The sequence below is a fragment of the Vogesella oryzae genome, from assembly GCF_902829295.1.
Taxonomy (GTDB): domain Bacteria; phylum Pseudomonadota; class Gammaproteobacteria; order Burkholderiales; family Chromobacteriaceae; genus Vogesella; species Vogesella oryzae.
Map to the genome: position 1 here is coordinate 1 of NZ_CADEPL010000018.1, position 53,532 is coordinate 53,532.

Below are 53,532 nucleotides of genomic sequence, written 5' to 3' on the forward strand. Positions count from 1 at the left end.
CCCCCATGGCCGCCCACGCCTGCACCTCTGGATGCACAGAGCCAGCCACCGCCACCCCCAGCTTGCGCGCCTCGATAACCAGCGCTACTGCCAGCCCGCCTTTCCCGCCAGCATCCCCCTCGCGCGCGGTATCTCTATCAGTAGTTAACTGACTACCCGATATGTCACGTTCAGGATGTTCGCTCATGTCCGCTTCATCGACAGAACCACTACCGGAAAATCCGCGCCCAGCTTGGCTTTCAGGCGGATCACCGCTATCACGTTCCTCTATACGCTTCATGTCACGTTCCTCATTTGGACGTGACAAAGCAGCCGCATCTGCAGCGGGGAAAAACACCACCAACTGCCTGCCCTCTGATGGCATCTGGCAGCGGCGCACCAGGCCAACCCGTATCAGCTCATCAATCAAGACATCCAGCTCGCGCAGAGACGGCTTCCACGCCTTGCGCTGGCTACCTCTCGGCGGTACATACTGGCAATGAATCGCCAACACCGCCCGGCTCATCTTGCCGGCGCCACGGCCGGCAATACGCGACTTCAAGTCCATACAGGCACGCATATGGCGAAAGACACGCTCCGCATAAGGGCTGACCTCATCCAGCAGCGTCTGCTCGCGCTCACTAAGCAAAATGCGCATTGCACACCCCCTGATCAGAAACAACCACGCTTCACCTCCGCAATCGACACCGCACCAGACGGCCAGTAACGCAGCACCAGACAGCCAGCACGCTCAAGCCGCTTGATCTCCTGCCGCATCTCGGCGCGCGTAAACAAGCTGCCATCCTCTTTGCGATGACGCTGCAGCGCCCAGCCCGCCAGATCACTCACACTGTCAAACTTCATGCCGCCTCCCGTAAGGTCGAACCCGCTCTTGCAGCAGGCACAACGGTCGATAACCCATGTCCTTCAAATGCAACTGAATGGCCTGCAAGTGCGCACTACCATGCACTGATAACAACCGCCGCTCCTCCGCCTCCTGCCAGCGAAACCAGCCCCGCTTGGCCAGCAGAATCACGTAAGCCGCATCCTCAGTCGGCCTGCCGCTGACCTGAATCCACTCCATGCTGCGCCGCCTTGCTTTCCAGTTGCCGGATCAACAGCCGCAACAGCTGGCTGCCCTCGCGCCGCTTGTCGTCCGGATGCGCCTTGCGCACCCGAAACGCCTTGCGCTGCAGCACCTGCTGCACCGGATCAGGCGCGGGCAAGGCTCAATCCCCTTTTGTGAGCAGCACGCACCGCATCAAGCACGCCATGCGAGTGCCGAATGCTCTGCAATACCGCCTCTTCAATGTCCGCCAGCTCAGACAGGTCGATACGATCGTCATCCAGCGCCAGGTTGATTGCCTCACCAACATCGCCCTGCGCCGCCATAAAGCCGGACAAGGCCCGCAGCGGGGAGCCTTCGCAATGCTTGCCAAACGTCGCCGGCATGCACACAAAGCCAAGCTGCTCGGCATAGGCGAACAGCACCGCCGGATCGTTGGCGATCACCGACATTTCCAGCGCCTCATCCAGCCGCAGGTGGTGCGTGTCGTTGTGCGGATTCAGCTTATTGGCCAATACCTTGGCAGACATACCCATCGCTGCGGCCAGCCCGGCAATACCGCCGGGGAAACGGCTAGCCACACCCCGCGCAGCGCTCAATACATCCATGTGTCATCCTCCAGAAAAAACACGTAGTTGATGGCGCAATGCGCGACTACGATGCACAGCAGCAAATAAAAAAAGCCCACCAACAGACGGGCAAAAAGCGGTCGAATCAGGGGGATTCCGCCGCCGAGGAAACAGAAGAACCAACCGGCCACACATCAGGCCGGAGAGAAGAACGCGACACATCACCATCCGTCGCCTGCTCGATAGCAATCGCCAGATTGACCGAAGCGCGGCGAAACCCGGTGGCAACGTGGGTGAGATAAGCAGGACTGCGGCCAACCTTCGATGCCAAATTGGATCGGGCGCCGCGCGCAGTCTTGAAGTAATCGGAGAGGTTCATGCACCAACAATATCAAATTGATATTGCTCGCGCAAGCAAACATATCAATCAGAACGTTTATCAAATTGATATTGCAGCGTTAAATGCCCGCATGAAGAGCATTGACGAAATCCGGCGCGAGAACATGCGCACACTGGTATCCAACCACTGCAACGGCACCCTCAAAGAGTTTGCCGCCGCCGTTGGCATCCAGCCGGGGCAGGCATCCCACCTCAACACCGGATTCAGAAATATCGGCGACAACATCGCCCGCCGAATCGAGAACGCCTTTACACTGGAAAAAGGCTGGATGGATCGCGACCACAACGACACCCAGCCAGAGTCAGAAGCCCCAGAACAGCAGCACACAGCCGCCGAAAGCGCAGCGCAATACAACGCTCTACCACCAGAGATCGCACCGCTTGTGCTGGCCGCAAAGGACGCCTACCTGCGCGGCAGCCTGAAAATCAACACCATCGACAACCTGGTGCAAATCATCAACTCACTCGGCATCGAGCCCCCCAGCACCGAGCAGATGAAAACCGGCAGCAAAACCATCAAATCCACTGCCAAATCCCTGCGCGACGCCCATAAACCCCGCTGAATATCCCGCTGGCACACGCCAGATGCATCAAATCGCACGCCGTGACCCGACGATGACCCAATGTGACCTCGCCGGTCATTCCCGCACCCTGCGGGCATGGAGACAATCCGGACATGGACGTGCCAAAGATCAGACGCGACAACCTGCACCAGCTCGTCAGCCAGCATGGCGGCGTGGTGGCGCTCGCCCATCGCATCGACCGCGACGCGTCACAAATCAGCCGCTACCTTGCCACCACCGGCAAGAGCCATCGCCACATCGGCAACAAGATGGCAGCCCACATCGAGCGCAGCCTGAGCCTGCCAGCCGGCTGGCTATCCACCCCGCACCACCTGTCCCTGCCGCAGCACCCACTCGTCAACGCCGCATGCCAGTACCTGAACACCTCGCCAGACCCAAAGGTGGCAGATATAATCGCCGCCCTGTTGCAAGCCCTTACACCCCCCAGATAAACGTGATAAGCCTGCTGGATACCGGACACATCATTGCCCCACTTCCCCAGCAGCACCGCACAGCCAACCACCATCGAGCATGTTTAATGCTTGACGAGTATGGCAACGAGGTAAAAGCGCACATCAAAGCCTTTCCCGCCGACAGCAAAGCCCTCGCCAACGAGCTGGCCGGCTGGATACTGCATCGCGCGGCAGGCATAGAAACCGCAGAACGCATATGGGTCATCATCCTCAGCAATGCCGAACTCCGTGCCCTGTTCCCTGCCGTAGACTGGGGCGACGCAGACGACTGGCCAAGCCTGGCCGTGCAACACATCAGCGGCCAGCCAGTCAGCGCGAAATCGGCGGAGCTATGGGTGGACGAGCTGGCTGCCTGGCACTCCACCGCGCCCTGTATCGCCATGGCCGAATGGCTGTGGGAAATCGACGGCAACGCCGGCAACCTCATCAATACCGGCCGCGGCGAGTTTGCCGCCATCGACTTTGCCGACAGCTTTGGCGGGCCGCACTGGACACCGGCACGGCTGCGTAAAAACACCCACGCGCCGTTTTACAACAAGCGCCTGCATATCGCATGGGGCGGCATCGCCACGCCAGCCCAGCGACAAGCCGCACAGGAAAGCGCCGCCAGGCACGCCAGCATCCTTGCCCGTCACTGGCGAGACATCACCCACTGGTGGGACCATCTGCTAAAACCAAAGCAGATACAGGCCGCCCATGACTTTCTGCTGGCACGGGCGGCCGTAAACTGGATGGATCACAGACTATGAAGCCCAGCAAGATTGCAGACGCTCTGCGCGCGGCCAACCCAGCCAGCAAGCCACGCCAGCCCGCCTACACCGGCACAGGCCACTGGCTGTATTGGCACAGCCCGTCCGGCGAAATGCTGCCCATTGGCGTCGCCATCCACCTGAACGGCGTCACCTACCGCCAGATCGCCGAGCACAACGACATACAGCAAACCGTTGCCGCACTCTGGGGCGAAACCGTTGCATGGCAGCTGGGCAAGCTGCTGGACAACACCACCACCGCGCTATACGACAAAACTGGCAACCTGCCGGAAGGCATCAGCGCTGAAGCCATCGAACTATGCCAGGGCGACAACCCAGCACAGATACTGGACCGGCTATGGCGCCACGGTGTCGCCGACAGCCTGCTGCTTAAAAAAAAACCGCCCAGCCAACTAGCTGAGCGGTCTATCTCCGGGAGCAACCCCGAGGCGGTGCCGGACGAACCGGCCGAGAACACCCGCGACGCGGCGGCGTCTGCGGTGGTGCCGCCAAAGCGCGGCGGACATGGTCAATAACAGGAGTCAACATGCAACCATGTTGCAGAGTTGAGACGCCTGTATCAATTCGTAAAAATACCTAATACAAAAACAAGAAAACCCGCCAAAGCAGGCTACTGCGTGAGGGAAACAACATCAGCCAAGCGCAATGACATTTCCTTCAAGTGCTTCTCTTCAAACTGCAATGTGAGATCGTAGTCAGCATGACACCTGATCTCCTTCATTGATCTCAGCTTCCGAGATAGCAAACTTGCGTTATTGTCCGCCAAACGCTTTATGAGCTTATCATGCGAGCCCTTCGCAACACTTTTCAGCTGGAATTTTTTTGCATCTGCCATCCGCAAAGCACGATGATATGCAGAATAGTAAAGCCGGTTTGCCGCAGATCTAATAACAGCCTCAGCCATTGGCTCTGGCTCAGCGTCAGGCTTCCATAACCAGTTGCCGACATCCGCTATACACTCTGGAGTCATCATCTTACACATCGACTCCAGTTGAACGGAACATCACATGCACGTTGCCATCTTGAAGCTGCTGAGCCGAGTCGGCATTTTCCCAAAATGCATCTTCAAGTGCGATCGCCTCTTCGGGAGTCATTCGCACAAGATAAGAGCAGTAGAGGCAACCTTCCTCTAAGTCGTACCGATAGTTTGGCCGATAATTCAGCAAAACTCCGCGAGCCATCGCGGTCTTAGCCACTAACCCAGAAACAAGATCAACGTACGCAGCGGCGTCCGGCATATTGCCTAGCACATCCATGGCCCCATCCTTAAGTCGTTCCACCAACTCAAGTTCGTCCGCATGGCCAACTCTCTTCATAAAGTCAGAAAGCATCACCAAGCGGCGAGCATCCAGCAAATAGTACAAGTATCCCGCTGTTGCAGAGTAGCTTCTAACCGGAGCTGCAGCTATCCAGTCCCCGACATAGCTCTTGGCCAGCTCTAGCTCCCCAACCGAAATCAACAGCGGAAAAAAATGCAAGCCAACCTCGGGATCATTAGATAGAGTTGCTGCCAACCTAACCGACCTAACGAATTCTTGAACGTCACCCTTAAGCACGCATACCAAACCATTTAGCCGCCAGTAGTCAGCCGGATCAACGGCTTTCAACTTCGCAACCTCACGCTCTAGACGGCGCAGTCCAAAATCGCCAGCCCCAACCACGCGGCAATTTCGCAGCATATCATGCAGCTGCGCCCCCACCTCATGCCCTATCGTTGCCGGCAAAATTGACATATAAAATTCCAATAAAAAACGCGCAATTATGTATTAGCGGCAACCAAAACTCAAGGAAGCACTAGCAGTTACAAGAAAAAATCACCACCACGGCCACGCCATGCCCACCAGCCCCACCGGCAAAAACCACCGCGGCGCAGCCATCACCATCACCAGCCACACGCCATAACTGCAGGCAGCAGTACCGGCAATGCGCCATACCCCAGGCCAACGCCATGCGACACTGGCTCCGGCCAGCACCAACCCCGCCACCAGCACAAGCCAGCCGAAGGAGCCCAACCGCCACGCCAGACCCAGGTGCCAATGCGGCAAATACATTGGGAAATCGCTCATAGTCCCACCACTACACCCGGCATCACCAGGTCTTGCGATATGCATCCCGCAACTTCATCAAGTCGAGGCGCATGCCAGGTGTAACCTCTATCCTGTCATCGCACACTTTGTAAGTGGCATTCTTTGACACCAATAGCTTCTCAACATCGTCAATGGTCGTCGCCAGGAACAACATGGCAATTTTCTGGTTGCCGACAGTGTCCCACGTTGGCGGCCACGCCTCTCTAACGGTAGAAATCTCCCCATCCAGATCCAGCTCTGCAACATTGCAGTCACGCCAAGGCCACTTACTACCATCCTCGTACAGCTCCGCCTTGCTCAGCGACATCATTACCGAATCTGGTTCCTCGCCCTTCTTGGCCACCACCCGATACACAATCGAACCACTGCCGACACCCGAATTCCACCCGGCAGTAGCCCTGTAAACAGTCTCAGCCTTTGTCTTGCTCGCAACAAACTCTGCATGCGCCACGGGCACCAGAAAACAGGCACCGAACAACAGCGACGCCATTACTCCGCATTTATTAGCACGCATCAGAATCGGCTCCAATGCAAACCAGCCGGCTCAAACACAAACTGCTGCCGCCCAGCGTCGTATACCTGCACCTCTACAACCATGCGCTTGGCTTTGCGCAGCCCATTCATTACGCGCTTGCGACCAGCCGGGCCAGACACAAACAGCACATCCTGCGAGCCATTCTCTGCGCCAGCCGCCGAAACAGTCTGCACAGGACCGTCATCAAACTTGACCTTAAAACTGCAGCCGTCATACGCATAGCAAGGCAGCTGTCCCTTATCGATAACCAGCATGACATCTTTGCCATACTCCGGATCATCACGCAGCGTCAGCCGCATGCTAGACCCCCCGTTGTACGGAAACGCCAGCTGGATTTCGTTCTGCGAGTAAAGCGTCGCCAGGTATCGGCTCTTCCCTCGCATCTCATCTTTCTTTTCGTCGTAACTCCATGTGCCAACCGGTGGCAAAGGCTCTCTCTCTGCTACAGGCGCGACAGGCGCAGACGCCACAACAGGAGCAACCACCGGCACAACTGCCGGCAGGGATGCCTCAGCGACAGGCGCAGAAGCGCCAATCTCTACGGGCCCAGCCTTACCCCCGCACCCCGCCAGCACCAAAGTCGTCATGACAACAAAGCGACGCATACCCACTCCACATAGTCCATTTGCATCAATCCTACGTCCCCCGGTTGCACCTCCACAACGGAAAACCAAACATAAGTGCAAATTGATATTGCAATATCAAAAACAACGTGCCAATATCCATCCATCGAATATCAATTTGATATTCATGGCTCCTTAACAACCCACGAAAGCGCCCCTGCCGCACCGGCAGGCAAGCGCACCCACCGCCCCGCCTGGAAACAGGAAACGGTCAACTGTCGGCACGGAAGCACCGGCCGGCTAACGATGGTTCGGGGGAACACGCCACGCTCATGGCGAAAGCAACACGGCCACCCAGCGTAGAAGCTGCCAACCGTGATCGAGCTAAGGGGCAACCGACTGAAGATCGGAAGACACCCTCGTTTTGGGGACATACAGAACGCACCTTCCAGCGCCCTGCCAACAGGACGCTGGCGAGTGACCACAACAAAGAAAGCAGCACCACATGGCAAGCAACTCACACTACGCCGGGCCACTCCGGCACGCTCCTTTCCCAAAGAAAAAGCACCCGATTTACGGACGCCTGAAAACTCGCTGGTTTCGAGCAGCAGCTTGGGCGGATAGGGGCTGGCGCGCGCTCTATTACAAAAGATTAGCTAAGAGCATGATCTTCAATCGCATCCAAGATACGAACAATGTTGCAGGTGAAGTCACTAACAGGCGTCAAGGCTGAAGCCTCAGCCCTTGCTTCTACAAATATCTCCTCGACATTGAATCCAAGCTGTAGGCCAAGCTGCTTTATCAGCAAGCCCACAGCAGCCTCGGTAGCCGTAGCTCGGTCATGTAGCTCACCAATAGAGACATCAAGCTTTTTAACCTCTTCCATGTCGGACCTCTTTGCTAAATAGCATTTTTCTGTGGAAAGAAAATTCTATCAGCATTGAGCGTCCGACACCCAACACAGCCCACGGCCCGCAGCGCCCTGCACCAGGACGCTGCAAGACGTTGGTCACGGCGTCGCGTTTCGAGCCGGGCGAAAGCCCTCAGCAGGCAGCCGGATAGCGTTACCGGCATCCAAGCAGCACGGCAACCCCGTGCTGCTTTTCTTTTTACCGCCTTGCTAATTAGCACTTCATTAGCAGCGCGTTAGCACGCCATTAGCAACACATAACCACGGAGTGAAAGACATGCCTCAAATATCTGTATCGGTATGGGTAGATGAAGAAGATGTCCTCGAAGAAATTGACACCGAGTCCCTACTTAAAGAACTGCAACGCCGGAAGGTTCAGATGGCTGGCTTCGACTCCGAGCAGTCACTCCGTCAAACCGCCGATCAATTCCGCTGGTATTTAGCCGCAGGCAACCATGCCGCAGCCCTTGAGCTAGCCAGAACCACATTAGAAGACGCCACGGGGCGCATCCTCAATTAGGAATCAAACATGACCACCGCCGAGCTGCAGCAGGCACGCACCGCGCTAAAAGCCCTGCAGGCACCAGACAAACCGCTCAGCAAGGCAGAGCGATTCCGCCAGCTGCTGCCGGACATCGAAGAACAGATCGCCAGAAACGTACCGCACGCCGACATCATCGCCGCACTGGCCAAGGTCGGCCTGCCGATGACCGAAAGCGAATTCCGCAACGCCCTCTGCCGCGAGCGCAAGCGGCTACGCAAGAAAGCCACGCCGCATGAAGCAAGCCAAACCCCCGCAACGCCGGCCACCAAGCCCGCAGCACAACCACAACAACCACCGCGCGGCGACCACCGCCAGCAGCGCGACCGACCCATCAACTGGTAAACAGGAGAACCCCATGCAACGCACCGTACACCTCACCCTGCAAGGCAAAGGCGGCTGCTTTAAATCCGGCATCACCGCCCTGGTGGCGCAATACCTTGCGGCCAACGCCGCGCAAGCGCCGCAGTGCATCGACACCGATCCGGTCAACCGCACCTTTTCCCGCCTCACCGCGCTGGGCGTGCAAGGGCTGGAGCTGCTGAACGATCACCAGCAGATCGACAGCCGCCAGTTCGACACCATGGTTGGCCGCATCCTCGACCACCACGGCGACACCGTCATAGACACCGGCGCCGCCGTGTTCGTCCCGCTGAAAGCCTACCTGGTGGAAAGCGCCGTGCTGGAGCTGCTGGCCGACGAAGGCATCCGCACCATCATCCATGTGCCGCTGATCGGCGGGCTGGACTTCACCGAAACCGTACGCGGCCTGCAAGCCATCCTCGATGACCTGCCGGAGGCCGACATCGTCGCCTGGTGCAACCCGTACTTTGGCCCGGTCGAACAAGAGGGGCGCGGCCTGCAAGACAGCACCCTTTACAAACACAACCAGAACCGCTTCGCCGGCATCATCGACATGATGAACACCGACCCCGCCACCTTTGGCGCGGACATCAACGAAGTGCGCCGCGACGGCCTCACCTACCTGCAGGCCATCAACCACCCCGGCTACTCGCCCGTCGCCCGCCACCGCCTCAAACGCGTGTGGGCCTACTACTGCCTGCAGCTGGATGCGCTGAACCTGACGCCGCAGCGCGAGGAGGTGGCGGCGTAATGTCCGACGACAAGACCACCAACAAGATCATCCAGATCAACACGATCAGCAAAAAGTCAGGCGATTACATCGCTGAATGCCCGCACTGCAAGGACATCTACCGGCTAATCGGCAATGACCTGAGCGCAGTGCGCGGCACTCGTTACTTACACAGCGCCTGCGACGGCTGGCTGGTCGTCAGCAAAACCGCCCGTTTTATCCGCAACCTGCCATAACCCGCGGCCAACGTTGGCCACACCCCATCCCCAGGCCACCCACGCGGTGGCCTCGCTATTTCAGGAGCACAACATGCAGACCAACACCGTCAAGCAGCTCATCCGCGCGCGCGCTGAAATGCAGGCCGCCGCCCGTAACGGCAGCCTGGTGATCTTCCCCAGCAACATGGATTCCGTGCGCGACTTCCGCCGCCTCGGCATCCAGCACCTGCACCAACCGCACTTCACCACCGCCGGCCTGCTGGCCGACCGCCCGATCTGCAAAGGGCCGCGGGCATGAGTGGTAAACACTTCCACCCGGACCCGCACTACATCAACCGTCGCGCCGAAGTACGCAGCAACAAACTAGCCGGCAAATCCCTGCCGCGCTACAGCACACAAGACGCCCGCAACGCCAACGCCCGCCGCGAGATCGAGCGCCGCCGGCTGGAACAGGAGGCAAGAGCATGAACAAACCTTTCGCCCAACAAATGCAAGAAGCCCAGCAGCTTCGTCACAAAATATTCGCCGAGGGCTTGCCTGCCCTGCGTCGCGTGCTGCAGGTGGCCATGCGCGACACTGGCCAGGCCGGCACCTGCGCCCGATTCCTGCTCGGCCTCTACAACGACCGGCGATTTCCTTTCGCCCTCACCGACCTGCGCAGCCTGGACGACGATCTGTTTAACGACTGCATGGCAGTGCTGCGCATGGACGCCCACGTCTGCGAACGCGAAGTGCATTGCTACTTTGAGGATGGCGGCGAGATTTGGGAACAACTGGCCGAAGACTGGCGAGTCCGCGACCACACCATAGCCTACCGCCCCTAATCCCCCATGCAGAGCGCAATCACATGAAAACCCTCTTCAACATCCTCAGCGCCATCTGCAAAGGCATGGCACAGGGCGCCAGCGCGGGCCGGCGTATCGCCAAATGAAATCCGATAGCCCGCTGCGGCTGGCCATCACCAGCACCGCACAGTCGGCATGCCGGGTGACGGCTCTCGCCGCTGGCGTCATCATCCTCCTGGGAGTCTCGGAATGGATAAGCACCCGTTAGCCCGCGTGCATCTGGAAACCCTGCTGCGGCTAAGCGAGGAATACACCTCCGCCGTCCGCCGCATAGACCTGCACCGCTGGGACTACATCAACGCCGAAAACCTTGCCGCCGCGCTAGCGTTGACCGGTCACCACATCACAGTGACATCGACACACTCGCCACTGCGCGACATCAGCCCGCAGCTGCTCTGTAGCCAGATCAGCAAAGAGCTGATTGCCGCCATCACGCAGCTCGGCTTCCGCCCCTTTAAAAACGGCGACCACTGGCAAGTCAACCCGCCGGCCTGCGCCGGCGACAATGCCATGTCCTTCACACTACTGGAGCGCCCATGAAACACCAGGACATCACCAACCAGACCTTTGGCAGTATCACCGCCATCCGCCTGGCACACATCGCCACAGACCCCGACGGCGACAAGCGCGAATACTGGATTGCCAAGTGCATCTGCGGCCACGTATTTACCCGCCGCAAAGACGGCATCACCGGCTGCAAATCCACGTCCTGCACCTGCAAGCGCGCCAAAGGGGCAGTCGCCACCAACGCACTGCCCGACAAGGCCACCACCGCACCAGAAGATGCCGCCACCACACGCCAGGCCATCGAGATGAATCGCCGCAGCGTACCCAGCTCCATGCGCACGCTGGTTGGCCGCATCATCCCCGCCCGCCACACCACCGGCTGCAGCTTTTCCGCCGCGCACCTGCCAGGCGGCCACAGCTCCGCCTTCGCCACGATGGAGGCCGCGCCGTGAGTTACCAGGAATACGGCGAAGACTTCCACGTCACGCCCCGCCGCCAGCCGGCGCCAGACAATCAACAGGCCACCCACGCGGTGGCCTGATTCATTCAGGAGCAGGATATGAGCGCAACACAGCTGATTCAGCCGGTCGAACCGGTACGCGACGAGTGTGGCCACTGGTGGCACCCGGGCATCCCTGACTTTGACGAGGACACGGACGCCTACGCGGCGTGGCTGAAAGAGCAGCAGCTGACCACCAACACCGCATGGCTCGAAAGCGAGGACGTAGAGCACCCCGCCTACGTCAACTACTTCGACAACGAGGATGGCGACATCAGCGAGTGGCAGCCGAAACCGCCGGCAGGTGACGGCTGGTTTCTGCTGGCCATCTTCGACACTGAGGACGGCCCGGCGGCCACGTTCGTCAAGCGCGAGGAGATTGCAGCATGAGCAAGCAACAGACACAGCAGCCGGTGGCGTGGGTGCGCTTCTGCAGTGATGGCTGCTACGAAGGGCCGATTATGGACAGCGACCCCCGCATGGATGGCTGCCGCCGTACTTCTGGCGCGTGGACGCCGCTGTTCACCAGCCAGCCCATGCCGCGCGACGTGCTGATGGCTGCGATGCGTGACGTGTTGGCCGCATGCTCGCATGAGATGAAGCGTGCATTCGGACTGATGGAGACTTTCGAGGCGATCAACCTCGCCGACATCGCAGACCGCTACGCCAGCAAGGTGCAGACGGATGGTAATGGCTACGGCGCAGGCGTTGTGGAGGCAAGTTTGCGCGCCAAGGTAAACAGCATGATCCATGATATTGCCGTGGCTAAATGCGAGATTGAGCGCTTGCGCACCCAACAGCCGGAGCCGGTGAACCAGCAGATGCTGGCGGCGCTGAAAGCCGTGCTGCAGTGGATCGACGATTGGTGCGAAACCGGGCCAAACATGGACTTCGAGCGAGTAGAGGCAGAAGCAGATGCCGCCATCGCCGCCGCCGAGGCAGCGCAGCCAGTGGGGCTGCACGCAAGCAAGTTCTTCGCCTATGACGACGAAACCGGATTTGACCTGTTCGACACCGCAGAGGAGGCGAAGAAGGCGGCACAGGACAGCATTGACGAATACCGCCATGAGGCTGGCGAAGGTTGGCCGGAAGAAGTGGAAAACGTCTGCTGGGGCGTTGTGCTTGGCGCTACCAAAGAGGCTCCGCTTGTTGATAGTGAAGGCAACTCAACTGACTGGGCTGGCGACAAATACGTTGACTACGTGCTGGCCGACTGCCAGCAGCCCGCCAGCGCCCAGCCGGTGGCAGTGCCGACCGATGTTGGCAACTGGCGCAAGGTCGTGGAGGACCTGCTGAAAGACTGGCACGACGGCACTGTCGTGCAGGTTTACCACGGGAAGGCTGCCGCTATCGACATTGCAACCAACCGTATCGCAGCAGCCCGCGCCATGCTGTCCGCAGCGCAGCAGCAGGAGGGCGGGAAATGAAACGCAAGGCATGCCCCGCTTGTGGGCACAAAGACTGTGAGGGATGGCAACCAGGACAGCCACAGCATGAATACCGTAAAGGTAACTGGTTTCTTGGCTGTCACTGTCCGAACTGCATGAAATCTCGCGACGAGGCAGGCGGATTCATCGCCCTACTGCAATCTGAGGTGAAAGGCGGAGCCGCATGATCGCCGCCCGCCGCCTGATTGCGCAGCCCGGTAGCTTTGGCCAGTGCCAGGCAACGCGCGCCTACAGCTACTACAACGACACGCCGACCACGGACAAGCGCTGCCAGCTATCGGCACGCTTCGAACTGGCCGGCGCCCACTACTGCAGCAAGCACGCCGGCGTGGTCGCGCTGCGCGTGCTGCTGGGCGAAACAGAAAAGGACTCAAAGCAATGAGCAACGAAATCGACTTGAGCAACACCCTGCGCTACAAAATTCGCGTGACCACCACCAAGGACGTGATCGTCAATGTCCCGAAGGAACTGACAACGCCGGAAAGCATTGCCGATTGGTGTCGCGGCCTGTGGCATATCAATGGCGTAGACGACATTGCAGAGTTCGCGGCCAAAATGGCGGCGAACTATGGCAGCTCGCAACATGACGGCATTGGACGGATCGGCACTGATGTTGATGCCCGCTACGCACCCAATGACCGCAAGGTCGATCTGGTCTACGACATCCTGGATGAAGATGATGAAACCGAAATCATCGAGCGACCCGACTGACCGCAAACACTTTCACTTTTCACTAGGTTCGATAATCGTGCTCATCGTACCTAGCACCCAACAACCATCAGCAAAGAGGAATTGCCATGAACAAATGCGCGTTGTGCGGTGGCGATGACCACACATCAGACGAATGCACGAAGTTCGACGACAAGCGATACCGAGTGCACAAGATCAACCGACGGGCCGCCTACTGGGCGGCCTTTTCAATCCCAGCCGCCAACTAAATACACAGCCGCCAAAAATTCGAGAAAGAGCAGATCATGAAACTGATTGATATTAAAGAATTGCAGAGCAAGCTAGGCGTAAGTCACAACTGGATTTACACGCAGATCAAAAAAGGCGACTTCCCCGCCCCCAGGAAACTCGGTGCCAATATGTCACGCTGGGTGGAATCGGAAATTGATGAATGGATTACAAACCGCCCGGTGGCGAGTCATGCCGCTTAATATCAGCCCTACCCTTGGCAATTTGCGCGGACCACCATTCCAGCATCTCGCTACGCTGTGGCAAATACTCTGCCCGGTTATACGCCGCGCGTGTTTCGTTCTGATCGACGTGCGCCAACGCCATTTCAATCACGCGGGATTCAAATCCCGCTTCATGCAACGCAGTAGACGCCAACGCCCGCAAACCATGCGCTGTCGTCTGCACAGCACCCCGCTTGAGAGCCATATTGGCTGTCGAGGCATTACAGTGAACCTTCGGATTCGTTCGGGAGGGGAATATGTACTCTCGATGGCCGCTGATGTCTCGCATGGCAGCAAGCACTTCCAACGCCCCCGTGGACAGCGGCACAAGGTGATCCCTGCGCCGCTTCATCTTTTCGGCGGGTATCCGCCACACCCCGTCCTCGATCTCATCCCAACGTGCCGCAGCTGCCTCACCAGGTCGCACAAGCGTCAGCAGCTGCCACTTCAATAAATACCGCGTCACGATTGTGATGTCGGCCCCTTCTATCGCAGCAACCAACTCCGGCAATTGCTCCGGCTTCAATGCCCGAAAATTCCGCTTGGGTGCAGAGCGAAACGCCGCAGAAATCCCCACCGCCACATTGTTTTCCACCAAACCTTTAGCCAGCGCGTGCCCGCATACCATCGAAACAGCTGATTTTGCGCGCCGCAGGTAGACCAATGCGCCACGCGCCTCCATCGGCGCCAGTGCGTCAACCAGCATTCTGGAAGTGATGTCTTTCACAGGAAACGCCCCGAGATGGGGAAAGATGTTGGCATCCAGCATCCGCCAGACTTGCTCGGCATAGTCCTCTGTCACGGTATCGCGCCAACGCTCGAACCAGCTTTCTGCTGTTTCTTTAAAGGTAGGGTCGGTCGCATAGACCTGCCGGCGATACTCGGACAACTTGGGATTGTTGCCAGCGGCAAGGTCTGCCCTCACCGCCTCGCGACGCTCGCGGGCTTGCGCCAGAGACATCGTCGGGTAATCACCAATCTTCAAACCATCCGGCTTGCGGTCGCTTGGGCGCAGGTAACTCATGCGCCAAACGCGCGCACCAGTCGGGTAAATCCATAGCGCCAGACCGCCACCATCTGCCAACTTGATGAGCTTTTCACCAGGCTTGGTTTGATTGATCTTGGTGACTGTTAGAGGGGCAACGACACGAGACATAGCCTTACCACATAGACCGTTTTTCTTACCACTAAATTACCACAAAAAACGGATGATGCTAGGTGACAGGCTATTACAGGAAATGAATAACGCCGCCTTATCTGGCATGGGTTTCATGCCCACTTATTACCAGCCAAGACGGCGCATTATGAAGCACTGGCGGAAGCGGTGAGATTCGAACTCACGGAAGGCTCGCACCTTCGGCGGTTTTCAAGACCGCTGCCTTAAACCACTCGGCCACGCTTCCATTAAAACATGCGCAACCGATTAAACAGCACATGTTTATTAAACTGGTGCGAAAGGAGAGACTCGAACTCTCACGCCTTGCGGCGCTGGAACCTAAATCCAGTGCGTCTACCAATTCCGCCACTCTCGCAAACCAAGCATTGCTTGGCAGGGGTCGAATATTAGCCTGCAGTTTATAGATTGGCAAGCACTTGCAACAATCGGCAGCAGCATGGAAACTTGTGTAACCGTATGTAGTCATAACACGGCAAAATCATATTTTTACAGAGCGAGGGCCACGTCGCCATGCAACCGCAATTCCAGTCCGCATTCCAGACAACCACTTATTCGAGCAGCCGCCACAAGGTGTTGCGCAACACCTATGGCCTGCTTGGCCTTTCCATGGTCCCTACCGTTATTGGCGCCGCAGTTGGTACCAATATGAGCTTCGCCTTCCTGGCAGCCAGCCCGCTGATGGGCTCGCTGGCAATCATGGCGGTATTTTACGGCCTGGTATTTGCCATTCAGGCCAACCGCAACAGCGCGCTTGGCGTGCCACTGATGCTGGGCTTCACCTTCATGATGGGTTTGCTGCTTGGCCCCTTGCTGCAGTTTGCCCTGAAGTTCACCAATGGTGCCCAGCTGATCATGGTAGCCGGCGGTGCAACCGCAGCGGTTTTTGCCGTCATGGCCGGCATTGCCACCACCACCAAGCGCGACCTGTCCGGCATGGGCAAATTCCTGAGCGTGGGCGCCATCGTGCTGATGGTAGCGGTAGTGGCCAACCTGTTCCTGCAACTGCCAGCCATGCACCTGGCGATTGCGGCAGCATTTGCCTTGTTCAGCTCGCTGATGATCCTGTGGGAAGTAAAGAATGTCGTAGACGGCGGTGAAACTAGCTACATCTCGGCATCACTGGGTATCTACATCAGTATCTACAACCTGTTCACCAGCCTGCTGCAGTTGCTGCTGGCCTTTGCAGGCGATCGCGACTAAGCACCACCCGCAAATAAACCGGCCCGCCCGGCGCTGCACCAGGCAGCACCGGGCGGGCCGGTTCTTTTCAAGTCCACCATCGAGCGACAGTTAAGCTTTCTTGGCAGCCGCCAGCAGTTGATGATGCGCGGCCAATACCTTGTAGCACTCCTGTGCAACCGACTGCAGCGCCTCCGCCTGCGCGTGACCGGCAAACTGCAAATCCGCATCCAGCGCCCGTAATGCACGCCGCACACTGGTACATACCTCTACTGCAGCATTGAAATCCGCCGCACACAGCACCTTGCCATTCCGGATCCGGCGCGCATAAACCGCAGCCATTTGCGCATATTTATTCGCCAACTCGCAGCGCTGCCACGCCTCATCTTCCGCCAGAGCCGCAAACAGCTCCATTGCCTGTCGACAGGCCAGCTCTGCCTGAGCGAAGCGCAGTTGTTCCGTCTGCCTGTTACCGGCCGGCTTGCGAATCTTGTCATTCATCGGGGTTCTCCGGAATAAAAACACTGCGCACACACCGCGTGGTAGCGGCTTTCATCGCCTATTTCCACTTGCGGCCCGTGATGCAGGCGCTGGCCAGCGGCATCGGTACGGATATGCATGGTCGCCTTGCGGCCACAAGCGCAGATGGTCTTGATCTCTTCGATATCTTCCGCCAGCGCCAGCAGCCAGGCGGCGCCCGGAAAAGGCTCGCCGCGAAAGTCGCTACGCAGGCCAAAACAGATAACGGGGAGATTACGGGTGTGCGCCAGCCGGTGCAGCTGCCGCACTTGTTCAGGAGTAAGAAATTGCGCCTCATCCAGCAAGACGCAAGCCAGGTCCGGGTAATCCTGCGCCAGGAAATCGAATCCGGCATCGTATGTGAGCGCATCACGCTGGATACTCAAGCGCGAGGTAATTTTGCCGCTGCCGTAACGATCATCGATGGCAGCGGTATACAGACGCACCTGCTTGCCCATCGATTCATAGTTATGGGCGATCTGCAGCAGCATCGTGCTCTTGCCGCTGTTCATCGCGGCATAGCGGTAAAAAAGTTTGGCCATGGCGATAGTGCAACGAGTGGCGAAAAGCGCGCCATTGTACCCGCACGCGACTACCGGGTGAACCGTGGATGACTTACGTTTACGTCACTGCGCGAGTATGCTTGCTGCACCGCACACAACACGCCATCAAGAGCCGACATGGAAAAGAAACTACCGCTACTGGATATCATCACCATCAGCATGCGCTGGGGCGACATGGATGCCGTCGGACACCTGAACAATACCTATTACTTCCGCTACATGGAGCAAATCCGGGTGGAATGGCTGGACGCCGCCGGCTTCCCCATCGATCCCAGCGGCATTGGCCCGGTCCTCGGCGCCACCAGCTGCACCTACAAGCGCGAACTGACCTACCCCGCTACCGTGGCAATCACCATCGAAGTGGAAAAGGTTGGCCGCAGCAGCCTGAAGCTGCGCCACCACTTCTACAAACAGGGCGATCCGGACACCATCTACGCAGTTGGCGAGGCCACCCTGGTGTGGGTCGATTACCAGGCCGGAAAATCAGTTTCCATCCCGGAACCGCTGCGCGAGCGACTGCGCGCGGCCGGTGCCGAGGCCTGAGACACCAGCATGCAAAAAGCCGCTCACCCTCAGGGGAACGGCTTTTTGTCACTTCCATCGACGACAGGGAATTCGGGCACACCTCAGCCGGCATGCTGCCGGCGGCGTGATTTGCGCGGTTTTTCTGCCGGCAGGGCATCGCCCTCAAACTCGAACAACGAGGCGGTACGGCCGGTCTGCGATTGACAGGCAATCAGCATGGCGCGGTTGATCGCCTCTTTCTTGCTGACCCCCCACCACTCGATCATCTTGTCCAGTGCCTTTTGCGCATCGCGTGACAACTCTACCGTCACCGACAACTCCTGCAGCCGGTTGCGACGCAGCTCGCGGCTGCGACGCTTGCGCTCTGCCGGCGTCATGGCGCGCTCCCCCAGCGGCTTGCGACCCGGCTTGGCGCGAATGCCGCCAATCAGATCGATAGTAAAGTGGTCGCAAGGGTCTCGCATGGGTTGGGTGACGCGTCACACAGAAAAAAGGGGCGCAAGGATAGCACGAAGCCGCCGGATAACCCAGCACGCGCATGCCGGTTGCCGGCAAAAACCCGCCGGACATACCAGACCCGGCATCCGGCCAGCGCAATCAGCACCGGCAAGCAGCAGCAACCAGCAGACAAGTCAGCCAAGAGCGCCGCCACGCTCACCGGCGCCGCGCCCCGAATACCGCAGCAATTCTGCCGCCAGTTTGCCTACCGCAAGCAACAAGGTTGGCCGCAACTACCAGCGCTCGACCGGCACTGGTGGCAGACCATGACGACTGCGCGCCCGATTGCAGGCTTCCTCATAGATACCCACCGACGCCAGCTGGCCGAACTCGCGACACGGCGATGGCCGCACCGCATAGATGCTGCACGACACCTGCTTGCCCACCTCGCCTACCAGCGCCACACAGCGCGACACGCCGTCGTCGGTACCGCACATGCGCATGGTGTTCGCCACCTCATGCACCGCCATTGCCGGCGGCACGCCGGCAACCTCGCCGTGCGCCAGCTCGGACTTATGGAACGACACGCGAAACGCGGCACAGCAAGCGCCGCACTCGGTACAACTGACTCGTAGTGCTTGCATGGTGGGATTGGGCAGCAACCGGCCCGGCATGGTAAAACCGTGACTATACCCGTCACTTGCCGCCGTCACCATGCACACCCCCGACCAGCTTCCCGCCGCACTGACACCGCCCGATTACCAGCACAGCCTCGCCAACCTGGCGGCGCGACTACACGGCACGACGGGCAGCCCGGCGCTGCAGCACCCGCTGCTGGATGGACTGGAGCAGGCAGAGACCATAGTCTTGCTGCTGATCGACGGCATGGGCGAGGCACAGTTGGCCGCACTGGCACCGGATGGCTGGCTGGCGCGCCAGCCACGCGACACATTGCGCTCGGTATTCCCCAGCACCACCACCGCCGCCATTACCACTTTGCTGACCGGTGCCGCACCATCACAACACGGTTTGCTGTCGTGGCACATCTGGGCACCGGAGGCCGGCTGCATCGCCACCCCGCTGCCGCTGCGCGAGCACTGGCGGGGCAACGGCGAGGCACTGGCAGACGAGGCGCTGGCCGCGGCGCTGTATCGCCAGCCATCGGCGCTGATCGCCGGCGCGCGCAAGCCTTACGTGCTGCAACCTGCCTATATCGCCGACTCGCACTACAGCCGGCATCATGGCGGGGCGGCAGAAGCCCTGCCGTGGCATGGTTACGATGCGCTGTTCAGCCAGTTGGCCGCACTGGCGCAGCGTCCGGGCCGCAAATTTGTCTACGCCTACATCCCCGACCTCGACTCGCTGATGCATCACAAGGGCACCCGCCACGCCCGCGCCCAGCAGCTGCTGCAACGACTGGACAAGCACTGCGCGGCGCTGGCCGGCCAGCTACCCGCCAGCGCCCGCCTGCTGATTACCGCCGATCACGGCCAGCTGGACATTCCGCCGGAAAAGCTGCTGTTCATCAACGACTACCCGGAACTGGCCGCCATGCTGGCACGGCCACTCTCCGGCGAGCCGCGCGTGGCTTTCTGCCAGGTTCGCCCGGAATGCCATACGGCGTTTCCGGCCGCCGTTGCCGCGACGCTGGGGCATGCCCTGTGGATCTTGAAAGCGGAGGACGTTCTTGCTGCCGACTGGTTCGGCCCTGGCCCGTACCACCCGCAACTGGCGGCGCGGCTCGGTGATTTCGTGTTGCTGATGAAGGATGACTGGGGACTGCTGCAGATGGTGGACGACAAGGAACGGCCAAAGCTGATCGGCAACCATGGCGGCATGAGCGCCGCCGAGATGCTGGTGCCGCTGATCGTGTACACCGGCATGGCACCGGCGCCGTGACCGGCTACAGCACCGCGGGCGCTTCCTGTTGCGGCCAGCGTTGTTGCCACTCGCGCCAGGCCTCGCGACTGAGCGTCGCCGGAAACACCACCCGCTTGCGCTGCTGCAGGTAACCAAGCAGCACCTCGGCGTAATCCAGCTGCTGCCCGCCCTGATCGGGCGGCGTCAGCACCCCCATCCGGTTCACCCACACCGTATCCTGTTTGGCCTGGATATACTCCTCCGGCGTTTCCACGATCTGTTGCAGCAATTGCAGCTTGCCGGTCAGTGAGCCGAGCTTGCTGCCATCGACCAGTTCGCGCTGCACCTGCTCCAGCCGCTGCTCCGCCTGCTCGCGCGTCAGCACCCCGCTAAGGTTGAGCGCCTCGGCATTCAATACGCCGGAACCGGTTTTCAGCTGCAGCTGCAGCGCCTGCCGTTCGATTTCCAGCAATCGGCGGCGCGCTTCCAGCTGCTGCAAGCCCTGCCCCAGACTGGTACACCACACCGCATAGGCGTGCTCGCGCCCCTTGCGTATTGCCTCGTCTCGCGTGCTGCCGGCAGCCACAAAGCGGTGGCGGTCAAAGCTCAGCACGGTCTGCGGCACATCCTTGCGTACCGAGCCATCCGGCATCAGCACGCTGCCGAGACGGTGGGTTTCACTCGGCTCCATCGCCAGCATCAGCTGCACGGTATCGGCCGATGACGGGCGGGCAAAATAGTCGTGCAACGATTCGCTGCCGGCCAGGATGTCACTCAGCGACTGCGGCGAGGAAAACAGCAGGCCAACGCGCCGGTCCAGGCTGTAACCGGGCAGGCTCAGGTCCAGCGACTCCGGCAGCGTATCGCACAGCTCGTGCATATACTGCAGTGTGCGCCTCACCCCGCGTCGCAACTTGCGGCGACCGTCCGGCAGCAGTTGCAGGCGTGGCTCAACCTGTTCCACCAGCAACTGCACCGCAGCCTCGACATCCTGTCTGGATACCGGATGTCCGCTGCCCAACAGCCATTCCCACATGATTTACGCCTTTTGTCCGACCGAGAGGTATTCCAATATATTAAACTACGCCGGCTTTTAGCCGCACGCCCCGCCGCAAACACCTACAAAACAAAACCACGGCACTGCCGTTACAAGAAAGATTGTCATGAGCCCCGTTTTGTTCCGCTTCCTTGCCCCCGCCCTGCCCGTGCTATGCCTACCGCTTGCCGGCAGCCTGTTGCTGGACAGCCAGGGAGCGCAACTCACGCTGGACCTGTGCAGCATCGCGGTGATCTTGCTGATCGTTGCCTGGCGTGCGCACAGCCTCTTCATCCGCCCCCTGCAGCATATCGATAGCCACCTGGAAAAGCTGGCGACAGAACCGCTAAACCTGGCCCAGCCGCTGCCGGAACAGAATTACGGCCACTGGGACGGCAGTACCAACCATATCAACAGTGTCTTCCAGCGCATCGACAACAGTTTCGGCGTCGTACTGGCATCGGCAGCTCGCCTGATGCCCATGGCGCAGGAGCTGACTGACACCTACAGTGCCATCCTGCAGAAAAACATGCTGCAGGCATCCCATGGCGAAGTGCTGGTACAGGGCATTGCCAGCATGATTGTCCAGACCGAGCAACTGCGCGGCCAGCTGCAGGCCATTACCGCGGCAGCCGCCAATGCCGGGCAGGATATGGCTACCAGCAGGGAGGCAACGCTGATCGTTATCGATGGCGTAACCGAAGTTGCGCACCTGCTGGAACAGTCCGGGCATGATGTACGGACGCTGTCGGAAGCCTCCGCGCGAATCGGCAGCATTCTGGATGTCATCCGTGACATTGCCGACCAGACCAATCTGCTGGCCCTTAACGCCGCTATCGAGGCGGCGCGTGCCGGCGAAATGGGCCGCGGCTTTGCGGTGGTGGCGGATGAGGTGCGCAAACTGGCACACCGCACTCAGGAAGCCACCACCCAGGTGCGGGAGATCATGGGAGAAGTGCAGCTCGGCACCAATAATGTGGTCAAAGTCATGGCGTCTTCCCAGCAACGCGCAACCGATACCGCCGCACATGCCGACAGCTCGCGAGCAAAGCTGGACCGGATTACCGCCTCCATCTCCGACATCAGCACCGCGGCGGCCGGCATCGGCGAAGCCGTCGCCATCCAGAACGAGGCCATGAACACCTCGAAAAGCTCGTGCGATATCCTGGTACAACTGAACCAGGATGCCCTGAGCACCAGCCGCATCCATTCGGTGTCGCCAGAAGACCTGCGCAAACTCGGCGACCGCCTGAAGAGCGCCCTCACCCACTTTGAATTGAGCCACTTCCAGTGGAATGACCAGCGCCGCAATCTTGCCCGCACCAGCGAACTGGCTCTGTCCGGCGCAGACGCCGCGACAAGCGGCGACATCGAGCTGTTCTGAGTTAGCAATAAACATGCGGCCAACCTTTGCAAGGTTGGCCGCATTGTTTTTGGCAGCAACAGGCTCAGGCCATACGCTGGCGAAGCGCCTCCGCCTGCCGCAACGCAAAGCCATACACCGACAGCTGCGGATTGGCGCCGATACTGGTCGGGAACAGCGAACCATCGATCACGGTGAGATTGCGCAGCTGCCAGTGCCGGCCATCACCATCCACCACACCGCGGCGTTCGTCCGCCGCCATCGCCGCCCCGCCCATCACATGCGCGCTCACCACCCGGGTACGCATGATCTGCATCGGCAGCGCGGCAATCATCTGCCGCGCCTCGCGCCAGCTGCGAGCCAGGCCGGCGTCCTCGTGCACCGGCAGCACCGCCCGCGCACCGGCAGCAAACTGCAGCTCGGCCATGCTTAACAACGCCCGCCGCGCGGCCTCCCACTCCACCGCGCCCAGCGGGTAATCCAGCAGCGGCGAACCATCGTCGCGCAACCGCACCTGCCCGCCGACACTCTCCGGATGAAAACCATCGCGCAGCAGCGCCAGAGTGACATTCAGATGCGGCATCTGCCGCATCAGCCGCTGGTGCACCGCGCCGTTGCCGGGCAAGGTGGCGGCCATGATCAGCGGATGGATGGGTGGCACTTCCAGCTTGTAGCCCAGCGGACCATCGATGGCGCCGACGTGCATGAAATGGTCGCTATACACCGACTGCGGCGCACCGTAATAGCCTTCGATCCGCTGCGGGAACAGCGCCCCCGACAGCACCACCGGATGCAGGAAGGTGCGTTTGCCCAGCTGGCGATACGGGTCGGGCGCGCGGCTGCGCAGCAGGATCGCCGGCGTACCGATGGCACCGGCAGACAGCACCACTTGCCGCGCCTTCACCGTGACCCGCCTGCCGCTGGCACGCACACCATCGGCCTGCAACGCTTCCGCCAGCACCCCCTTGACACGATCACCGGCGAGCAGCAGCCGCTGCACCCGCACCCGCGTCAGCAACCGTGCGCCGGCCTGCAGCGCCGCCGGAATAGTCGTCACCAGCATCGACTGTTTGGCATTGGTGGCACAGCCGGTGCCGCAATAACCCAGATTCCAGCAGCCGCGCACATTGCGCCGCATGCGGCCATGGCTCAGCCCCAGCGCCTCGCAACCACGGGCCAGCACCGCGTTATTGGCATTCGGATCGGTTTCCCACGGCGCGATGCCCAGCCGCGCCTCGGCGCGCTCGAACCACGGCTGCATCGACTCCTCGCTCATGTTCTGCAAGCCATGCGCCCGCCGCCACCACCCCAGCGTCCCCGCCGGGGTGCGGAAGCTGCTGGTCCAGTTCACCGTGGTGCTGCCACCGACCGTGCGCCCCTGCAGGATGGTGATGCCCTTGTCGGCGGTTTGCCGGTTGGCCGACTCCTGATACAGCTGCGGATAGGCCTCGGCCTCGTTGAGCCGGAAGCTGCCGGAGCTATGCAGCGCGCCCTCTTCCAGCATCACCACCCGCAAGCCGGCCTGCGCCAGCAACTCGGCCGCCATGCCGCCGCCGGCGCCGGTGCCGACAATCGCCACATCACACTCCAGCTGTAAATCCTGCGCCAGCCGGCTGGCGTCGGTTACTTGCCAGCCGGCGGCCAACCCTGCTTGCCAGGGGTCAGGCAACTTGCTCATAGCAAACCTTTCATCATCGCGGGCAAGCGGTAATCGATGGCCGGCCAGCTGGCGGCAGCGCCATACCAGCCGGCACCCAGCAGGCAATGCAGCGCCTGGTAAGCACTGCGCAACAGACTGAAGCGGCTGTAGCGCCAGCGCTGCAGGAAGGCGTTGATTGCTTGCTCGCCGGCTTCCGGCCACGGCGCGGCCACGCCGGCCAGCAGACGGCGCGCCAGCGGGTTATGCAGCAGGTCGAACAACTGGCGCAGCTCGGCCTGTACCGCCAGCGGCAGGCCATCGATCGCCTTGAGCACATTGCCGGCCACCTGCGCGGCGCCACCTGCCGGCAGCGGCCCCAGCATGCCGGGCGCCAGTGCCATGATCAGTTGCCGGTCGGCCACGTTGGCCGCAAAGCCTGGCGCAGCCGGCACTTCGGCCAGACGGCCGGCCAACGCCAAGGTCAGCCCGCCCAGCAAGCCGGTTTGCAATAGTTGTCGTCGCGATAGCGTCATTTCACTTTCCCCAGCATCAGCCGCAACAGGGTTTGCATTACCTTGCCGTAGGGCGGGCGGATCAACGCGGTACCCGCCAGCCGCGACTGGGTGAACACCGGCAGCATCTTGCTGAACGTTACAAAGCCTTCGTAACCGTGGTAGTGCCCCATGCCGGAGCTGCCGACACCACCAAACGGCAACTGATCCTGCGCCACATGCAGCAGGGTTTCGTTGAGGCAGACCCCGCCCGCCAGCACGCTGTCCAGCACCCGGGTGGCACGGGCACGGTTATCGTCAAACAGGTACAGTGCCAGCGGCTTGGGGTGCAGCCGGATCTGCGCCAGGGCCTCGCCCAGCTGGCGATAGGTAATGATCGGCAGCAAGGGGCCGAAGATTTCCTCGCGCATCACCGCGCACTCGGCCGGCGCCTGCTCGATCAGGGTCAGCGGGAATTTGCGCTCGGCGGCCAACAAGTCGGCATCCTCTTCGCCCAGCGCTTCCACGCGCGCGCCATGTCCGGCCGCCTCGTCGCGCCAGGCCAGCAGCCGCTGGTAGTGCGCCTGATTGATGATGGCGGTGTAGTCCGGATTGCCGGCCAGCCGCGGATAGGCGCGGCGTGCGGCAGCCCGCAGCGCCGCGACAAAGGCATCACGATCATCGGCATGCACCAGCACGTAATCCGGCGCCACGCAGGTTTGGCCGGCATTAAGCAGCTTGCCGGCTACCACGCTGGCCGCGGCCCGCGCCATGTCAAAACCCGGCGTCACCAGCAACGGCGACTTGCCGCCCAGCTCCAGCGTTACCGGTGTCAGGTTGGCCGCAGCGGCCTGCATCACCATGCGGCCAACCCGGGTGGAGCCGGTAAACAGCAGGTGGTCGAACGGCAGATTGCCAAATGCGGCAGCCACATCCAACCCGCCATTGATCACCCGCACCACATCACGCCCGAGGTAGCGCTCACACAGCCGCGCCATCAGTTCGCCACTATGCGGCGATAGTTCGGACATTTTCACCATGGCGCGATTGCCGGCCGCCAGCGCGCTGGTCAGCGGGCCGATCGCCAGAAACAGCGGGTAATTCCACGGCACGATGATGCCGGCCACGCCCAGCGGCTGCGGCCGTACCGCGGCACGCGCCGGCCAGAACCACAGCGACACACCACGGCGTTGCGGCCGCATCCAGCGCCCGAGCCGGCGACGCGCCAACCGGATACCTTCCAGCGCCGGAAACAGCTCGGCCAGCCGTGTCTCCACCGCGCTACGGCAGCCGAAATCGGCATTCAGTGCCGCAATCCACTCTGCCTGATGATCGGTAACCATGCGCTGCAGCCCCTCCAGCCAGCGCTGACGGGTGGCATAATCCGCCCTCCCGCTGGCAGCGTGCTGTTGCAGCTCGGCAAGGCTTGCGTGCAGACTGTCGGCAATGGGGCTGCCTGCTTTCATGTGCTATGCTCCGAAGCTATCAAACACTTGTTTAGAGCCATGACTCTAGACTGCTTTTCCGCATTTGTCACCGGTTTTCATCATGCTGCTCGACTTCTTTCTCGCCTTGCGCCAGGCCGGCCTGCCGGTATCGCTCAAGGAACACCTCACCCTGCTGCAGGCACTGCAACAGCAACTGGCTTTTGGCAGCGTCGAACAGTTCTACCAGCTGTCCCGCTGCGTGCTGATCAAGGACGAGAAATACTTCGACCGCTTCGACCGTGTATTCGCTCACTACGCCCATGGCATTGAAAGCGCACTCGACGAGCTGCAGACCGCGCTACCGGAAGAATGGCTGCGCAAGCAGGTAGAGAAACTCCTGAGCGAGGAAGAAAAGCAGCAGATCGCTGCGCTGGGCTGGGACAAGCTGATGGAAACCCTGCGCCAGCGACTGGAAGAACAGAAGGAACGCCACCAGGGCGGCAACAAGTGGATAGGCACCGGCGGCACCAGTCCGTTTGGCGCCTATGGCTATAACCCGGAGGGCGTGCGTATCGGACAACAGGAATCACGCCACCGCCGCGCGGTAAAGGTATGGGATCAGCGCGAATTCCGTAATTTTGACGACTCGGTAGAACTGGGCACCCGCAACATCAAGGTGGCGTTACGCCGCCTGCGCGAATTTGCCCGCGCCGGTGCCACAGAAACGCTGGACCTGCCGGCAACCATTGCCGCCACGGCAAAGAATGGCGGCCTGCTGGACGTACAGGTGGCGCCGGAGCTGCACAACACGGTGAAAGTGCTGGTACTGTTCGATGTCGGCGGCTCGATGGACGACCATATCCGCGTGTGCGAGGAGCTGTTCTCGGCCGCAAAAACCGAGTTCAAGCATCTGGAGTATTACTACTTTCACAACTGCGTGTACGAGGCGCTGTGGCAGGACAATGCGCGGCGCTTCAGCCAGAAAACCGCCACCCTGGACGTGATCCATACTTTCGGCCAGGACTACAAGCTAATCTTTGTCGGCGACGCCAGCATGGGTCCGTACGAAATCGTGCTCAGGGGCGGCAGCGTGGAACACATGAACGACGAAGCGGGCGAAGTCTGGCTGCGCCGCCTGCTGGCGCAATTCCGCCATGCGGTGTGGCTCAACCCGCTGCCGGAACAGTCCTGGCAGTACACGCAATCGGTACAGATGGTGCGTGAGCTGATGGACGGGCGCATGTTCCCGCTGACAGTAGAGGGACTGAGCGCGGCAATGAAGGCACTGAAACGCGGCAGTGCCTGAGCACTACACCGCCGGCCCAGCCTTCTCGATGCGCCGCGCAAACACTTTCATCTCCTTGGCGGCCTGGATATCCCCCTTGCTCTCGGCAATGGCAATGCCCTCACGATAGGCCGCCAAGGCGGCGTCCGCCTCACCGGCATTCAGCAATGACTTGCCCAGCAGCTTCCACGCTGCGGAAAAATCATGCTGCCGCTCCACCGCCTGACGCGCAAAGCGGGCGGCCTGTGGCCAGTCCTGCTGATGCGCATATTCATTGGCAATACCGAACCGCAACATGGCCCCGTCGCGCGGACCATCCAGCAACTTCAACAGACTGTCCAGCATGCTCATTTTGCTTCTCCGCATATCATCGAGCAGGCAGCTTGCACCCCTCGGCACAAGGCTGGCAACCCTGCAGCCAACATGGTGGTTGGCCGCAGACAATAAAAAACCCCGCCGTGGCGGGGTTCTTCTGCTGAGTAGCGCTTACTCGGCGCGCGGTGCGCGACGCTCGCCACCGTGACCACCCTGACGCGGGCCGCTGCTGCCACGGCGATCGCCGTAGCCGCCGCTCTTGCCGGCGTAACCACCGCCCGGCTTGCGATCACCGTAGCCACCGCGACGCTGGCCATCACGGGCGCCAGCACCTTGCGGGCGACGACCTTTCGGCGGACGACGGGTCGGCTCCATGCCCTGGATCACAGCTTCGGCCAGTTGGCGCTTCAGGTATTGCTCAATACGACGCACGCGGTGGAATTCGCGCGATTCGGCGATGGTGATTGCCACGCCGCTACGACCGGCACGACCGGTACGGCCGATACGGTGCACGTAGTCTTCCGCCTGCTTCGGCAGGTCGTAATTCACCACCAGACCGATAGCCGGTACGTCGATACCGCGGGCAGCCACGTCGGTTGCCACCAGAATCTTGATACGGCCGCGACGCAGGTCGTTCAGCGTACGGTTACGCCAGCTTTGCGGCATGTCGCCATGCAGGCAGGCAGCGGAGTAACCCATGTCCGACAGCTTGTCGGCGATTTCTTCGGAACCCAGCTTGGTGGCGGTAAACACCACAGCCTGTTCGAAATCGGACTCTTTCAGGATCGCGTCCAGCAGACGGTTCTTGTGATTGTTGTCATCGGCGTACAGCAGATGCTCTTCGATGTTGCCGCTTTCTTCCTTGCGCTCGATTTCGATACGCTGCGGATTGCGGGTCATGCGCTCGGCCATCTTGCCGACGATGCCGTCCAGCGTCGCGGAGAACAGCAGGGTCTGACGCTCGGCCGGAGTAGCCGCAACGATGGTCTCGATGTCTTCAATGAAGCCCATGTCCAGCATGCGGTCGGCTTCGTCAAGAATCAGCATTTCCAGACGGGAGAAATCGATGCGACCGGAGCGCATGTGGTCCATCAGACGGCCCGGGGTAGCCACAATGATGTCTACCGGACGCGACAGGGCGCGGGTCTGGAAGCCGAAGGAAGCGCCACCCACCAGGGTAACGGTGCGCAGGAAGCGCATGCCTTCGCCGTAAACCAGCGCGTTCTTTTCAACCTGCTGCGCCAGTTCGCGGGTCGGGGTCAGCACCAGTACGCGCGGGCCGTTGCCCGAGCCTTTGGAGCGCTCGCTGACGCGGGTCAGTGCCGGCAGCAGGAATGCAGCGGTCTTGCCGCTACCGGTTTGCGCGGAAACCAGCAGGTCGTGACCGGCGATGGCAGCCGGCACAGCTTCGGCTTGTACCGGAGTCGGGGTATCGTAACCGGCTTGTTCCAGGGCTTTGGCAACAACAACAGGGAGTCCGAGATCGGAGAAATGCATGTGAATCCTTTCAGTCCGGCTGGATAAGCCGGGTGTAAGCCCGCTTGAAGGGGTAACAGGTCATCGAACCAACCTGACAAGCGGCAAACAGCGGTCCTGAAAAGAGGACATGGCGGCAACGGGCCAAAAGGCGTCAGAGGCGATGAAATATCAGAGGCCGGCGGCGCGGGTTAAATCCGCCGGCTAAATTCGAGATAAATTCGAAGAGCGCGCAATATACTGAAAATATTTTTTTATTGCAAGATATTTCAACGCAAAGCGGCCACAAGCTACTGATTTTTCAATGACAGATACAATCTGTATGCAAAAAATCGTCAAGCAAGACTATCCAGCCAGTGCAAGGTGTCCCGTGTCAGTGCTGTGGGCCGGTACTCGGCGGCGCACCAGCCGGCATAGCCCAGCTCTTCCAGCAAGTTAAAGTATTGCGCCAACGGCAAGTCGCCACTGCCCGGCTCCCCTCTGCCCGGCGCATCGGCAAACTGGATATGGGTAATCCGCGATGCATGCCGGCGCAGCAGGGCCGGAATATCCTGCCCCATGCGCGCCATGTGATACAGATCGATTTGCATGCCAACGTCACGACAATTGCTTGCTACCAGCAACTCCGCCAACTCATCGGCAGTCCGCAACAGAAAACCCGGCATATCCAGATCGTTGATCGGTTCGCACAGCACCCGGATACCGGCCGGGCGAAAGAAGTCCGCCGCCCGCGCCAGGTTGGCCGCCAGCACTACCAGCGCCCGCTCCCGTGTCACCCCGTCCGCCAGCCGCCCCGGCAGCACATTGACCATCCGCACCCCTAGCGCCTGCGCATAAGCCAGCGCCTGCGGCAAGGCGGCGGCAAATTCGGTCACTCGTGCCGGATGACCGGCCAACCCCGCCCCGCCCTGCATCAAGTCGCCGGCCGGCACATTGATCAGGATGACCGGCACACCCGCAGCGCTTGCCGAAACAGCCAGTTCGTCCGCCGGGTGGCCGTAGGGAAACTGGATCTCCACCGCCCGGAAACCGGCCTGCGCCGCTGCAGCAAAACGCTGCGGCAACGGCAGCTCGGTAAACAGCATGCTAAGGTTGGCCGCATACTTCAGCATGACCCGTCTCCGTCATACAGCTCGATAATGCTGGCAAGGTCGCGCTGCCCATTGCCATCCAGCGCCGCATGTTGCTGCATCAACTGCTGCGCCAGCGTTGCCAGCGGCAAGTCACTACCACTTTCCTGCCCCAGCGCCAGCGCGTTACCTAGGTCTTTCAGCAAGGTCGCCACTCGCCACTGCACTAGCGCGAAATCGTGCGCTGCCATACGCGGCGCAAGAATCTGGAACGGCAGGGAATCGGCAAAGCCGCCAGCCAGCGCCGGTGCCAGCTTGCCGGCATCGACACCGGCTGCAGCAGCCAGATGCACCGTCTCGGCAATCAGCATGGCATTGCTGGCCACGATCAGCTGGTTACAGACCTTGGTCACCTGCCCCGCCCCCACCGGCCCCATGCGGGTAACGCGCTGCCCCAGGTGGGCAAGCAACGGACGCATGACATCAATATCCGCCTCCTCGCCACCGGCCATGATCACCAGCTGCCCGCTCTCCGCGCCGCGCACGCCACCGGATACCGGCGCATCGACCCAGCGCATGCCGGTTTGCGCCAGCAGCCGTGCCGCCATGTCGCGGGTTGCCGCCGGCGCAATGCTGGAGAAGTCCAGCAGCAACTGGCCGGCCCGGGCATTGGCGGCAATCCCGTCGTCTGCAAACAGCAGCTGCCGCACCGCCTCGGTATCCGACACGCACAGCATCACCACATCGCAGTTCGCCACCAGCTCGGCAACACTATGCGCCAGCACCGCCCCCTGCAGGCACAGCGTCTCGGCCTTGCCCGGGGTTCGGTTCCACACCATCAGCGCAGCACCAGCTTGCAGCAGCCGCTGACACATGGGCACTCCCATCAGGCCCAGCCCTATGAATCCGATACGCACGCTTCCTCCACTGCGGCATGCAACCGCGCTGTAAACGAATGGCGATGATGCCAGCGCCGGATGATGCAACGCAAAAAAAGCGGGCCGGCCACATGGCCAGCCCGTTAAGGTATTGCAACAAGGGAAGGACTGATAACGGTACGGTGGCACCGCAGATCACTCCACGCAGAGATAGCAGAATCTCGACGTGCAGGCAGATTACCCTCAATGCAATGACATTTCAATTACACATCAACCCGGGCATGCAGCGCTTTGCGCTACAATCGCGCCCTTTTGATTGTTCCGGACAGCCATCGCATGGATTTTCACAGCCACCGCTACCAGACCAGCCGCCCGTGGGCAAAACGCATTGCCCAGACCTTTCAGCAAACCAGCAGCCTGCCACAAGCCTGCAGCGAGGCTGCCGCTATCGTTCAACGCGAACTGGAACAAGCGGCAACACTGCATCGACTGAATGACACCCAGCGGGAAACGGAATTCGTGCTGGCCGAGGCTTATGGTCAATTTGTCCGCGACGGCCGCCGTCTTTACGCACTGGCACCTACACTGCAGACGGCACTGGCGCACACCCGCGCCCCCGTCGCCCTGCCGTCACACCCGAGCCTGCCAACCGGCACTTTCATGTTGCAACTGCAACATGACGAGCAGCATTCGGCAGCATTTGTCACCCACGACCCTGCCGCCAGAAAAGTGGACATGCTATTGCTGCAACCGGACTTCGCGCCTGCCGACAGCCCCTGGTTCAGCCGCATGGAAGCCGCACTGACGCTGGGCGTCAGCTATCCGGACTCGGTACAGGTACCGGACACCCCGGCACTGGCCGGCTGGCGCCCATGGCTGCAAGCCGCATTTGGCACACTGGCGCTCCTTACCCAGCCACGACTGCAACTTGAAAGCAGCTGGCTGCAGGCATTGACCGACACCGACAGCCAACTGCTGCGCAACGGCAGCCAGAAAGAACGGCAGAAATTGCGAACGGAACAACTGAAGCGCGGCAACCAGGAAGTGTTACTGGCCAGCATAGCCGGCCTGCCGACAAGTTGGCCGCAAACGGTGCGTGCCGGCTACTGGCGCAGCCAGGCCGGCAAGAGGTCGCCGGCGGAAAAGCTGGTGTGGGTGCCGCCGCGCGCGGATACCGTTACAGAAACTGTGTAACCAGCTGGCGCAGGGTGTCGATCTCGAACGGTTTGTCGCAAATGGCCGACACCCCCGCCTCTTCTACCGCAGCCAGACGGGCAAAATCCTGCTCGCCGGAGATCATCAACACCGGGCTGGCCATGTTTACCGGATGGCTGCGGATGTATTCGATCAGCGCCTTGCCGTCCATCTCCGGCATGTTGTAGTCGGTAAGAATCAGATCAAAGCGCTGTGCGTCCAGCAACGGCACGGCCTCGGCGCCATTACCAGCCTCGCTGATGTGCTCGAAACCCATACGTTCCAGCACCGAACGCAGGTAGTGACGCGAGGTAACGCTATCGTCCACCAGCAGCACCTGACGGGCATCGAGATCCAGGCCTTCCAGACTGGAACGCAGCTCTTCCGCATTCAGGTAGTCCAATGCAGAGCACAAGCCGCGATCCAGCTGCGCCAGCGTAAACGGCTTGGGCAGGATCGCCATGGCGCCAGCCTGACGGATGGTGTCCAGCTGCTGCGGGCGTGTCTCGCTGGAAATCAGCACAAACGGCATTTCCCGCAAATCATCGTCGCCACGCATGGCCACCACCAGGTCAGCCCCGGTCATGTCCGGCAGGTACATCGCGCTCACCACAATATCCGGGCGCGGAAACGCCCGCATGCTCGCCAGCGCCGATGCACCATCGGTACAGACAATCACCTTGTCGATACCCAGCTGCTGCAGCGAGCCCTGGATGATGGTGCCTTGCGGCCGGGATGGCTCGACCAGGCAAACGGTCAGATGGTGCAGATCAAACATTGTGTCGATTCCCGAATCTATGCTGCCCGCCAGCATAACCACAAAGCCGAAGGCAGCTAAGCCAATACCCGCCAAACACGCATTTATTAATAAGCTGCTACTTAACAGTGCAGCATTTACACCACCGCTGCCTGTTGCTCCAGCCACTGGCAGAAAGCGTGAATAGCACCATCGTCCAGCGCCGCACGCGGCGCGATCCAGCAATAATCCCGCACCGGCACCACCGGCGCCGCCAGCGGCGCCAGCAGCTTGCCGCTATCGATTGCCTGCCGCGCCATTGGCAATGGCCCCAGCACCACGCCCACCCCGTCAATTGCCGCCTGCAGCGCCAGCGAGAAGCGATCGAAATGCAGGCTGCTGGCCGGCTTCAGGTCCGGCACGCCAGCCAGGGTAAACCAGCGCTGCCAGGCGGTCGGGCGGGTATCGGCATACAGCAGGGTATGCCGGGCCAGATCGGCGGCACTATGTATCGGGTTGGCCGCAAGCAACGCCGGACTGCACAGCGGCAGCTCCCACTCCTTCATGAACGGCTTGGCAATATGGCCGGGCCAGTCACCCGGACCACGGCGGATGGCGATGTCGAACGGCGCCTCCAACCGGCTGATGTCGCGATCGGACGTCACCAGATGCAAATCGATATCCGGGTATTGCTCGCGGAACCCAGCCAACCGCGGCAGTAACCAGAACATCGCCAGCGTCGGCGTAGAGTTGATCGACAAGCGGCGCTGGCGATCCGGCTGCAGCAGTTGCGAAGTGGCGTTAGCGATCAGATCCAGGCCATCCTGAATCTGCACCAGATAGCGCCAACCGGTCTCGGTCAGCTTGACGCGGCCGCTGGCGCGCTCGAACAAGGGCACATCCAGCCATTCTTCCAGCTGCTTGATCTGCTTGCTCACAGCACCATGGGTTACGTGCAGCTCGTTGGCCGCAGCAGAAAAGCTTTCCAGCCTTGCTGCCGCCTCGAAAATACGCAATGCGTTGAGTGGAGGATATGTGCTCATATTGTGATTTTAACTCACAGCCCGTGTTTCGATTACTCGTTTGTGCTCGGCAATGCTTGCGCGTAATCTTCTTGTAGTCACCACCGGGTAGAACCATAGCGTCCCCGGGTGGCTGTCGCAGACACCCCGCTGCCGACAGACTTGTTGCAAACAACCCAAGCACAAAGGTCCCGAGCCATGCTACAAGCTTACCGCCAACACGTTGCAGAGCGCGCCGCACTGGGCATTCCGCCGCTGCCGCTGAACGCCAAACAGGTTGAAGAACTGGTTGAACTCCTGAAGTCCCCGCCGGCTGGCGAAGAGGAGACCCTGGTTGAGCTGATTACCCACCGTGTTCCGCCGGGCGTGGACGATGCCGCCAAGGTGAAGGCTTCCTTCCTGGCCGCCGTGGCCGAAGGCAGCGTGAAGTCGCCGCTGATCTCCCGCGCCAAGGCTACCGAACTGCTGGGCACCATGCTGGGCGGTTACAACGTCAAGCCGCTGATCGACCTGCTGGCCGACGCCGAAGTGGGCACCGTGGCAGCCGAAGGCCTGAAAAAGACCCTGCTGGTATTCGATTTCTTCCACGACGTGCAAGTGCTGGCCGAAGGCGGCAACGCTAATGCCAAGGCCGTACTACAGAGCTGGGCCAATGCCGAATGGTTCACCAGCCGTCCCGAAGTGGCCCAGAAAATCACCGTGACCGTCTTCAAGGTACCGGGCGAAACCAATACCGATGACCTGTCGCCGGCCCCGGATGCCTGGTCGCGCCCGGACATCCCGCTGCACTACCTGGCCATGCTGAAGAACACCCGCCCCGACGCGGCCTTCAAGCCGGAAGAAGACGGCAAGCGCGGTCCGATGCAGTTCATCGAAGACCTGAAGAAAAAAGGCAACCTGGTAGCCTACGTTGGCGACGTGGTCGGCACCGGCTCTTCCCGCAAGTCTGCCACCAACTCGGTAGTATGGGCCACCGGCCAGGACATCCCGTTCGTGCCGAACAAGCGCTTCGGCGGCGTGACCCTGGGCGGCAAGATCGCGCCGATTTTCTTCAACACCCAGGAAGACTCCGGCTCGCTGCCGATCGAGGTTGACGTTTCCAAGCTGGAAATGGGCGACGTGATCGACATCTACCCGTACGAAGGCAAGATCGAGAAAGACGGCCAACTGGTTGAAAAATTCAGCCTGAAGTCCGACGTACTGCTGGATGAAGTCCGCGCCGGCGGCCGTATCAACCTGATCATCGGCCGTGGCCTGACCGCCAAGGCACGCGAAGCACTGGGCCTGCCCGCCTCCACCGAATTCCGCCTGCCGAAAGACCCGGCCGACAGCGGCAAGGGCTTCTCGCTGGCACAGAAGATGGTTGGCCGCGCCTGTGGCCTGCCGGAAGGCAAAGGCGTCCGTCCGGGCACCTACTGTGAACCGCGCATGACCACCGTTGGCTCGCAGGACACCACCGGCCCGATGACCCGCGACGAGCTGAAAGACCTGGCTTGCCTCGGCTTCTCCGCCGACCTGGTAATGCAGTCCTTCTGCCATACCGCCGCCTACCCGAAACCGGTAGACGTAAAAACCCACAAAGAGCTGCCGGCTTTCATCAGCAACCGTGGCGGCGTAGCCCTGCGTCCGGGCGATGGCGTGATCCACAGCTGGCTGAACCGCCTGCTGCTGCCGGATACCGTCGGCACCGGCGGTGACTCCCACACCCGTTTCCCGATCGGCATTTCCTTCCCGGCCGGCTCCGGTCTGGTGGCTTTTGCTGCCGCCACGGGTGTAATGCCGCTGGACATGCCGGAATCGGTACTGGTGCGCTTCAAAGGCCAACTGCAGCCGGGCATCACCCTGCGCGATCTGGTTAACGCCATTCCGCTGTACGCCATCAAGCAGGGTCTGTTGACCGTAGCCAAAGCCGGCAAGAAGAACATCTTCTCCGGCAAGGTTCTGGAAATCGAAGGTCTGCCAGACCTGAAAGTCGAACAGGCTTTCGAACTGTCCGACGCCTCCGCCGAACGTTCCGCTGCCGGCTGCACCGTGCACCTGAACAAGGCACCGATCGTCGAATACATGCGCTCCAACATCACCCTGATGAAGACCATGATCGCCGACGGCTATGCCGATGCCCGCACCCTGGAGCGCCGCATCAAGAAGATGGAAGAGTGGATCGCCAATGGCGAACTGCTCAAGGCCGATGCCGACGCCGAATACGCCGCCGTGATCGAAATCGATCTGGCCGACGTGAAAGAGCCGATCGTGGCCTGCCCGAACGACCCGGATGACGTGAAGTTCATGTCCGAAGTGGCCGGCACCCCGATCGACGAAGTGTTCATCGGCTCCTGCATGACCAACATCGGCCACTTCCGCGCCGCATCCAAGCTGCTGGAAGGCAAGCGCGACCTGCCGGTAAAACTGTGGCTGGCACCGCCGACCAAGATGGATGCCCAGCAACTGACCGACGAAGGCCACTACGGCGTGTTCGGCATGGCCGGCGCCCGCACTGAAATGCCGGGCTGCTCGCTGTGCATGGGCAACCAGGCGCAGGTACGCGAAGGCGCGACCGTCATGTCCACCTCCACCCGTAACTTCCCGAACCGTCTGGGCAAGAACACCAACGTGTTCCTGGGCTCGGCCGAACTGGCCGCCATCTGCTCCAAGCTGGGCAAGATTCCGACCGTGGAAGAGTACAAGGCCAACATCGGCATCATTAACGAGAAAGGCGCCGAAGTTTACAAGTACCTGAACTTTGACCAGATCAAGGACTACCAGGACATCGCCGACACCGTAAAGGTGTAAGCGAGTAACGCCAACACAAACGCCGCAGAATTCTGCGGCGTTTTTTTATGCGGCCAACCCCGGTGGCAACTACCCGCGCCGCCCCGACGGCCTTTTCTGCTGGTACATGCAGCCATCGGCAAACCGCAGCAAGGCACCGGCATCGCCGCCATCCTGCGGATAGCTTGCCACACCGATACTGGCCGACACCCGGTAATGCTGTCGCCCGTCACGCACCGGCCGCTCGATTTGCGCCAGCACCTCCTGCTGCAACATATTCAAGCTGCGCCCGGGCGCCATGCCCGGCAACAGTAGTACAAACTCGTTGCCCCCCACCCGCGCCACGGTATCGGCACTGCGCAGCAGGCGCTGCAGGCGATCGGCAATCGCCATCAGCACCTTGTCGCCGGCATCATGACCGTAGTGATCGTTGACCTGCTTGAAGTGATCCAGGTCGACAAACAGCAGACTGAACGACTGCTGCAGTCGCTCGCAGCGGCGGATTTCCTGCTCCAGCCGGTCGAACAGCAGCGCCCGGTTGACGCAGCCGGTCAAGCCATCATGCGATGCCTGATACAGGATCAGCTGTTGCGCCTCCTTGGCTTCGGTGACATCCATCAGCACCCCGAACAACAACGGGCCACTATCGCGTTCCACCAGCTGTGCGCGCAGCGATAGCCAGCGGATGCTGCCATCGCGCTGCCGCTGGCGGATTTCCTGCTGCAGTTCACCACTCTCGTACAGACAGCCCGCAAACGCCTTGCGCCAACGCTGGCGATCTTCCACCGCCATCCGCCGCTCCACCTCGCTCAACGGCAGGTGCTGTCGCCCCAGATCCAGCAGCGCACATGCCTCGGCCGACAAAGTTACCCAGCCACTGTGCGGCGAGTAGCTCCAGTGCCCCAGGCGGGCCACCTGCCCCGCCAGCCGCAGCCAGTCCAGTTGTTCTTCCAGGATGCGGTAAGACAGCGATAGTTCGTCTGCGGCCAACTTGCGTTCCAGCACTGCCCCGACCCAACGGGCCAGATGGCGCACAAACTGGGCATCCGCTTCGGTAAACAGGGCATGCGCCGACAAACTGCAGAACGCCAGCGTCCCGTAACACTGCCCGTCGACCTCCAGCGGCACGCCGATATAGCTGCGGATACCGGTTTGCCGGTAACACGCACCTGTGGCCAAGGTACTTTCCTGCACATCGTGCAGCGCCAGCAAAGCGCTGCCCTGCAACGTCTGCTGGCAATAAGTCAATTCCAGCGGCAGCAACATGCCGTGATCGAACGATGGCGACGGGCTATGTGCGATCACTTCCAGCTGGTCACCATTGCGGCGCAATACCAGCCCGGCCTGCATACCCAGCGTTGCCGCTGCCTGCGCCAGCGCAAGGTCCAGCCGCCGCACATAGTCCTTTTCCGCGAGACTGGACAGTGCCGACAACACCGACAGGTTCCGCTCCCGCTGCTGGCGTTCGCGCTCCTGTTGCAGTAGCGGCGTCATGTCCAGCAAGCGGCAAAGCCGCACTCCATGCAGCAGCGGCTGCAACTGCACGCCCAGCGTCAATTCGTCCAGCTGCAACTGCGCCAGATCGAGCAAGTCGCACCAGTCGCGCAGCACTGGCGCATGCGTTAGGGGTGGCAATAGCTGCCCCGGCGCCAGCGCGTCGCCCAAAAGCAAACTGGCCGGTGGGTTGCGATGGCGAATCACACCATGCGCATCCAGCACCAGCCAGCATTGTTCCGTCTGATCCAGGCCTGCCAGCAAGCCGTCATCTACATGAAACCGCATAGCCATTGCCGCTCGAAATTTTGCCCCATGCTACGCAGACAAAAGCGGCAAAACAATGCTTATTTCATAGAAATGGCAGCAACTTCAACAGCAGTGTGGCAAAGATGCCAGCCACCACATCGTCCAGCATCACGCCGAAACCGCCGTGCACATGAGCATCCAGCCAGCGGATCGGCCACGGCTTGATGATGTCGAAAAAGCGGAACGCCACAAATGCGGCCAACCATGCCAGCGGCGTAGCCGGCACAAAAGCCAGCACCAGCAGCATGGCGACGATTTCGTCCCACACGATATGGCCACTATCCGCCACCCCCAGGTTGCGCCCGGTTATATCGCAGACCTGCACGCCAAGCAGAAACAACGGCAATGCCAGCGCCGCGAACCACAAGCCACCCAGCCCGAGAAGCTGCAGCCCCCAGGCCAGCGGTAATGCGGCCAACGTCCCCCAGGTACCGGGAGCCGGCGTAATCAGGCCGCTGCCGAAACCCAGCGCCAGAAAATGCGCCGGCCTGGCCAGCAGGAAACGACAGTCCGGTCTAGTTGAAGTGGTCATAGCCCAGCCTTTCAAGTTGCACCTGACCGCCATCGGCAGCCAACAAGCTCAAGCCGGGTGCGGTAGTGATGCGGCCAACCTTGTGGACGCCGACACCGGCCACCACCGCTGCGGCCTCGACCTCGGCAGCCCGTTCCGGCGCCGCCGTGAAGCACAGCTCGTAGTCGTCGCCGCCGGCCGCAATGCAGGACAATAGCGACGCACGGTGCGGCTGCAGTGCCGGGTGCGTAGGCAGCGCATCCAGCCACACCTCGGCACCGCAATGCGAACGCGCCAGGATATGACTCAGGTCGGCGGCAAAGCCATCGGATACATCCAGCGCCGCATGGGCAATGCCCAGCAACTGCTGCCCCAGCGCCACGCGCGGCTGCGGCCGCTCCAGCTGGCACAAGCAATCTGCCGGCAAGGCGATATCCGGCAGCTTGCCCAGCCGCTGCTGCAACGCGGCGGCGGCCAACCCCAGCTGGCCCGATACCCAGATATCGTCACCGGCGCGCGCGCCATCACGCCGCAACCCCTGCCCTTGCGGCGTCTCGCCCATGATGGTGACCGACAAGGTCAGCGGCCCACGGGTGGTATCCCCGCCAACCACGCTGACGCCATGCTCGGCTGCCAGCGCAAAAAAGCCGCGCGCAAACGCCGCCACCCAGTCCTCGTCCAGCTGCGGCAGCGCCAGCGTCAACAACGCCCAGCGCGGTGTAGCCCCCATCGCCGCCATGTCCGACAAATTGACCGCCAGCGTCTTGTGTCCCAGCGCTTCCGGATCGACATCGGCAAAAAAGTGACGGCCGGACACCAGCATATCGGCAGAAACATGCAGATCGTGGCCCGCAGTTGGCCGCAGAATCGCCGCATCGTCACCCACTCCCAGCACGGCCGCCGGGGCACTATGGGTGAAATAGCGGCGGATCAGATCGAATTCGTTCATCACTACCTCGGACTATCAGACTACCGGTACCAGCCCCGGCAGACATGACAAAGCCCGGCATTGCCGGGCCCTGTTTAGCCGCGCGATTGTGGCGCGGATTGCGTCGCTTGCGCGGGCTTATGCACCCTGGCGACGGTTACGGATCGCCAGCACTTCGTCGGCGCGCACTTCTGCGGCCAACTTGTCCAGCACACCGTTGACGAACTTGTGACCGTCGGTACCGCCAAAAGTCTTGGCGATCTCGATCGCCTCGTTGATGATCACCGGGCACGGCGTCTGCGGGTGGGCCGTCAGTTCGAATGCGGCCATCAGCATGATGGCACGTTCCACCGGGCTGACCTCGGCGGCGTCGCGCTCGTAGAACGGCACCAGCAGCTTGGACAGATGGGCGGAATCGTTCAGCACGCCGAACAGGATTTCGCGGAACAGGGCTTCATCCGCTTTCGGGAAGTAGTCGTTCTCGCGCAGATGCTTCTCGATCAGCGAGGCCGGACGGTCGGCATTGAGCTGCCATTCGTAAATGCCCTGTACGGCATATTCACGGGCACGGCGACGGGCTGTTTTCATTACGGCAATTCCTCGGTAAAGAGCAGGCGCACCCTGTCAGGCGCGCAGGGCTTTGTGCAGATTCACCATCTCGATCGCCACCTGCGCTGCCTCGCGCCCTTTTACCGACATGCGCACTTCGGCTTGCTCGTCGTTTTCGGTGGTGAGGATGGCGTTGGCGATCGGGATGTTGCAATCCAGGCCGACACGGGTAATGCCGGCGCCGGATTCATTGGACACCAGTTCAAAGTGATAGGTCTCGCCGCGGATAACCGCACCCAGCGCGATCAGTGCATCGAAGGCACCGGACTTGGCCATGGTCTGCAATACCAGCGGTACTTCCAGCGCGCCCGGCACGGTAGCCAGGGTGATATCGCCAGCATCCACGCCCAGCTTCACCAGCTCGGCCAGACAGGCATCACGCAGACCGTGGCAGACGTTCTCGTTGAAGCGGCCCATGACCACGCCGATTTTCAGACCCTGACCGGAAAAATCGGGGGCGACAGTATTGACCTGATGCAGCATGCGACAACTCCTCGCGGCAAAAACCAATCACAAAAGGGGCGTATTCTAATCCAAATCGATGTGGACGTGTTCCGGCTGTACAAAGCCGGTCACTTCCAGTCCGAAGCCGGTCATCGACGGCAGGTTTACCGGCGAGGCCATCAGCTTCATCTTGCCCACCCCCAGCGCACGCAGCATCTGCGCACCGATACCGAAGGTCTTGCTGTCCCAGCGCTGACGCACCGTCGCGTCGACCTTTTCCGGCAACACGCGCGCCAAGAGGTCGGTGCCGGACTCCGGGCGGTGCAGCAGAATCACCACGCCGCAGCCCTGCTCGGCGATTTCTTCCAGCGCATTGGGCACCGTCCAGCTGTGCTTGCCGCCCAGCGGGTCCAGCAGATCCATCACCGATAGCGGCTCGTGCACGCGCACCAGCGTGTCGCGCTCGGCATCAGGTTGGCCGCTTACCAGCGCCAGGTGGGTAGCCTTGGTCAGCACATCCTGGAACACATGCAGCTGGAAAGCACCGAACGGAGTGTCTACCTGGCGCTGACCGACTTCCTCGACAAAGCACTCGGTACGGCTGCGGTGGTGGATCAGGTCGGCAATGGTGCCAACCTTCAGGCCATGCTGCTGCGCGAACTCCAGCAATTCCGGCAGGCGCGCCATGGTGCCGTCATCGTTCATGATCTCGCAGATCACCGACGCCGGCTCCAGCCCGGCCAGGCGGGACAGGTCGCAACCGGCTTCGGTATGGCCGGCGCGTACCAGCACGCCGCCCTTCTGCGCTTTCAGCGGGAACACATGACCCGGCTGCACGATGTCGGTCGGCCGGGCATCGCGCGCCACCGCCACCAGCGTGGTATGGGCACGGTCGGCGGCCGAGATGCCGGTGGTTACGCCCTCGGCGGCTTCGATCGACACCGTGAAATTGGTGCCGAAGCTGGTGCCGTTATTGGTGGCCATCATCGGCAGATTGAGTTGCTTGCAACGCTCTTCGGTCAGCGTGAGACAGATCAGGCCGCGGCCGTACTTGGCCATGAAGTTGATGGCTTCCGGAGTCACATGCTCGGCCGCCATCACCAGATCGCCTTCGTTCTCGCGGTCTTCGGCGTCCATCAGCACCACCATCTTGCCGGCCTTGATGTCGGCGATGATGTCCTGGATCGGGGAGATAGTCATTGTGTTGCCCTCATTGTCCGTTTGTTGGTTCGCGGCCCGGCATACCAGATGATAGAGGTCGGTTGCAGCCAGCCGCGCCCGGTTCAACTCCAGCCGGGTAAATATCACCATGCCTTCTTCGATGAAGCAGCCGGAGCGGCTGCTGGCGTGGCGCCGAAAGATAGCTTCCACCGCCTGCCGGTTCAGCGCGAACAGCGCCTGATCCAGCAGCGGGTTGTAAGTAATGTGATCCCAGCACACATCGGCATGCCCCATGCCGGTGATGCGTACCGCGATAAACGGCTGCTGCAGTTCGCGGCAACGTTGTTGCCAGGCATTTTCCTGCACCAGCCCGCGTGCCGAGTCCGGAATCTCGACAAACAGCATCGCGACGTTACTGCCCGGACCGGGCAGCCAGCACCCGTTCGACGGTATCGACAATCGCCTGCGTCTGCGGGTCGATCTCGATATTGACCCGGTCCCCGACCTGGCGCACGCCCAGCAGCGTGCGCTGCAGCGTTTCCGGAATCAGGTGTACGCAGAAGGTGTCGCCCTGCACATCGCCGATGGTCAGGCTGCAGCCATCAATGCCGATATAGCCTTTTTTCAGCACATACTTGGCCAGTTCGGCCGGCAGCCGGAACCACAAGGTGCGATTGTCCGGGGTGATGTTCCCCTCGGTCACTTCGGCAACACACATGATGTGGCCAGACATGGCATGCCCGCCGATGTCGTCACCAAAGCGCGCGGCGCGCTCCACGTTGACGGCATCCCCCACCTGCAGCGCGCCAAGATTGGTCAGCCGCAGAGTTTCCGCCATCAGGTCGAACGCCACGACATTGCCATCGATGCGCGTTACCGTCAGGCAGCAGCCGTTATGCGCCACCGAGGCGCCAATCTGCAAACCGGGCAGCAGCTCGGCGGGCAAGGCTACCTGATGGGTGCGAAACCCCGGTCTTTCCTCGATGGCCACCACCTGCGCCATTCCCTGCACGATACCGGTAAACATCGGCTGATCTCCGTTGCGGCAAAGCAGCAATTGTAGCGCGGCGCACGACAAATGCCGACCCTGACAACAGCAAGGTTGGCCGCGGCAAAACCCGAACAGTGGCTGCGGCCAACTTGCCGAAGCTTGTTCCCCTCTACGCCGCCGGCAAACTCAAGTACAATCCGCTGTTTTTCCCGCATTTTTCACCCGACCCGAGCCATGTCCGCCGAACTGACCCGCATTGCCGCCGAAGTTGCGCAACGTCGCACCTTCGCCATCATCTCCCACCCTGACGCCGGCAAGACCACGCTGACCGAAAAACTGCTGCTGTTCTCCGGTGCCATCCAGATGGCCGGTACGGTAAAAGGCAAGAAAGGCGGCAAGTTCGCCACCTCCGACTGGATGGAGATCGAAAAGCAGCGCGGTATCTCGGTGGCGTCGTCGGTGATGCAGTTCGACTACCGCGGCCATACCGTCAACCTGCTGGACACCCCGGGTCACCAGGACTTCTCCGAAGACACCTACCGCGTACTGACCGCGGTAGACAGCGCATTGATGGTGATCGACGCCGCCAAGGGCGTGGAAGAGCAGACCATCAAGCTGCTCAACGTCTGCCGCCTGCGCAACACCCCGATCGTGACCTTCATGAACAAGTACGACCGTGAAGTGCGCGACTCGCTGGAACTGCTGGACGAAGTCGAAAGCATCCTGAAAATCCGCTGCGCGCCGATCACCTGGCCGATCGGCATGGGCAAGTCGTTCCGCGGCGTGTACAGCCTGCTGTCGGACGAAGTGATCCTGTTCGAAGCCGGCAGCGAGAAGCTGATCACCGACATCGAGATCATCAAGGGCATCGACAACCCGCGCCTGGACGAACTGTTCCCGCTGGAGATGGAACAGCTGCGCATGGAAATCGAGCTGGTGAAAGGCGCCTCCAACGAGTGGAACCTGGAAGAGTTCCTGGCCGGCGAGCTGACGCCGGTGTTCTTCGGCTCGGCGATCAACAACTTCGGCGTGCGCGAGATTCTGGATGCACTGATCAACTGGGCACCGGCGCCGCAGGTTCGCGACGCCACCGTGCGCAACGTTGACCCGGCCGAAGGCAAGTTCTCCGGCTTCGTGTTCAAGATCCAGGCCAACATGGACCCGAAACACCGCGACCGCATCGCCTTCCTGCGCGTGTGCTCCGGCCAGTTCGAGCGCGGCATGAAGATGAAGCACCTGCGCCTGAATCGTGACATCGCCGCCAGCTCGGTAGTGACCTTCATGTCGCACGACCGCGAAATCGTGGAAGAAGCGTTTGCCGGCGACATCATCGGCATCCCCAACCACGGCAATATCCAGATCGGCGACAGCTTCTCCGAGGGGGAAGAGCTGGCGTTTACCGGCATTCCGTTCTTCGCACCGGAACTGTTCCGCAGCGTGCGCATCAAGAACCCGCTGAAACTGAAACAGCTGCAGAAAGGCCTGCAACAGCTGGGCGAAGAAGGCGCGGTGCAGGTATTCAAGCCGCATAGCGGCGGCGATCTGATCCTGGGTGCGGTGGGCGTACTGCAGTTCGAAGTGGTGGCCTCGCGGTTGGCCGCAGAATACGGCGTGGATGCAGTGTTCGAATCCTGCAACATCTGGTCGGCGCGCTGGTTCAGCTGCGACGACCGCAAGAAGCTGGACGAATTTACCGACGCGCTGGTGATGAACATTGCCACCGACGCCGGCGGCAACCTCGCCTATCTGGCCCCCAACCGCGTCAATCTGGCCCTGACCCAGGAACGCTGGCCGGATATCGTGTTCCACGAAACCCGTGAACACGCGGTGAAACTCAACGACTGAGCGCAGGAGCCGCCATGCCCGCCTGGTTCCCCCAATTGCTGCACGAGTACGGCACCGACATCGCCCGCAGCGGCGTACTGGTTATCGTATTGCTGCTGGTTCACAGCAGCATTGTGCGCACCATTGCGGCCAACCCGCGGGTACCGCTGGAGACGCGTCGCCGCTGGGCGGTGAATCTGCGCAACGCCATGATCATCACCGGCCTCGCCGGCATGGTGGTGATCTGGGCGCGCGAACTGCAGACCATCGCGCTGTCGATGGTGGCATTTGCCGCCGCGCTGGTGGTAGCCACCAAGGAGCTGCTGATGTGCCTGGGCGGCGGCCTGGTGCGCTCGCTGGGCAACACCTACCAGCTGGGCGACATCATCGAGATCGGCCCGCTGCGCGGACGGGTGATGGACATCACCATGCTGTCCACCAGCGTGCTGGAAATCGGCCCGCGCCACGATGCGCACCAGATCACCGGCCGCATGCTGAGCTTTCCCAACAGCATGTTGCTGACCCAGCCGGTCGCGCGCGAGAACTTTACCGGCGATTACGTGATGCACATCCTCACCATTCCGCTGCCCTACAGCCTGAAGCCGGGCAAAGCGGAGCGCGTGCTGCAGGAAATCGCCGATGAAATCTGCGCCCCGTACATCGAAGAAGCCCGCGCCCATATGGCGATGCTGGAAAGCAAGTTGCTGCTGGACACGCCGTCGGTAGCGCCACGCATCTCGCTGCAACCGGCCAGCGAGAAGGAATACCGCGCCATCCTGCGCTACGCGGTACCGCCGCGCGAGCGCCAGCGCGTGGAGCAGGCCATCCTGCACCGCTTCCTGTTTGTCTGCTTTCCGGAATCCGATACACCTCTTGCCGCCCCCCGAGCCGATACGCCCTGACCATGTCCAAGCCCCGGATCAAGACTTACGACCGCATCGTTGAGGAAAGCCTGGTGCTGTTCAACGAGCACGGCGAACGCAACATCACCACCAACCACATCGCCGCCCATCTGGGCATCAGCCCGGGCAACCTGTACTACCACTTCCGCAACAAGGAAGAGATCGTCCACCAGATTTTCCAGCTCTACCGCCGTTTCATCACCGAACGCCTGGCGGTGCCGCTGAACCGCAGCATGGAGGTGGCCGACCTGGTGAACTACCTGGAAACCGCGTTCGAGGCGATGTGGCGCTTCCGTTTCATGTTCTACGACCTGCCGGGGCTGATGGCGCGCAACCCGCAGATGCAGGCCGACTACCAGCAGTTCGTGCATAGCGAACTGCAGGTAATCCTGGAAGGTCACTTCCGCGAATTCATCCGCCTCGGCCTGCTGAAAATGTCGCTGGATGACATCGCGCCGGTGTCGATCAACATCTGGCTGATCGTGAAATTCTGGTTCGCCTTCGAGCAGACCGCGCGTCCCAAGGCGCCGATTACCGAGGCCTCCGGCCATCGCGGTGTTCGCCAGGTGCTGGCACTGCTCAAGCCCTACGTCACCCCGGAATTCCTGCCGGCCTTCCACGCCCTGCTGGAACGCCATCCGGCCAGCTGAGCCTGCGGCCAACGTTGGCCGCAACCCGCTGCAAACAAAAAGCCCCGCAACGCGGGGCTTTGTCACAACCGGCAAGCCGGTGCTGTGCTTACATGGTTTCCAGCACCGCGATGCCCAACAGGCCCAGGCCGGTTTTCAGCGTCTTGGCCGTCGCTGCGGCCAACTGCAGACGGCTCTGGCGCACCTCGCCCTCGCTCTTCAGGATCGGGCAGGCTTCATAGAAGCGCGAGAACAGCGTCGCCACGTTGTACAGATAGCTGCACAAGTGGTGCGGCTGGCTGCTGTCGGCCACGGCAAACACCACGTCCTCGAACTGTGCCAGCGCCACCGCCAGCTGCTTCTCGGCCGGCTCGCTGATCAGCACCCGCGCCGCCGGATCGAAGTCGTCGGCCTTGCGGAACACGCTCTGCACGCGGGTGTAGGCGTACTGCAGGTACGGTGCGGTGTTGCCCTCGAAGCTGAGCATGGAGTCCCAGTCGAAGATGTAGTCGGTATTGCGGCTCTTGCTGAGGTCGGCATACTTCAGCGCGCCGATACCTACCGCCTCGGCGATCTGGCGGCGCTCGGCCTCGGCCAGATCCGGGTTCTTGCTGCTGACAAGCTGGTAGGCACGGGAAATCGCCTCGTCCAGCAGCTCCACCAGCTTGATATTCTCTCCGGAGCGGGTTTTCAGCGGCTTGCCGTCCGGCCCCATGATGGTGCCGTGGCCGATGTGCTCGAAATCGGCACTTTCCGGCAGCCAGCCGGCCTTGCGCGCGGTGGTGAACAGCTGCTGGAAGTGCAGGCTCTGGCGCGAATCCACCACGTACAACGCACGGTCCAGCTGCAACTGGTTCACACGGAAGCGGATGGCGCCCAGATCGGTGGTGGCGTACAGATAACCGCCACCCTGCTTCTGCACGATGAACGCGGCCGGCTCGCCTTCCTTGTTCTTGAACTCCTCAAGGAACACCACTTGCGCGCCCTGGTCCTCGGTGAGCAGGCCTTTTTCGCGCAGCTCGTTCACCAGTACCGGCAGGTCGTCGTTGTAGAAGCTCTCGCCGCGCACATCGCCGTCATCCAGCAACAGGCCCAGCTTCCGGTAGATGGCATTACAGTGCGCCAGCGACAGCGCCACGAACTGGTGCCACAGCTCCAGCACTTCGGCATCGCCCGACTGCAGTTTCACCACGTAGTCGCGCGCCAGGTCGGCAAACGCCGGATCTTCGTCGAAGCGCTTCTTGGAGTGCTTGTAGAACACATCCAGGTCTTTCAGCTCGAAATCGGCTTCGCCCGCGGCCCGCGATTCCACCATGTGCGCCACCAGCATGCCGAACTGGGTACCCCAGTCGCCGACGTGGTTCTGGCGCACCACGTCGTGGCCGATGAAGCTGTTCACCCGCACCAGCGCATCGCCGATGATGCCGCCGCGCAAGTGGCCGATGTGCATTTCCTTGGCCAGGTTCACCGAGGAATACTCCACCATCACCTTCTTGCGGTCGGCCTTGGCAATACCCAGCGCCTCGTCGGCCAGCGCCTTCTCGACACGGCCGGCGAGAAAAGCCGGATCCAGGTGAATATTGATGAAACCCGGACCGGCGATTTCCACCTTGTCGGCGATACCGGCCAGATCCAGCTTGGCGATCACCTGCTCGGCCAGCGCACGCGGATTGGTTTTCAGCGCCTTGGCCGCGCCCATTACCCCGTTGGCCTGATAGTCGCCGAATTCCGGCTTGGATGCGGGTTGTACCACCGCCGGAGCGTCCGGCGCACCGGCAGCTGCCAGCGCGGCAGCGACACGGTCGTTGATCAGTTGCTGAATGGTCATGGGGCCTCTGGAAAATCAAAGCCGGACGCTACAGGCGTCCGGCGTGAATGCAATGCAACAATTTTACGGCCAAAGCGGGCTGCGGCCAACCTTGAATGTGCCGTGAGCGCCATTGGCAGCCAGCAAAAAGCCGCGTCATCCGCGGCTTTTTGTCCCGGCCGGTGCCTGCCCGCTTACAGCAGACGCGCCAGCAGCGCCTTTTCCATGCCGGCCATGCCCGGAATCTTCACCTTCACGCCGTTGCCCGGTGCCACGCTGGTGGCCTCGCCATTGCGCGTCATTGCGGTGAGCTCCACGGTGCGATTGCCGCTCGGGTGGATGATTTCCACGCGGTCGCCAACGGCGAAGCGGTTTTTCACATCAATCAGCGCCCAGCCGTCGGCATCCACTTCCATCACATCGCCGACATACTGGCTCTGCTTGGCCACGGAATGGCCGGACAGATAGTTCTGGTGCTCCTGGGTCTGGTGACGCTCGAGGAAGCCCGGGGTGTAACCGCGGTTGGCCAGGCCTTCCAGCTCGGCCAGCAGGCTGTAATCGAACGGACGGCCAGCTACCGCGTCATCGATGGCGCGACGATAGGTCTGCGCGGTACGGGCCACGTAGTACAGGCTCTTGGTACGGCCTTCGATTTTCAGCGAGTCGACACCGATCTTCACCAGCTTCTCCACCTGCTCCACCGCACGCAGGTCCTTGGAGTTCATGATGTAGGTGCCATGCTCGTCCTCGATGATCGGCATCAGCTCGCCCGGACGGTTGGCCTCTTCGATCAGATAGGTCTTGTCGGCCAGCGGATGGCGCTGCTGGCTGCCGCAGGAAGAAAAGCTCTGGTTGGCTTCTTCCAGCGCCTTGCCGAAGTCGAAGTCGATCTTTTGCGGCTTCACATCGCCGGCGTCATCGCCTTGGGTGTCATGCACCTTGTAGTCCCAGCGGCAGGCGTTGGTACAGGTGCCCTGGTTCGGGTCGCGATGATTGAAGTAGCCGGACAGCAGGCAGCGGCCGGAGTAGGCAATACACAGCGCGCCGTGCACGAACACTTCCAGCTCCATGTCCGGGCATTCCTGGCGGATCTCGGCGATCTCGTCGAGGGACAGCTCGCGCGACAGGATGATGCGCTCCACCCCCATCTTCTGCCAGAACTTCACCCCCATGTAGTTGGTGGTATTGGCCTGCACCGACAGATGGATAGGCACATGCGGCCAACGTTCGCGCACCATCATGATCAACCCCGGATCGGCCATGATCAGCGCGTCCGGATTCATCTCGATCACCGGTTCCATGTCGGCCATGTAAGTCTTGATCTTGCTGTTGTGCGGCAGGATGTTGCTGGCCACGAACAGCTTCTTGCCACGGGCATGGGCTTCTTCGATGCCGATGCGCAGTTCTTCCAGCTTGAAATCGTTATTACGCGCACGCAGCGAGTAACGCGGCTGGCCGGCGTACACGGCATCGGCGCCAAAATCGTAGGCGGCACGCATCTTGTCCAGCGTACCGGCGGGCAACAGCAGTTCGGGGGCTTTCATCGGTGGGTGGTCTTTCGCGTATTCAGTGGGTAAGACAGGACACCGGCAGCGGTGCCAGGTCCGGCGCGACAAAGCGGCGGCGCGCATTGTCGTCCTGCAGTTTCTGTTGCGAGTAATGCTGGCCGATCAGGCTGCGCGCGTCGTCCAGCAAATCGGCATTGCCCGCCACAAAGGCATTCCAGTCCATGACCTGCGCCGGCGCCTGCTCCAGCCGGCTGTAAATGATGGTGAGGAACGCCAGGGTAACGGTGTGGTGGTATTTCTCCGGCGCGCCCTTGGCCATGGCGTAGCGCGACAGTGTCCGCGCGCAGCGTGCCGCCGCCTCGCGGGCGGCATAGCTGCGACGATAGGCCCAGGCCGCCTGCAAGTGGGCCTGGTGATTGAACTGCTCTGCAGGCAGCGCGTGCGTTTCCAGCTCGCGCAAGAATGCCTGGTAATCCATTCGTGACTCCGGGGACAAGACAAAGCATAAAAGGCCCCGAAGCGGAGCCTTTTACAGGTGTTTTGTTGCCGCGCGATTATGCGCGCCACCCCGCAGTGCGTCAAGGACGCCGCCGGTCAGCAATGCGACATTAAGCTACTGTTTTTAATGCCATTTCAACGACGCGGGTTTTTTAGCAATGCGGCGAGGCCGAGAAACTGCGCCGCCACGCCGAGCAACATGCACAGCGAGGACAGCAATTCGACCACCCACACGCCGCCCGCCCCCTGCCGGCTGGCCGATGCCAGCATAAACAGCAACGTACCGGCCACAATTACCGCGATCGCCAGCCGGCGGTTGGTTTTCATTTTTTCAAACAGCACTTGTATCACTCAGGTCTCCTGACGGTCACGCGTCACGGTAAAGTCTTGCAACATCGCCAATTCCAGCTCGCTGAAACCGGCATCACGACGCGCCTCAAGGTTGTAAACGCCGCGCAGCTCGCTGACACGATAATCGCGCAGCAACGCACGGAAAGTCTCCACCGGTGCCAGCCCGCGCTCATCGCACAGCGTGGTAAACCAGTAATTGCCGACACGGACATGGCCGATTTCGTCGCGCAGCACAATGTCCAGCACCGCGGCCGTTTCCAGGTCGCCAATATGGCGCAACTTGTCCTGCACGATGGGCACCGCATCCAGCCCGCGCGCCTCCATCACCCGCGGCACCAGCGCCATGCGCACCAGCACATCATGATCGGTCTTGACCGCCATTTCCCACAGCGTGTTGTGGGCAGGAAAGTCGCCGTAATCGAAACCCAGCGCCTGCAGGCGAGTGCGCAACAGCTTGAAATGCGCGGCTTCTTCCGCCGCGATACGCAGCCAGTCATCCACGTAACTGTCAGGCATGGCGCGAAAGCGCCAGGCGGCATCCAGCGCCAGATTGATGGCATTGAATTCGATGTGGGCAATGGCATGCACCATGGCCGCATGCCCTTCCCGGCTACCCACCCGACGCCGCGGCACATCCCGCGGGTTGATCAGGGTTGGCCGCAGCGGCCGGCCCGGCTGCGGCACCGGATACAACGCCGCGGTCGCATCGCGCAAAAGTCCGCCCTGCTGCCAGCGCCAGTACATGTGCTGCACTGCCTGCGGCTTGTCATCGATATCCGCCGCCAGCAACAGGCGCTCGATGGCCGGATAGAGGGAAACATCGGTATTCATCGGGCGGCATTGTACTGTGCAGGCTGCCGGCGGCACAGCCGGTAATCGGGCTTGCGATTTGTCATTGCCAGCGCACTGCCATGATGCATAATTCAGCCACCAAAGACCTGAGGAGAGCACCATGCTGTTCAATACCAGCCTGCTGGGCGAAGTGGATGTCGACGAGCAAAGCATCATCACCTTTGCCGGCGGCCTGCCGGCATTCGAACACTGCACCCGCTTCAAGTTGTTCCACGATGCCAACTGCGAAAGCCCGCGCGTGCACTGGCTGCAATCACTGGATGAGCCGGATGTCCTGTTCAGCGTGACCGAGCCGGGTAACCTGGGCATCCGTTACGAAGTACAGCTGGATGATGCCGAAGTCGCCGCCCTGCAACTGTCCCGCCCGGAAGATGTCGGCGTGCTGCTGATCATTTACCGCGATGGCGAGGAAGACCCGCAGCAACCGCTGCTGTCGCATCTGCGCGCCAATGTACGCAACCCGCTGATCATCAACTTTGCCAAACAGCTGGGCATGCAAAAGACCAATCTGGATTGCGACATCGTGTTCCACAACCGCTGATTGCCGCCCTGATTCCCCGCAGCGCACCGCCGCAAGGCCGTGCGCTGTTTTCATTTCCGCACGCACCCGACTTGGGCATCAGGCACCTCGGGATGCACCAGAAAAAGCAACATCGCCCCAAAGTGGCGCGTCACGCACTGGCAGCCTTGCCACATCCTGCCAAAAACTATCGAAATCTGGCCTGTTTTTTGCTGAATTGCGACATCGTCATCCATCAACCCTACGGACCACCATGTCAGCAAAAAGTCTCTCGATGCCCCTGAGCGCTGCAGAACAGCACTGGCTTCCCTGGTTTGGCAAGACCGGCAAACTGGCCATGCGCTGGAGCTGCATGCTCAACCGCCATCGCTACGCCGCACTGGAACAAGTCTTCAGTAGCATCGCCGCTACGCGGGTGGAGATACTGCAACGCTGGACCAGCGAGCAATGGCAGCAACTGGAGAGTCTGGCCGCACAATACCCGGCCGGCATCACGCCGGACAGCGCCCTGTTGCTGCGCCGCCACCAGCTGGCACCGGACTTCTCCGAGCTGTTTCTGCTAGATGCCGACGGGGTGGTGAGCCAGTCCACGGCCAGCGGACGCTGCGGCCAACGTCACAGCCAGCCGGCGGCACTGCAACGCGGCCGCAAAAGCCGCTTTCTGCACGGCCCGTACCGCGATGTCGACACCGAGCGCATCGGGCCGTCCACCTCGCGTTTTCACGACGCCGTCACCCTGATGTTCTACCTGCCGCTGGCCGATGGCCGCTGCCTGTGCGGCCGCGTGCCCAACGATGTGCTGGGCGACCTGATCCAGCGCGAAGCCGGGCATATTTTCAGCGATTCCGGCGACAACTACCTGTTCATGGCGCGTGCCGGCTTCGACCACAGCATCGCACCGGGCACCGCGCTGTCGCGTTCGCGCTTCGAGGACAAGACCTTCTCGCTGGGCGACAACCTGAAAGATGGCATCCGCACCGGATACG

68 protein-coding genes and 2 tRNA genes (1 of these 70 only partly in view) are annotated in these 53,532 nt (G+C 61.2%); 30 read left to right on the top strand and 40 right to left on the bottom strand.

Features of this window, described 5'->3' with window-relative positions; genetic code table 11:
* From HU218_RS06785 to HU218_RS06805, 5 genes are all read right to left on the bottom strand, one after another.
* The coding region (locus HU218_RS06785) for a hypothetical protein (protein ID WP_174874186.1) at positions 1-637 on the bottom strand (637 nt) is incomplete at its 3' end.
* A gap of 14 nt (positions 638-651) precedes the next feature.
* On the bottom strand, positions 652-843 hold the full coding sequence (locus HU218_RS06790; protein ID WP_174874187.1) for a hypothetical protein: 192 nt from the start codon (positions 841-843) through the stop codon (positions 652-654).
* Positions 844-1,028: 185 nt separating this feature from the next.
* Positions 1,029-1,205, bottom strand: coding sequence for a hypothetical protein (locus HU218_RS06795; RefSeq protein ID WP_174874188.1), 177 nt, complete (start codon positions 1,203-1,205; stop codon positions 1,029-1,031).
* Positions 1,192-1,653, bottom strand: a complete 462-nt coding sequence (locus HU218_RS06800; protein WP_174874189.1) for a phage regulatory CII family protein — start codon at positions 1,651-1,653, stop codon at positions 1,192-1,194. The genes HU218_RS06795 and HU218_RS06800 overlap by 14 nt, the downstream gene beginning before the upstream one ends.
* Before the next feature lie 106 nt (positions 1,654-1,759).
* A complete protein-coding gene (locus tag HU218_RS06805) occupies positions 1,760-1,993 on the bottom strand; it encodes a transcriptional regulator (RefSeq protein WP_174874190.1) in 234 nt (77 codons plus the stop codon).
* On the opposite strand from HU218_RS06805, the gene HU218_RS06810 reads away from it, so the two are divergent.
* The 4 genes from HU218_RS06810 to HU218_RS06825 all read left to right on the top strand — a co-directional run bounded on the left by HU218_RS06810 (position 1,992) and on the right by HU218_RS06825 (position 4,334).
* Positions 1,992-2,576 (top strand): hypothetical protein, encoded by a 585-nt coding sequence (locus tag HU218_RS06810; protein ID WP_174874191.1) that lies wholly within the window; start codon positions 1,992-1,994, stop codon positions 2,574-2,576. The genes HU218_RS06805 and HU218_RS06810 overlap by 2 nt on opposite strands.
* A gap of 119 nt (positions 2,577-2,695) precedes the next feature.
* Positions 2,696-3,028 carry a hypothetical protein gene (locus tag HU218_RS06815; RefSeq protein WP_174874192.1) on the top strand — a complete coding sequence of 111 codons (333 nt, stop codon included), beginning with the start codon at positions 2,696-2,698 and terminating at the stop codon, positions 3,026-3,028.
* 86 nt (positions 3,029-3,114) lie between these two features.
* On the top strand, positions 3,115-3,798 hold the full coding sequence (locus HU218_RS06820) for a hypothetical protein (RefSeq protein ID WP_174874193.1): 684 nt from the start codon (positions 3,115-3,117) through the stop codon (positions 3,796-3,798).
* The gene (locus HU218_RS06825; RefSeq protein ID WP_174874194.1) at positions 3,795-4,334 is read left to right on the top strand and encodes a hypothetical protein; all 540 of its coding nucleotides are present in this window, start codon (positions 3,795-3,797) and stop codon (positions 4,332-4,334) included. Before HU218_RS06820 ends, HU218_RS06825 begins: the two co-directional genes overlap by 4 nt.
* Before the next feature lie 95 nt (positions 4,335-4,429).
* On the opposite strand, the gene HU218_RS06830 is transcribed toward HU218_RS06825, so the two are convergent.
* From HU218_RS06830 to HU218_RS06855, 6 genes are all read right to left on the bottom strand, one after another.
* Positions 4,430-4,792: a hypothetical protein gene (locus HU218_RS06830; protein WP_174874195.1), complete on the bottom strand. Its 363-nt coding sequence runs from the start codon at positions 4,790-4,792 to the stop codon at positions 4,430-4,432.
* Between the two features lies 1 nt (position 4,793).
* Positions 4,794-5,552 (bottom strand): hypothetical protein, encoded by a 759-nt coding sequence (locus tag HU218_RS06835; RefSeq protein ID WP_174874196.1) that lies wholly within the window; start codon positions 5,550-5,552, stop codon positions 4,794-4,796.
* A gap of 81 nt (positions 5,553-5,633) precedes the next feature.
* Positions 5,634-5,885, bottom strand: coding sequence for a hypothetical protein (locus HU218_RS06840; RefSeq protein WP_174874197.1), 252 nt, complete (start codon positions 5,883-5,885; stop codon positions 5,634-5,636).
* Positions 5,886-5,907: 22 nt separating this feature from the next.
* Positions 5,908-6,420 carry a hypothetical protein gene (locus HU218_RS06845; protein ID WP_174874198.1) on the bottom strand — a complete coding sequence of 171 codons (513 nt, stop codon included), beginning with the start codon at positions 6,418-6,420 and terminating at the stop codon, positions 5,908-5,910.
* Positions 6,420-7,046 (bottom strand): hypothetical protein, encoded by a 627-nt coding sequence (locus HU218_RS06850; protein WP_174874199.1) that lies wholly within the window; start codon positions 7,044-7,046, stop codon positions 6,420-6,422. Before HU218_RS06850 ends, HU218_RS06845 begins: the two co-directional genes overlap by 1 nt.
* Positions 7,047-7,656: 610 nt before the next feature.
* Positions 7,657-7,890: a hypothetical protein gene (locus HU218_RS06855; RefSeq protein WP_174874200.1), complete on the bottom strand. Its 234-nt coding sequence runs from the start codon at positions 7,888-7,890 to the stop codon at positions 7,657-7,659.
* 301 nt (positions 7,891-8,191) lie between these two features.
* Between HU218_RS06855 and HU218_RS06860 the strand changes: the two genes are divergently transcribed.
* From HU218_RS06860 to HU218_RS06925, 14 genes are all read left to right on the top strand, one after another.
* Complete coding sequence (locus HU218_RS06860) at positions 8,192-8,434, top strand: hypothetical protein (protein ID WP_174874201.1); 243 nt, start codon at positions 8,192-8,194, stop codon at positions 8,432-8,434.
* Positions 8,435-8,443: 9 nt separating this feature from the next.
* Positions 8,444-8,800 carry a hypothetical protein gene (locus HU218_RS06865; protein ID WP_174874202.1) on the top strand — a complete coding sequence of 119 codons (357 nt, stop codon included), beginning with the start codon at positions 8,444-8,446 and terminating at the stop codon, positions 8,798-8,800.
* 13 nt (positions 8,801-8,813) lie between these two features.
* Entirely contained in the window at positions 8,814-9,569 is a 756-nt protein-coding gene (locus tag HU218_RS06870; RefSeq protein ID WP_174874203.1) for a P-loop NTPase family protein, read from the top strand.
* Positions 9,569-9,784 carry a hypothetical protein gene (locus tag HU218_RS06875; protein ID WP_174874204.1) on the top strand — a complete coding sequence of 72 codons (216 nt, stop codon included), beginning with the start codon at positions 9,569-9,571 and terminating at the stop codon, positions 9,782-9,784. Before HU218_RS06870 ends, HU218_RS06875 begins: the two co-directional genes overlap by 1 nt.
* Before the next feature lie 73 nt (positions 9,785-9,857).
* Positions 9,858-10,064: a hypothetical protein gene (locus tag HU218_RS06880; RefSeq protein ID WP_174874205.1), complete on the top strand. Its 207-nt coding sequence runs from the start codon at positions 9,858-9,860 to the stop codon at positions 10,062-10,064.
* Positions 10,061-10,234: a hypothetical protein gene (locus tag HU218_RS06885; RefSeq protein ID WP_174874206.1), complete on the top strand. Its 174-nt coding sequence runs from the start codon at positions 10,061-10,063 to the stop codon at positions 10,232-10,234. Before HU218_RS06880 ends, HU218_RS06885 begins: the two co-directional genes overlap by 4 nt.
* Positions 10,231-10,590 (top strand): DUF7673 family protein, encoded by a 360-nt coding sequence (locus HU218_RS06890; RefSeq protein WP_217450744.1) that lies wholly within the window; start codon positions 10,231-10,233, stop codon positions 10,588-10,590. Before HU218_RS06885 ends, HU218_RS06890 begins: the two co-directional genes overlap by 4 nt.
* 210 nt (positions 10,591-10,800) lie before the next feature.
* A complete protein-coding gene (locus tag HU218_RS06895; protein WP_174874207.1) occupies positions 10,801-11,151 on the top strand; it encodes a hypothetical protein in 351 nt (116 codons plus the stop codon).
* Positions 11,148-11,570 (top strand): hypothetical protein, encoded by a 423-nt coding sequence (locus HU218_RS06900; protein ID WP_174874208.1) that lies wholly within the window; start codon positions 11,148-11,150, stop codon positions 11,568-11,570. Before HU218_RS06895 ends, HU218_RS06900 begins: the two co-directional genes overlap by 4 nt.
* 107 nt (positions 11,571-11,677) lie before the next feature.
* Positions 11,678-12,007, top strand: coding sequence for a hypothetical protein (locus HU218_RS06905; protein ID WP_174874209.1), 330 nt, complete (start codon positions 11,678-11,680; stop codon positions 12,005-12,007).
* Positions 12,004-13,044, top strand: coding sequence for a hypothetical protein (locus HU218_RS06910; protein WP_174874210.1), 1,041 nt, complete (start codon positions 12,004-12,006; stop codon positions 13,042-13,044). The genes HU218_RS06905 and HU218_RS06910 overlap by 4 nt, the downstream gene beginning before the upstream one ends.
* A gap of 184 nt (positions 13,045-13,228) precedes the next feature.
* Positions 13,229-13,447 (top strand): hypothetical protein, encoded by a 219-nt coding sequence (locus HU218_RS06915; protein ID WP_174874211.1) that lies wholly within the window; start codon positions 13,229-13,231, stop codon positions 13,445-13,447.
* A complete protein-coding gene (locus tag HU218_RS06920; protein WP_174874212.1) occupies positions 13,444-13,776 on the top strand; it encodes a hypothetical protein in 333 nt (110 codons plus the stop codon). Before HU218_RS06915 ends, HU218_RS06920 begins: the two co-directional genes overlap by 4 nt.
* 263 nt (positions 13,777-14,039) lie before the next feature.
* Positions 14,040-14,225, top strand: coding sequence for a helix-turn-helix transcriptional regulator (locus tag HU218_RS06925; RefSeq protein WP_174874213.1), 186 nt, complete (start codon positions 14,040-14,042; stop codon positions 14,223-14,225).
* Here the strand turns inward: HU218_RS06925 and HU218_RS06930 are convergent.
* The 3 genes from HU218_RS06930 to HU218_RS06940 form a co-directional block, all read right to left on the bottom strand.
* Positions 14,191-15,402 carry a tyrosine-type recombinase/integrase gene (locus HU218_RS06930; RefSeq protein WP_174874214.1) on the bottom strand — a complete coding sequence of 404 codons (1,212 nt, stop codon included), beginning with the start codon at positions 15,400-15,402 and terminating at the stop codon, positions 14,191-14,193. The genes HU218_RS06925 and HU218_RS06930 overlap by 35 nt on opposite strands.
* Positions 15,403-15,559: 157 nt before the next feature.
* A tRNA-Ser gene (locus HU218_RS06935) sits at positions 15,560-15,649 on the bottom strand.
* Positions 15,650-15,693: 44 nt separating this feature from the next.
* A tRNA-Leu gene (locus HU218_RS06940) sits at positions 15,694-15,778 on the bottom strand.
* Between the two features lie 155 nt (positions 15,779-15,933).
* Between HU218_RS06940 and HU218_RS06945 the strand changes: the two genes are divergently transcribed.
* Positions 15,934-16,623, top strand: a complete 690-nt coding sequence (locus HU218_RS06945) for a Bax inhibitor-1 family protein (protein WP_174874215.1) — start codon at positions 15,934-15,936, stop codon at positions 16,621-16,623.
* A 90-nt stretch (positions 16,624-16,713) separates the two neighbouring features.
* On the opposite strand, the gene HU218_RS06950 is transcribed toward HU218_RS06945, so the two are convergent.
* Both HU218_RS06950 and HU218_RS06955 read right to left on the bottom strand, forming a co-directional pair.
* Positions 16,714-17,016: a hypothetical protein gene (locus HU218_RS06950; RefSeq protein ID WP_217450745.1), complete on the bottom strand. Its 303-nt coding sequence runs from the start codon at positions 17,014-17,016 to the stop codon at positions 16,714-16,716.
* 83 nt (positions 17,017-17,099) lie between these two features.
* Positions 17,100-17,663, bottom strand: coding sequence for a thymidine kinase (locus HU218_RS06955; protein WP_174874216.1), 564 nt, complete (start codon positions 17,661-17,663; stop codon positions 17,100-17,102).
* A 138-nt stretch (positions 17,664-17,801) separates the two neighbouring features.
* Between HU218_RS06955 and HU218_RS06960 the strand changes: the two genes are divergently transcribed.
* A complete protein-coding gene (locus tag HU218_RS06960; protein ID WP_174874217.1) occupies positions 17,802-18,227 on the top strand; it encodes an acyl-CoA thioesterase in 426 nt (141 codons plus the stop codon).
* Positions 18,228-18,310: 83 nt separating this feature from the next.
* Here the strand turns inward: HU218_RS06960 and HU218_RS06965 are convergent, their stop codons facing one another.
* Together HU218_RS06965 and HU218_RS06970 are read right to left on the bottom strand one after the other, a co-directional pair.
* Complete coding sequence (locus tag HU218_RS06965; protein WP_174874218.1) at positions 18,311-18,673, bottom strand: hypothetical protein; 363 nt, start codon at positions 18,671-18,673, stop codon at positions 18,311-18,313.
* Between the two features lie 267 nt (positions 18,674-18,940).
* On the bottom strand, positions 18,941-19,291 hold the full coding sequence (locus tag HU218_RS06970) for a YkgJ family cysteine cluster protein (protein WP_174874219.1): 351 nt from the start codon (positions 19,289-19,291) through the stop codon (positions 18,941-18,943).
* 70 nt (positions 19,292-19,361) lie between these two features.
* Between HU218_RS06970 and HU218_RS06975 the strand changes: the two genes are divergently transcribed.
* Positions 19,362-20,546 carry an alkaline phosphatase family protein gene (locus HU218_RS06975; RefSeq protein ID WP_174874220.1) on the top strand — a complete coding sequence of 395 codons (1,185 nt, stop codon included), beginning with the start codon at positions 19,362-19,364 and terminating at the stop codon, positions 20,544-20,546.
* 4 nt (positions 20,547-20,550) lie between these two features.
* Here the strand turns inward: HU218_RS06975 and HU218_RS06980 are convergent, their stop codons facing one another.
* Positions 20,551-21,543 carry a hypothetical protein gene (locus HU218_RS06980; RefSeq protein WP_174874221.1) on the bottom strand — a complete coding sequence of 331 codons (993 nt, stop codon included), beginning with the start codon at positions 21,541-21,543 and terminating at the stop codon, positions 20,551-20,553.
* 127 nt (positions 21,544-21,670) lie between these two features.
* Between HU218_RS06980 and HU218_RS16760 the strand changes: the two genes are divergently transcribed.
* Entirely contained in the window at positions 21,671-22,927 is a 1,257-nt protein-coding gene (locus HU218_RS16760; protein ID WP_217450746.1) for a methyl-accepting chemotaxis protein, read from the top strand.
* Positions 22,928-22,991: 64 nt separating this feature from the next.
* Here HU218_RS16760 and HU218_RS06990 read toward each other — a convergent pair whose 3' ends face one another.
* The 3 genes from HU218_RS06990 to HU218_RS07000 are packed head-to-tail and all read right to left on the bottom strand — an operon-like array spanning position 22,992 to position 26,502.
* On the bottom strand, positions 22,992-24,584 hold the full coding sequence (locus tag HU218_RS06990; protein ID WP_174874222.1) for a GMC family oxidoreductase: 1,593 nt from the start codon (positions 24,582-24,584) through the stop codon (positions 22,992-22,994).
* Complete coding sequence (locus HU218_RS06995; RefSeq protein ID WP_174874223.1) at positions 24,581-25,078, bottom strand: hypothetical protein; 498 nt, start codon at positions 25,076-25,078, stop codon at positions 24,581-24,583. Before HU218_RS06995 ends, HU218_RS06990 begins: the two co-directional genes overlap by 4 nt.
* Positions 25,075-26,502, bottom strand: coding sequence for a coniferyl aldehyde dehydrogenase (locus HU218_RS07000; protein WP_174874224.1), 1,428 nt, complete (start codon positions 26,500-26,502; stop codon positions 25,075-25,077). The genes HU218_RS06995 and HU218_RS07000 overlap by 4 nt, the downstream gene beginning before the upstream one ends.
* Before the next feature lie 82 nt (positions 26,503-26,584).
* Between HU218_RS07000 and HU218_RS07005 the strand changes: the two genes are divergently transcribed.
* Positions 26,585-27,769 carry a vWA domain-containing protein gene (locus HU218_RS07005; protein ID WP_174874225.1) on the top strand — a complete coding sequence of 395 codons (1,185 nt, stop codon included), beginning with the start codon at positions 26,585-26,587 and terminating at the stop codon, positions 27,767-27,769.
* Between the two features lie 3 nt (positions 27,770-27,772).
* Here HU218_RS07005 and HU218_RS07010 read toward each other — a convergent pair whose 3' ends face one another.
* The 4 genes from HU218_RS07010 to HU218_RS07025 all read right to left on the bottom strand — a co-directional run bounded on the left by HU218_RS07010 (position 27,773) and on the right by HU218_RS07025 (position 31,526).
* On the bottom strand, positions 27,773-28,099 hold the full coding sequence (locus HU218_RS07010; protein WP_174874226.1) for a hypothetical protein: 327 nt from the start codon (positions 28,097-28,099) through the stop codon (positions 27,773-27,775).
* Between the two features lie 135 nt (positions 28,100-28,234).
* Positions 28,235-29,560: a DEAD/DEAH box helicase gene (locus HU218_RS07015; RefSeq protein WP_174874227.1), complete on the bottom strand. Its 1,326-nt coding sequence runs from the start codon at positions 29,558-29,560 to the stop codon at positions 28,235-28,237.
* A 314-nt stretch (positions 29,561-29,874) separates the two neighbouring features.
* Entirely contained in the window at positions 29,875-30,651 is a 777-nt protein-coding gene (locus HU218_RS07020; protein WP_217450747.1) for a hydroxypyruvate isomerase family protein, read from the bottom strand.
* Positions 30,645-31,526, bottom strand: a complete 882-nt coding sequence (locus tag HU218_RS07025; protein WP_281357131.1) for an NAD(P)-dependent oxidoreductase — start codon at positions 31,524-31,526, stop codon at positions 30,645-30,647. Before HU218_RS07025 ends, HU218_RS07020 begins: the two co-directional genes overlap by 7 nt.
* A 297-nt stretch (positions 31,527-31,823) precedes the next feature.
* On the opposite strand from HU218_RS07025, the gene HU218_RS07030 reads away from it, so the two are divergent.
* A complete protein-coding gene (locus HU218_RS07030) occupies positions 31,824-32,681 on the top strand; it encodes a hypothetical protein (RefSeq protein ID WP_174874228.1) in 858 nt (285 codons plus the stop codon).
* Here the strand turns inward: HU218_RS07030 and HU218_RS07035 are convergent.
* Together HU218_RS07035 and gcvA are read right to left on the bottom strand one after the other, a co-directional pair.
* Positions 32,665-33,459: a response regulator gene (locus HU218_RS07035; RefSeq protein WP_174874229.1), complete on the bottom strand. Its 795-nt coding sequence runs from the start codon at positions 33,457-33,459 to the stop codon at positions 32,665-32,667. The genes HU218_RS07030 and HU218_RS07035 overlap by 17 nt on opposite strands.
* A gap of 116 nt (positions 33,460-33,575) precedes the next feature.
* On the bottom strand, positions 33,576-34,460 hold the full coding sequence (gene gcvA / locus HU218_RS07040; protein WP_174874230.1) for a transcriptional regulator GcvA: 885 nt from the start codon (positions 34,458-34,460) through the stop codon (positions 33,576-33,578).
* Positions 34,461-34,637: 177 nt separating this feature from the next.
* Between gcvA and acnB the strand changes: the two genes are divergently transcribed.
* Positions 34,638-37,229, top strand: a complete 2,592-nt coding sequence (gene acnB, locus HU218_RS07045; RefSeq protein WP_174874231.1) for a bifunctional aconitate hydratase 2/2-methylisocitrate dehydratase — start codon at positions 34,638-34,640, stop codon at positions 37,227-37,229.
* A 69-nt stretch (positions 37,230-37,298) separates the two neighbouring features.
* On the opposite strand, the gene HU218_RS07050 is transcribed toward acnB, so the two are convergent.
* The 7 genes from HU218_RS07050 to HU218_RS07080 all read right to left on the bottom strand — a co-directional run bounded on the left by HU218_RS07050 (position 37,299) and on the right by HU218_RS07080 (position 43,691).
* Entirely contained in the window at positions 37,299-38,990 is a 1,692-nt protein-coding gene (locus HU218_RS07050; protein WP_174874232.1) for a diguanylate cyclase domain-containing protein, read from the bottom strand.
* Between the two features lie 64 nt (positions 38,991-39,054).
* Positions 39,055-39,543 (bottom strand): phosphatidylglycerophosphatase A family protein, encoded by a 489-nt coding sequence (locus HU218_RS07055; protein ID WP_174874233.1) that lies wholly within the window; start codon positions 39,541-39,543, stop codon positions 39,055-39,057.
* Positions 39,527-40,471, bottom strand: coding sequence for a thiamine-phosphate kinase (gene thiL, locus HU218_RS07060; RefSeq protein ID WP_174874234.1), 945 nt, complete (start codon positions 40,469-40,471; stop codon positions 39,527-39,529). The genes HU218_RS07055 and thiL overlap by 17 nt, the downstream gene beginning before the upstream one ends.
* A 117-nt stretch (positions 40,472-40,588) precedes the next feature.
* Positions 40,589-41,038, bottom strand: a complete 450-nt coding sequence (nusB, locus tag HU218_RS07065) for a transcription antitermination factor NusB (protein WP_174874235.1) — start codon at positions 41,036-41,038, stop codon at positions 40,589-40,591.
* A 36-nt stretch (positions 41,039-41,074) separates the two neighbouring features.
* The gene (ribH, locus tag HU218_RS07070) at positions 41,075-41,542 is read right to left on the bottom strand and encodes a 6,7-dimethyl-8-ribityllumazine synthase (RefSeq protein ID WP_174874236.1); all 468 of its coding nucleotides are present in this window, start codon (positions 41,540-41,542) and stop codon (positions 41,075-41,077) included.
* Between the two features lie 45 nt (positions 41,543-41,587).
* Positions 41,588-42,703 carry a bifunctional 3,4-dihydroxy-2-butanone-4-phosphate synthase/GTP cyclohydrolase II gene (ribBA, locus tag HU218_RS07075; RefSeq protein ID WP_174874344.1) on the bottom strand — a complete coding sequence of 372 codons (1,116 nt, stop codon included), beginning with the start codon at positions 42,701-42,703 and terminating at the stop codon, positions 41,588-41,590.
* Positions 42,704-43,076: 373 nt separating this feature from the next.
* Entirely contained in the window at positions 43,077-43,691 is a 615-nt protein-coding gene (locus tag HU218_RS07080; RefSeq protein WP_174874237.1) for a riboflavin synthase subunit alpha, read from the bottom strand.
* A gap of 198 nt (positions 43,692-43,889) precedes the next feature.
* On the opposite strand from HU218_RS07080, the gene HU218_RS07085 reads away from it, so the two are divergent.
* From HU218_RS07085 to HU218_RS07095, 3 genes are read left to right on the top strand one after another with little or no spacing between them, the layout of a single operon-like run.
* Entirely contained in the window at positions 43,890-45,500 is a 1,611-nt protein-coding gene (locus tag HU218_RS07085; protein ID WP_174874238.1) for a peptide chain release factor 3, read from the top strand.
* Positions 45,501-45,514: 14 nt separating this feature from the next.
* Positions 45,515-46,381 carry a mechanosensitive ion channel domain-containing protein gene (locus tag HU218_RS07090; protein ID WP_174874239.1) on the top strand — a complete coding sequence of 289 codons (867 nt, stop codon included), beginning with the start codon at positions 45,515-45,517 and terminating at the stop codon, positions 46,379-46,381.
* Positions 46,382-46,383: 2 nt separating this feature from the next.
* A complete protein-coding gene (locus tag HU218_RS07095; RefSeq protein ID WP_174874240.1) occupies positions 46,384-47,031 on the top strand; it encodes a TetR/AcrR family transcriptional regulator in 648 nt (215 codons plus the stop codon).
* A gap of 88 nt (positions 47,032-47,119) precedes the next feature.
* Here the strand turns inward: HU218_RS07095 and argS are convergent, their stop codons facing one another.
* The 5 genes from argS to HU218_RS07120 form a co-directional block, all read right to left on the bottom strand.
* The gene (gene argS, locus HU218_RS07100) at positions 47,120-48,838 is read right to left on the bottom strand and encodes an arginine--tRNA ligase (protein WP_174874241.1); all 1,719 of its coding nucleotides are present in this window, start codon (positions 48,836-48,838) and stop codon (positions 47,120-47,122) included.
* Between the two features lie 173 nt (positions 48,839-49,011).
* Positions 49,012-50,361 carry a prephenate-dependent tRNA uridine(34) hydroxylase TrhP gene (trhP, locus tag HU218_RS07105; RefSeq protein WP_174874242.1) on the bottom strand — a complete coding sequence of 450 codons (1,350 nt, stop codon included), beginning with the start codon at positions 50,359-50,361 and terminating at the stop codon, positions 49,012-49,014.
* 22 nt (positions 50,362-50,383) lie between these two features.
* Complete coding sequence (locus HU218_RS07110; RefSeq protein ID WP_174874243.1) at positions 50,384-50,803, bottom strand: hypothetical protein; 420 nt, start codon at positions 50,801-50,803, stop codon at positions 50,384-50,386.
* 155 nt (positions 50,804-50,958) lie between these two features.
* Entirely contained in the window at positions 50,959-51,174 is a 216-nt protein-coding gene (locus HU218_RS07115; protein ID WP_174874244.1) for a hypothetical protein, read from the bottom strand.
* On the bottom strand, positions 51,175-52,005 hold the full coding sequence (locus HU218_RS07120) for a ferritin-like domain-containing protein (protein ID WP_174874245.1): 831 nt from the start codon (positions 52,003-52,005) through the stop codon (positions 51,175-51,177).
* A 121-nt stretch (positions 52,006-52,126) separates the two neighbouring features.
* Between HU218_RS07120 and fliW the strand changes: the two genes are divergently transcribed.
* The gene (gene fliW, locus HU218_RS07125) at positions 52,127-52,567 is read left to right on the top strand and encodes a flagellar assembly protein FliW (protein WP_174874246.1); all 441 of its coding nucleotides are present in this window, start codon (positions 52,127-52,129) and stop codon (positions 52,565-52,567) included.
* 253 nt (positions 52,568-52,820) lie between these two features.
* Positions 52,821-53,532, top strand: the 5' portion of a protein-coding gene (locus HU218_RS07130) for a methyl-accepting chemotaxis protein (RefSeq protein WP_246210792.1). 1,391 nt of this gene lie beyond the right edge of the window; only the first 712 of its 2,103 coding nucleotides appear in the window; it begins with the start codon at positions 52,821-52,823; its stop codon lies beyond the right edge, outside the window.

Excerpts from the sequence above, each read along its gene's own strand:
- HU218_RS06790 (WP_174874187.1), bottom strand. The coding sequence starts at position 843 with ATGAAGTTTGACAGTGTGAGTGATCTGGCGGGCTGGGCGCTGCAGCGT.
- HU218_RS06800 (WP_174874189.1), bottom strand. The coding sequence starts at position 1,653 with ATGGATGTATTGAGCGCTGCGCGGGGTGTGGCTAGCCGTTTCCCCGGC.
- HU218_RS06810 (WP_174874191.1), top strand. The coding sequence starts at position 1,992 with ATGCACCAACAATATCAAATTGATATTGCTCGCGCAAGCAAACATATC.
- HU218_RS06805 (WP_174874190.1), bottom strand. The coding sequence starts at position 1,993 with ATGAACCTCTCCGATTACTTCAAGACTGCGCGCGGCGCCCGATCCAAT.
- HU218_RS06820 (WP_174874193.1), top strand. The coding sequence starts at position 3,115 with ATGCTTGACGAGTATGGCAACGAGGTAAAAGCGCACATCAAAGCCTTT.
- HU218_RS06825 (WP_174874194.1), top strand. The coding sequence starts at position 3,795 with ATGAAGCCCAGCAAGATTGCAGACGCTCTGCGCGCGGCCAACCCAGCC.
- HU218_RS06830 (WP_174874195.1), bottom strand. The coding sequence starts at position 4,792 with ATGATGACTCCAGAGTGTATAGCGGATGTCGGCAACTGGTTATGGAAG.
- HU218_RS06835 (WP_174874196.1), bottom strand. The coding sequence starts at position 5,552 with ATGTCAATTTTGCCGGCAACGATAGGGCATGAGGTGGGGGCGCAGCTG.
- HU218_RS06840 (WP_174874197.1), bottom strand. The coding sequence starts at position 5,885 with ATGAGCGATTTCCCAATGTATTTGCCGCATTGGCACCTGGGTCTGGCG.
- HU218_RS06845 (WP_174874198.1), bottom strand. The coding sequence starts at position 6,420 with ATGCGTGCTAATAAATGCGGAGTAATGGCGTCGCTGTTGTTCGGTGCC.
- HU218_RS06850 (WP_174874199.1), bottom strand. The coding sequence starts at position 7,046 with ATGCGTCGCTTTGTTGTCATGACGACTTTGGTGCTGGCGGGGTGCGGG.
- HU218_RS06855 (WP_174874200.1), bottom strand. The coding sequence starts at position 7,890 with ATGGAAGAGGTTAAAAAGCTTGATGTCTCTATTGGTGAGCTACATGAC.
- HU218_RS06860 (WP_174874201.1), top strand. The coding sequence starts at position 8,192 with ATGCCTCAAATATCTGTATCGGTATGGGTAGATGAAGAAGATGTCCTC.
- HU218_RS06865 (WP_174874202.1), top strand. The coding sequence starts at position 8,444 with ATGACCACCGCCGAGCTGCAGCAGGCACGCACCGCGCTAAAAGCCCTG.
- HU218_RS06870 (WP_174874203.1), top strand. The coding sequence starts at position 8,814 with ATGCAACGCACCGTACACCTCACCCTGCAAGGCAAAGGCGGCTGCTTT.
- HU218_RS06875 (WP_174874204.1), top strand. The coding sequence starts at position 9,569 with ATGTCCGACGACAAGACCACCAACAAGATCATCCAGATCAACACGATC.
- HU218_RS06880 (WP_174874205.1), top strand. The coding sequence starts at position 9,858 with ATGCAGACCAACACCGTCAAGCAGCTCATCCGCGCGCGCGCTGAAATG.
- HU218_RS06885 (WP_174874206.1), top strand. The coding sequence starts at position 10,061 with ATGAGTGGTAAACACTTCCACCCGGACCCGCACTACATCAACCGTCGC.
- HU218_RS06890 (WP_217450744.1), top strand. The coding sequence starts at position 10,231 with ATGAACAAACCTTTCGCCCAACAAATGCAAGAAGCCCAGCAGCTTCGT.
- HU218_RS06895 (WP_174874207.1), top strand. The coding sequence starts at position 10,801 with ATGGATAAGCACCCGTTAGCCCGCGTGCATCTGGAAACCCTGCTGCGG.
- HU218_RS06900 (WP_174874208.1), top strand. The coding sequence starts at position 11,148 with ATGAAACACCAGGACATCACCAACCAGACCTTTGGCAGTATCACCGCC.
- HU218_RS06905 (WP_174874209.1), top strand. The coding sequence starts at position 11,678 with ATGAGCGCAACACAGCTGATTCAGCCGGTCGAACCGGTACGCGACGAG.
- HU218_RS06910 (WP_174874210.1), top strand. The coding sequence starts at position 12,004 with ATGAGCAAGCAACAGACACAGCAGCCGGTGGCGTGGGTGCGCTTCTGC.
- HU218_RS06915 (WP_174874211.1), top strand. The coding sequence starts at position 13,229 with ATGATCGCCGCCCGCCGCCTGATTGCGCAGCCCGGTAGCTTTGGCCAG.
- HU218_RS06920 (WP_174874212.1), top strand. The coding sequence starts at position 13,444 with ATGAGCAACGAAATCGACTTGAGCAACACCCTGCGCTACAAAATTCGC.
- HU218_RS06925 (WP_174874213.1), top strand. The coding sequence starts at position 14,040 with ATGAAACTGATTGATATTAAAGAATTGCAGAGCAAGCTAGGCGTAAGT.
- HU218_RS06930 (WP_174874214.1), bottom strand. The coding sequence starts at position 15,402 with ATGTCTCGTGTCGTTGCCCCTCTAACAGTCACCAAGATCAATCAAACC.
- HU218_RS06945 (WP_174874215.1), top strand. The coding sequence starts at position 15,934 with ATGCAACCGCAATTCCAGTCCGCATTCCAGACAACCACTTATTCGAGC.
- HU218_RS06950 (WP_217450745.1), bottom strand. The coding sequence starts at position 17,016 with ATGGAGCTGTTTGCGGCTCTGGCGGAAGATGAGGCGTGGCAGCGCTGC.
- HU218_RS06955 (WP_174874216.1), bottom strand. The coding sequence starts at position 17,663 with ATGGCCAAACTTTTTTACCGCTATGCCGCGATGAACAGCGGCAAGAGC.
- HU218_RS06960 (WP_174874217.1), top strand. The coding sequence starts at position 17,802 with ATGGAAAAGAAACTACCGCTACTGGATATCATCACCATCAGCATGCGC.
- HU218_RS06965 (WP_174874218.1), bottom strand. The coding sequence starts at position 18,673 with ATGCGAGACCCTTGCGACCACTTTACTATCGATCTGATTGGCGGCATT.
- HU218_RS06970 (WP_174874219.1), bottom strand. The coding sequence starts at position 19,291 with ATGCAAGCACTACGAGTCAGTTGTACCGAGTGCGGCGCTTGCTGTGCC.
- HU218_RS06975 (WP_174874220.1), top strand. The coding sequence starts at position 19,362 with ATGCACACCCCCGACCAGCTTCCCGCCGCACTGACACCGCCCGATTAC.
- HU218_RS06980 (WP_174874221.1), bottom strand. The coding sequence starts at position 21,543 with ATGTGGGAATGGCTGTTGGGCAGCGGACATCCGGTATCCAGACAGGAT.
- HU218_RS16760 (WP_217450746.1), top strand. The coding sequence starts at position 21,671 with ATGAGCCCCGTTTTGTTCCGCTTCCTTGCCCCCGCCCTGCCCGTGCTA.
- HU218_RS06990 (WP_174874222.1), bottom strand. The coding sequence starts at position 24,584 with ATGAGCAAGTTGCCTGACCCCTGGCAAGCAGGGTTGGCCGCCGGCTGG.
- HU218_RS06995 (WP_174874223.1), bottom strand. The coding sequence starts at position 25,078 with ATGACGCTATCGCGACGACAACTATTGCAAACCGGCTTGCTGGGCGGG.
- HU218_RS07000 (WP_174874224.1), bottom strand. The coding sequence starts at position 26,502 with ATGAAAGCAGGCAGCCCCATTGCCGACAGTCTGCACGCAAGCCTTGCC.
- HU218_RS07005 (WP_174874225.1), top strand. The coding sequence starts at position 26,585 with ATGCTGCTCGACTTCTTTCTCGCCTTGCGCCAGGCCGGCCTGCCGGTA.
- HU218_RS07010 (WP_174874226.1), bottom strand. The coding sequence starts at position 28,099 with ATGAGCATGCTGGACAGTCTGTTGAAGTTGCTGGATGGTCCGCGCGAC.
- HU218_RS07015 (WP_174874227.1), bottom strand. The coding sequence starts at position 29,560 with ATGCATTTCTCCGATCTCGGACTCCCTGTTGTTGTTGCCAAAGCCCTG.
- HU218_RS07020 (WP_217450747.1), bottom strand. The coding sequence starts at position 30,651 with ATGCTGAAGTATGCGGCCAACCTTAGCATGCTGTTTACCGAGCTGCCG.
- HU218_RS07030 (WP_174874228.1), top strand. The coding sequence starts at position 31,824 with ATGGATTTTCACAGCCACCGCTACCAGACCAGCCGCCCGTGGGCAAAA.
- HU218_RS07035 (WP_174874229.1), bottom strand. The coding sequence starts at position 33,459 with ATGTTTGATCTGCACCATCTGACCGTTTGCCTGGTCGAGCCATCCCGG.
- gcvA (WP_174874230.1), bottom strand. The coding sequence starts at position 34,460 with ATGAGCACATATCCTCCACTCAACGCATTGCGTATTTTCGAGGCGGCA.
- acnB (WP_174874231.1), top strand. The coding sequence starts at position 34,638 with ATGCTACAAGCTTACCGCCAACACGTTGCAGAGCGCGCCGCACTGGGC.
- HU218_RS07050 (WP_174874232.1), bottom strand. The coding sequence starts at position 38,990 with ATGCGGTTTCATGTAGATGACGGCTTGCTGGCAGGCCTGGATCAGACG.
- HU218_RS07055 (WP_174874233.1), bottom strand. The coding sequence starts at position 39,543 with ATGACCACTTCAACTAGACCGGACTGTCGTTTCCTGCTGGCCAGGCCG.
- thiL (WP_174874234.1), bottom strand. The coding sequence starts at position 40,471 with ATGAACGAATTCGATCTGATCCGCCGCTATTTCACCCATAGTGCCCCG.
- nusB (WP_174874235.1), bottom strand. The coding sequence starts at position 41,038 with ATGAAAACAGCCCGTCGCCGTGCCCGTGAATATGCCGTACAGGGCATT.
- ribH (WP_174874236.1), bottom strand. The coding sequence starts at position 41,542 with ATGCTGCATCAGGTCAATACTGTCGCCCCCGATTTTTCCGGTCAGGGT.
- ribBA (WP_174874344.1), bottom strand. The coding sequence starts at position 42,703 with ATGACTATCTCCCCGATCCAGGACATCATCGCCGACATCAAGGCCGGC.
- HU218_RS07080 (WP_174874237.1), bottom strand. The coding sequence starts at position 43,691 with ATGTTTACCGGTATCGTGCAGGGAATGGCGCAGGTGGTGGCCATCGAG.
- HU218_RS07085 (WP_174874238.1), top strand. The coding sequence starts at position 43,890 with ATGTCCGCCGAACTGACCCGCATTGCCGCCGAAGTTGCGCAACGTCGC.
- HU218_RS07090 (WP_174874239.1), top strand. The coding sequence starts at position 45,515 with ATGCCCGCCTGGTTCCCCCAATTGCTGCACGAGTACGGCACCGACATC.
- HU218_RS07095 (WP_174874240.1), top strand. The coding sequence starts at position 46,384 with ATGTCCAAGCCCCGGATCAAGACTTACGACCGCATCGTTGAGGAAAGC.
- argS (WP_174874241.1), bottom strand. The coding sequence starts at position 48,838 with ATGACCATTCAGCAACTGATCAACGACCGTGTCGCTGCCGCGCTGGCA.
- trhP (WP_174874242.1), bottom strand. The coding sequence starts at position 50,361 with ATGAAAGCCCCCGAACTGCTGTTGCCCGCCGGTACGCTGGACAAGATG.
- HU218_RS07110 (WP_174874243.1), bottom strand. The coding sequence starts at position 50,803 with ATGGATTACCAGGCATTCTTGCGCGAGCTGGAAACGCACGCGCTGCCT.
- HU218_RS07120 (WP_174874245.1), bottom strand. The coding sequence starts at position 52,005 with ATGAATACCGATGTTTCCCTCTATCCGGCCATCGAGCGCCTGTTGCTG.
- fliW (WP_174874246.1), top strand. The coding sequence starts at position 52,127 with ATGCTGTTCAATACCAGCCTGCTGGGCGAAGTGGATGTCGACGAGCAA.